This is a genomic window from Orenia metallireducens (assembly GCF_003001995.1).
Taxonomy (GTDB): Bacteria; Bacillota; Halanaerobiia; order Halobacteroidales; family Halobacteroidaceae; genus Orenia; species Orenia metallireducens_B.
The window spans coordinates 1-57,671 of sequence record NZ_PVNB01000017.1; the positions used below are offsets into that span (position 1 = coordinate 1).

A 57,671-nucleotide genomic window follows, 5' to 3' on the forward strand; every position below is an offset into this window, starting at 1 on the left:
GAAAGTAGCAAAATTTATTCTAAAGTTCAGAAAGCTATTAGTTCTTTTCTACGAGATGACAAGATTGCATAGTCAAACTTGTAAAGTGGTGTAACAAAGATGTAGATGATGTTATTTCTTTTAAGATGAGGAAATCACTTTCTACATTTATCAAGAAATATTCTGTAGCTAAAATGCTACAGGAATGTGGAATTGAGCCAGATAGCATTTATACTCAAGGTGGTGTAGGAGAGTATGTGGCAAGTTGTATTTCTGGTATTTTATCCTTAGAAGATGCACTTGGATTATTAATAGGTGTTATAAATAACAATGAAATTCTATTAAATAATATTAAATTTAAAGAACCTGAAACAGCATTAATTCCAGAAAGAGATAAGAAGATAGAAAGTCTTTCTTACTGGAAAGAAATTCTTGAGATAAAAAATAATAAGATAGAGAAAAATATCAAGAAAAACTTATCTAATAATGAAGTACTTATCGAAATAGGTTCTAAGAATATTTTAGAGAACATCACTTTTGATAAAGATATATTATCAATAAATTTATTAAAAGAAGAAAGTGAAGGTACAGAGATAGCTAAATTACTCAATTTATTTGGTTCATTATGGACTAAAGGCTTAAAAATTGACTGGGGGAAATTATACAGCGGATTATCTAAAAAACATATATCGCTGCCTACATACCCTTTTGATAAACAAAGATTTTGGATAGAACCTACTCAAGAAAAGACAGATAAATTGCTAAAGCAACATGATAGTCAGGTAAATGAATTAAATAAATTGGATGTTGAACAGAAAGTGATCGAGATTTGGGAAGAATTTTTAGGAGAAGAAGATATTAAGGTCAATGATAACTATTTTGATTTAGGTGGAGAATCGTTATCGGCAGTAGAAATTGTTTCCGAGTTACAGAATGTATTTAAAATTGAATTAGCTTTAAATGAATTTATGGATTTGCAAACACCTAAAGTTATAGCAGAATATATAATGAAAAAGATTGATTTTAAAAGCAATAATAAACTAATTGGTAATGAAGTAGTAACCAAAATTCAACAAGGTAAATTGTCTATTCCAATTTTCCTTGTTCATCCGGCTGGTGGTTCTATTTTGTGTTATCATCAATTAAAACGTTACTTGTCCGATAACTTTACTATTTATGGAATTCAATTCCCTGAAAGTAGAATAAAAGAAATTGGAAATTTAGGTTTAAAAGAGGTTGCAGCAGAGTATGTTAAAGAATTGAAAAAAATAAGACCTGAGGGTCCATATTTAATTGGAGGATATTCATTTGGAGGAAATGCTGCTTATGAGATGGCATTACAGCTTGAAAAAGCAGGGGATGAAGTGTTTGATATCTTTATGATGGATAGTTTAGCACCTATGTCTTATTACAAAGATAATGCAAGTAGGGGGAACTTTGTTAAAGCTTTTCCATTAGTTGTAGATATGTATATTAATCACAATCTAAATTCAGATTTTCAAGTATTGACTGATAAATATTATAGAGGTAATGATTTTGGTAAAATGTTTGATGCGATGAAAGAGGAATCTTTTTTTACTATGAATGTTGCAAAGGAAGATATGGAAAAGTTTTTTGAAATATGGGAACATAATCATAGAATATTAGGTGATTCCACAGTTGATAATAAGTTTTCAGGAAATATTGTTATGTTTAATGCTGTGGAGAAGGGAGTAGGATTAAAAAAACTTTTAGAATTACTTAATACAAGTGATTTACCAAAAGAAAAGTGGCAGACTTATATAAGAGGAAAAATGGAGATAATTGATGTACCAGGTGATCATTTTACGTTGTTTGGTAAAGAGACTAATATTAAAGAGTTAGCTACAAAAATAAATAGTAAGTTAAATTTTTTAGTAAAAAAGGATGATTAAATGAGTGCAAAATTTTTAAAGCGACTAATATTAAAGAAGATATTTTAAAAGAAGTTACTATGAGGTAATTAAAATAAAGAAAGATTATGGAGTAGTTCCACAGTTAGCTATTTTGATGGTTGAAGTAGAGGGAAAGGAGAAAGAGTTACTTACTCGTAATTTATCGCTACATTTTAAATTAGCAGAGAAGTTAGGTTTTGAATCCATGAGGTTAATTCAAAAGAAACTTCTGAAGGGGGAAGTTACCAGAATTATTGAAAAATATAATCAAGGTGATACTGTATAAGGCATTGTAGTTTTGTTACCTTTACCTGAGCATATGGATAAAGGTAGGATATTTAGTGCAAGTACTTTTTTAAGAGGAGGGGTAGATTTTGAAAAGATAAAAGAGCTTGCAGGCTGGCTTACGTCTGTTCCTGCTGGAATTGGTCCAGTTGTACTTGCTGTACTTATGTGTAATGTTTTATATGCTTTGAAATACTCGCTAAATATTGATTTATAAAGTATTTATATTAAGGTAAGCTAAAATTAGGAATAGAGGATAAAGAAAGCATTATTTATCTTTTATTCCTAACTTTTAATATCTACCTTTTTTACAATTTATTATAAGATAGAAATATTATAATTAGCCAGAGGGAATTAAACAATGAAAACTTTGATTGTGTATATGTCAATTTACCAAGGAAATACAGAGAAATTAGCTATCAGTCAAAGCTATTTTTAATGGATGATTATTTGCTTTTAATGAAAAAGTATAGTAAAAAAGCTAAGTTATTATTATCTCTATATTATTTATAACATCTAAGTTGAAGCATTGAAGTCAATTCCTATGTCTTTAGCAAGATCTTTATATGTTTTATTTGATTTAAAATTTAATTTAACAGTATTTAGAGATGGAAGGTAATCTGGTCTTTAAGTTTTCTGTTAGAATTTTAGGAGAGGCTGTTATAGAGGCTTTGAAGAAGGCAGGATTAACTAGGGATGACATTGATTACTTGATTCCACATCAGGCTAATATTAGAATCATTGATGCAGCGGCTAAAAGGTTAAAATTAAACAGGGAGCAAATTTATGTCAACCTTGATCAATATGGAAATACTTCTGCAGCATCAATTCCTCTAGCTCTAGATGAAGCTGTGAAGCAAGCTAAGGTTAAGAGAGGAGATATAGTTGTCCTTGTTGGCTTTGGAGCAGGACTAACTTGGGGCACTACAGTTATTGAATGGGTTTAAAGGGAGGTAGATTAAAATGATTAAGACAGAATTATGCAGGTTATTAGATATAGACTATCCAGTGATTCAAGGTGGAATGGCTTGGATTGCTACTGGAGAGTTAGCAACGGCAGTCTCTCAAGCTGGAGGTTTAGGTATTATAGGAGCAGGTAATGCCCCTGCTGATCTTGTCAGAGAAGAGATACAAAAAGTTAAGAAGGTAACAGCTAAACCCTTTGGGGTTAATGTAATGTTATTGTCTCCCTATGTAGATGAAGTCATAGAGGTTGTAATTGAAGAGAAGGTTCCTGTAGTTACTACAGGGGCTGGCAATCCAGGAAAGTATATAGAAGATTTAAAAGAGGCTGGAATAATGATAATCCCTGTTGTCCCTTCAGTTGCACTTGCTAAAAGAATGGCCCGTTTGGGTGTTGATGCGATTATTGCAGAAGGAAGTGAAGCAGGAGGTCATATTGGTGAGTTAACTACAATGCCTTTAATTCCTCAAATTGTTAGGTCAGTTGATTTGCCAGTAATTGCAGCAGGAGGAGTTGCTGATGGTTATGGTTTAGCAGCTGTACTTTCATTAGGTGCAGTAGGGGTACAGGTTGGTACCCGTTTTATCTGTGCTAAAGAGTGTACAGCCCATGAAAATTACAAGAAGGCTATTTTAAAAGCAAGGGATAGAGATGCGATAGTTACGGCTCGTTCTACTGGTCATCCAGTTAGAAACCTTAAGAATAAATTAACTCGTCAAATTCAAGCTATAGAGCAAAAAGGAGCCCTGAAAGAAGAGATTGAAACGTTAGGTATTGGAAGATTGAGAAGGGCAGTAGTTGATGGAGATGTAATTGAGGGAACCGTTATGGCTGGTCAAGTAGCTGCGATGGTAACAAAGGTAGAGCCAGCAGAGGATATTATCCTTGATATTGTTGAAGGTGCAGAGAAGGTAATGAAGAAGAATTGTGAATTAATAGTTTGAAAGCAATAACTAGGAAGAGTAAAATTATTTGGTTTTTAGTTGTAGTATCAATAGGGATTACCTATTAGGGGTATAGTTATTTTTGTTAGCGATTTGTATTAGTTTTAACAGAAAGATATAGTAGAAAAGAAATAATTGAGAAAATACTTAATAAGAAATAAGAGGCAGTTATTAATGGATTGGATCGAATAGAAAGAAGGATAGATGTAAAAAAGCTTAGAGATTTATTTAAGACAATAACAATAGATAATGGTAAAGAATTTTATGATTATGAAGGGGTAGAGACGTCATTTACCAAAAGTAGTATTCCAAGAACAAAACAGTATTATGCTGGTTCTTATTGTTCATGACAAAGGGGCAGTAATGAAAATTTAAATAAAATGATTAGAAGGTTCTTTCCAAAAGGAACTAGTTTTAAAGATATTAGTAGAAACGAAATTAAAAGAATTGAAAGATGGACAAATAATTATCCTAGAGAGATGTTTGGTTTTAAGAGTGCAAATGATATATTTAAAAAAACAGTTAAAAGCTGCTTAGAGTTTATGTTATATTTGAGGTATAAATATCTTAGAAAAAATCGTGCATTCTATATTGCAGTTCTTACTACTTTTTCTAGAGTTGAAAAAATTTGCGTTATATCCATAATTCGGCTATTCTTATTCATAGGAACACCTCTTTATAGTATTTGTGGTGAATACTATAAAGAGGTGTTCCTTTCTTTATTTTTTTTATTTACTTTTTAGGGATAACCAACACGCCTGTAAGCATATAGATTTTTTGGAATGCTATTAAAATATAGATAAGTTTTATTGAATTAAAAGAATGTTCAGAGGTGATCAAAGTGGAGATTAACAAGTTAACAAGAATATATTTTTCACCAACTAAGACAACTCAACAGGTTATTAATCAAATTACAAAAAGTATGAAAGTTAAGAATATAAGAACAATAAACTTAACTGAGCCAAATATTCGTAAAAATTTAAACATTAATTTTGATGATAAAGAAGTTTTAATCATTGGAGTTCCAGTTTATGGAGCAAGAATACCTGATATTCTTTTACCTTATTTAAAAAAATTAAGAGGGAATAATCAACCAGTTATATTAGTTTCTGTTTATGGTAATGTTGAGCCAGGAATAGCTCTCAAACAGTTATATTATCTGTTGAAGAAGAGAAAGTTTAAAATAATAGGGGCTTCTTCTTTTATTGGAGAGCATTCATTTTCTTATGAAAAAATAAAATTAGCTATAGGTCGTCCAGATATGTGTGATTTATATAAAGCAAAAGAATTTGGGGAAAAAGTAGTAGAAAAATTAAAGCAGATAAATGATTTACAAAGTATATCAGAAATAAAGATTACTGAGCAATCTACCTTGTTAGCAAGGTTAATTCCTATTATTGCAAAAGTTTTGCCTAAAGATGGTGCAAAATTATTTGCTAAAATTCCTGTAATAGATAAAAATAAATGTAATGGATGTAAAAAATGTGTTGAGATTTGTTCTACGAAAGCAATTAATGAACAAAAACTGGAAGTAAATAAAAAGATTTGTTTGCGTTGTTATGCTTGTGTGAAATATTGCCCATTAAATGCAAAGGAGATAGAATTTAATATGGAGTGGCTTGTAAAGAAATTTTTAAATAAAAAAGGGAGAAAGCGTAAAGAACCTAAAATTTATATTTGAAGAGATTTGGTTGCTATACTAGCGTCTATACACTTTCTTATGGATCACAGACTGAATTCCAAGTTCCTTTTAAGATATTTAATTTCTTCTTCCAATGAGTTGAATTTTGTTTTAGGTCTACCTTTTCTTTTCCCTCTAAATTTACCTCTTATTTCTTCATTAAAAGCAGATTTGCCTTTTTCATTATAGTGTTTAACCCAAAGATAAACTCTGTTTTTATCAGATGATTCAAGTATTTTAGCTATAGTAGGTGCACCAATATTTTCATTCAAATACATATTAACAGCTTTAAGTTTAATTTTTTTTACTGTATATCTTATTAGTTTTTGACATAGAAAAACCCCCTATATAGTAGTCACTGTACCTTTATCATTATAAGGAACTTTTTTTAATGTGTTTACTATAAGGGGATTATACTAAGAAGGGAGTTTTCTTTTATTTTGTATTAATAATTAAATTTGTTAAAATTTTTATATTATTATTAGGACTATAATTTTTGCCAGAATTCAATGTAAATATTTGTTGACAAAAGTTAATATATGGATTATAATTATGGCAGATAGTTCGAAGTTCGTAATATTATTAATATTTTGATAAGGTGGTTTTAATTATGAATTTAGATGAGAGAATAAATATAGCAGAAAGAATTTTAACAGATTTCGTAGAAATAATTTTTGAACATGTTTCTGAAGTAGATAAAGACTTTAGTATCGAGGAGCATTTTTTAATTGAGTTAATTGGTCAAAGAGAATCTGCAACTATGTCAGAATTAGCTTCATTTTTCTCTACTCCACCAACTACTATGACAAGTATTGTTAATCGTTTAATTGAAAAAGGATATCTCAGTCGATGTCGAAGTGAGAAGGATAGACGTGTTGTTTTAATAAGTCTCTCTGCTAAGGGGGAAGAATATTATCGAAATCATAAACAAGAATATAAGGGCATATTTAAAAAATATTTATTTAATCTTTCTGAAGAGGAGCTGAAAAAAACTTCTCAATTATTAGCTAAAGTTAAGAAAGCGTTATTAAATAAATAGGAGTCAAGTATTTTTATATTGAAGAGAGTATATTTTTTCTAAATACTGCGAAAAATGAATTATTCCAAAATAGAATTAATTTAGTATAAAAATGGAAAAAGTTATCATTTTTATTGTTAGTTGATAATGAGTATTAAAATTATTATTTTAATGCTTTAAAATAAATTATAAGTTTATAATAAGGAGATGAGTTGTTTTATGAACAAAGTATCAAATTTTTCTATTCGCCATCCATGGATAGTTATTAGTTTATTTTTATTAATTACAGTTTGGTTTGCTTTACAAATTCCAAAGGTGGAGATGGATCCTAGTCTTAAAGGATTGATACCTGAACATATGACTTCGAGAGTAAATCTGGATAAAATTGAAGATGTCTTTGGTGGAACTGATGCGATAATGATTATTTTAGAAACAGATGATATCTTAAATGCAAAAACTTTAAATAGAGCGAAAAAGATATCAGATGAGTTAGAAACTTGGGAAGAGATAGATAAAGTAAATAGTCCTTTTACTGTACAGGATATAAGAGGAGAAGATTATATGCTGATTGTTGAGGATGCTATTGAAACAATACCTCAAAGTGATAAACAAGAAGAAGTAATAAAAGAAAGAATAAAAAATAATGAGTTGATTTATGGTAGTATAATCTCTAGAGATTTTAAAGCAATGGCAATTATAGGAGTCTTAAAAGATGATGTTACAGATGATTTAATATTAACAAAGGTTAATAAACTAATAGAAGATATACCTGGAGATGAAGAAGTTAAGTTAGCTGGGATGCCAATAATCAGAGCAGAGGTTAGTAAAAATACTCAAAGTGATATGAAGAAGTTGATGCCCTTAGCTTTATTGATTATGTTGGTATTCTTATATCTATGTTTTAGACAGTTTAGGGGTGTATTATTACCTTTTATGGTAGTAGTGATGTCTATTATTATTTCAATGGGATTAATTCCAATGTTAAATTGGAAGATATATTTGATTACAGTTATTTTACCAATGTCTTTAATAGCAATAGCTAATGATTATGGAATCCATATTATTGCTCATTATCAGGAAGAGAATACTTCAAAAGTAAATTTGAGTGAAGAAAAGTTAGTAGCTAAAGTGGTTTCAAGCTTAGGAGCACCAATTATCGCTGCAGGACTTACTACAATAGCAGGAATGTTATGTTTAATGACACATATTATGGTGCCTGCCAAGGAACTTGGCATCCTTGCTGCAATAGGGATTGGTTTTGCATTGATAGCTAGTATAACATTTATACCAGCTGTAATGGTTCTTTTACCTAAAGCTAAGCCAATAGAAACTGCTGTTGGAGAAGGAAAGAAGGGGTTATTAGAAAGATTACTTGATTTTACTGCCAATTTTGTAACAGTTAATCCTAAGAAGATAACTATAGTGTTTATTGTAATTGTAGCTTTAATTTCTTTAGGAGTCTTTTATCTGAAGATAGATACTAATCCAGTTAATTATTTTAAAGAGGATTCAAGTGTTACTAAGGCTACTAATGCAGGTAATAAATATTTTGGAGGAGCTAATACTATCTCAATAATGGCAGAAGGTGATATTACAGACCCTAAAGTAATGGAAAAAATAAGCAATTTTGAAGAAACGATTATCAAGCATAAAAATGTTGGAGATGTAGGAGCAATTTCTAAGATAATGAGAAAGATGAACAAAGAGCTTCATAGTGGGGATGAAAGATTTGATACAATTCCTGATAATAAAAATGCTATTCCTCAATATTTTATGTTATACGAAAGTTCTGGTGATCTTAAAAAATTAGTAGATTTTGAGCGTAAACATGCTTTAATTACTGCTAAGATACCTACTAATAGTACTGGAGATATCCAAGAACTAGTTGGATATATCAGAGATTACATTAAGAAGGATAAAGATTCACCATTAAAAATTGTAGGAGGCTTTGGTGATTTACAATCTGAATTAAGTGATGCAGTAGTTAAAGGGCAGTTAATGAGTTTAATTACAGCAGCTATAGTTGTAGGTATAATTGTAATGTTCTTATTTAGATCACCAGTTGCTGGTGTAATGTCTATAATACCTTTATCTCTAGCTATAGTTAGCTTATTTGGGTTAATGGGATTTTTTAAGATTGAGTTAAATATAGCAACAGCTTTATTATCGTCTGTAATGGTTGGAGTAGGGGTTGATTATACAATTCATTTCTTATGGAGATATCGTGAAGAGAAAAAAGTCAGAAATACTGTAGAAGCAATTAGGATTACATTAACAACAACAGGAAGAGGGATAGTTTTTAATGCTTTATCAGTTGTTATTGGGTTTGTAGCCTTAATGATTTCCGATTTCCTACCAGTGAAGTTCTTTGGATTTTTAGTTGTAGTTTCAATAGGAGCTTGCTTATTAGGGGCATTATTGTTTTTACCAGCGCTTTGTATTATCTTTAAACCTAAGTTTCTAGAAACTAAACCCCAAGAGAAGATTAAAGGGGTTGCGGAAAGAGTTGAATATCAAAACTAATATAATTATATTAGTTAGATTTTAATATAGATAATGATGAGTGATGGGTAATGAGTAATAATATCTTCTTGTCATTTGTCACCCATTACTTTTTACTGTCTTAATGTCAATTATTTTACTTTAAAATAAAAGAGCAATAAACAAAGGAGGAAATATATAATGAAAAAAATTATTAGTTTGACTACTTTAATAGTATTGATTTTTAGTTTAACTGTTGTAGCTTCTGCTAAGATGACAGGTGATGATGTATTGAATAAAATGGAAGAAGTTAGAGATGTTCAGACAACTCAGATGGAACTCAAACTAGAGTTATATGATTCTTCAGGAAGTAAGAGAGTTAGGACTTTAAGAAATATAAGTAAAAAGATAGAAAGAAAAAAAGCTTTAAGTCGTTTTTTATCACCATCTGATGTAGAAGGAACAGGATTTTTATCTATAGATAAGCCTGAAATTGATGATGAGGATATGTATTTATATTTGCCTGCTTTAGGATCAGTAAGAAAGATTTCTGGAAGCCAAAAAAATGGCAGTTTTGTAGGAACAGACTTTAGCTACAATGATTTGTCGTTAATAGGTGCAGAAAATTATAATGATGATTATAAGGCAATAGTTTTGGAAGAGAATGAACAAGAATATACTTTAAAGATAATTCCTACTGATGAAGATATAGATTATAAGTATGGGAAATTAATTCTAAGTAAGAAGACTTGGTATCCAACTAAAGTTGAATTTTATGATTCTAGAGATAAGCTACAGAAGATTTTGACAAACTACAATGTTAAACAGATTCAAGGTTATTGGACACCTCAGAAGGTGATAATGGAAGATGTACAAAAAGGAACAAAGACTATACTTTATTTAGAATCAGTTGTTTATAATGATAAGGTAAATGACCGTATCTTTAGTCCAAGATATTTAAGAAGATATTAAATTGGTAACAAGTGATAAGTGATGAGTAACTTGTCACTTGTTATTTATTATAGTTAATATAAATAGGAGGAATTAGTAATGCTAAAAAGAAGAAATTTTATTTTACCTATAGTAATATTTTTAATTTGTAGTACAGGAGTTTTTGCTAAAGATAAATTAGAGATTTCTGGAACATTAGATAGTAGTATTGAAGGAATTTCTGATGATGGAGAATTGATAGGCCGAGAGAGGTTGGATTTAGAGTTAAAAAAGAATTTTGGTTTTGATGCAGATATGTATATAGATTTGGCTACTTATTCTATGAAGAATGAAGATGCAGAAATAGAACTTAATGAAGCTTACTTAAATTATTATACAGATAATATTGATTGGCGAATTGGGAAACAGATAATTAATTGGGGAAGCTCTTATAAACTACAACCAACAGATTATTTTAATCCTCATGATTATACAGCCATAAAGCCTTTAGATGAGAAGCTTGGTGTTAAAGCAGTTAAGGGAATATATTATACTGCCAATGGTTTAGAGATAACAGGAGTAATAACACCATATTTTGAAAGAAACAAGTTATCTGAAGAAAAAGAAAATTTGTTAAAGATTAAAGGGGTAACAGGAGTAGAAAATGATATTGAAAATATCCAAGGAGGATTTAAAATAACAAAACGTGCTTTCAAGGGGTTTGACTTATCAGCAAGTACTTACCATGGTTTTGATAAGGAATTTATAGAAAATGATAAAGGAAAATTTATTTATCCAGAAGCTAATAGAATTGGTTTCGATTTTATTGGAGATTTTGGAGAGATGGGAGTTTGGACAGAAACGGCTTATAGTATTTATGAGGATAATCAATTTGATAATCGTTTAGAGGCAGCGCTGGGTATAGATTATAAATTTAGTGATGATTTATATTTAGTAGGTCAGTATTATTTTAAAGGTGGTCGTTTAGACAATGAAGATGATATTAAAATTTTAAATTTCCATGCTGATAGACCGATTTTTCAGTTTCATCAAATAGAATGTAATATTAATTATGAACTGGAAACAGAAACTTTTGTAGTTGAACCACAGTTTAATTATTCGTTAGCCAATGCTGTTGAGTTACAGATAGGTGGAACCTATGTTGATAGTGATGATGAAGATGATGCTGTTGTTTCTAAGCTGGGGAAAGATAGGGTTTATACAAGATTAAAGATAGAGTTTTAGGTGCTTAGTGCTTTAATAATAGTAATAGCAGTAAACACTTTATATATCAACATCAGAAACAGATAAGATTATTTATTTCTAATATCTGTATAAAGAAGTTGTCTTTAAATGCTAAGGGAGTTGATTTTAGCTGAAATGCTTCAAAAGAATGTTATAAGGTTAATTTTTTATCTTAATATATAAAATCAAAAGTATATAACTTTGAGGTGAAAAAGATGGTAGAAAGTATAACAGGAGAGTTATTAAAAGATTCTTGGTACAGGTGCTATAAAAAGAATATAAATAAAAAATTAAATAAGTTTAACAAATATGTTAGCCAAAATGAATTAAAAAAGATAAAGAATGATAATAACTACTTGGTTAAATTATTTATGAAACAAATAAAATTATTGACAGCTAAATATGTTAGTGATAAATCTTATTTATTCCTATTAACTGATTCTGATGGGGTACTCATGGCAAAACATTTTTGTAATTATAATGAGAAGGAAAGTAATTTTCAGCTTAAAGAAGGAGCATATTTTACAGAAGATAGTTGTGGGACTAATGCGATTTCTTTAGCAATTAATATAAATAATATTGTTCATTTAAAAGGAGATGAACATTATTGTGATTATTTTTATGATTGGGAATCTATAGCAACTCCTATTATAGTTAATAAGAAGGTAGTTGCTTATCTAAATATGTCGATTTTTGATAGAGAAATTGCAGAAATTGATAACATGTTATTTGAATTATTACTCAGTAAGTTAGTCGCCCAAATGACAAAGATTATTTTTTTTTCAGGTCAAGAAAAGATAATACTAAATGAATTGACAGAAGAAATATTAAAATTATCAGCTATAGGTCATACAATAAATGAAATTAGTGCTATTTTACATATTTCTCATTCTGCTGTAAAATATCATCGAAGTAAAGTCTGTGATTTTTTAGAGGCGAAGAATTTATATCATGCTATCACTAAGGCGATAAAATATAGATGTCTTGATTTAAAGAAAATTGAATAAGGAAGCTTAAGTTAATCTGGTAAAAAACATTTAATTTTAGCAGATGAAATTGTAATATTAGAAGGTTATTTTTGAAATTAATTACTATATTATGATTAATAACTAGTGACTTAAATAAAGGGGATTATTTATGTTGGAAATATTTTCTGTAAAATTAGAGGCTTGTATAGATGATTTAAAATTCAAGAAGATGATTTCTTTAGTTTCTCTAGAAAAACAGAAGAGTATTAAAAAATATTTAAAAAAAGAAGATGCTTATAGAACAGTATTAGGAGAGCTATTGATTAGGAAAGTAATAAGTCATAGATTGAAGATTGATAATCAAGAAATAGAATTTGAAAATAATAAATATGGAAAGCCTTTTTTAAAAAAATATTCTAATTTCTATTTTAATATATCTCATTCAGGAGAATGGATAGTATGTGCAGTAGATAATAAGTCTATTGGCATAGATATAGAAAGAATAGAACCTATTGATTTAGAAATTGCTAAAAAATTTTTTTCAAAAAAGGAATATATAGATTTAATTTCTCAAAAAAAAGAGAATAAATTAAGTTGTTTTTATGATTTATGGACATTAAAAGAAAGTTATATTAAAGCAGTAGGTAAAGGTCTATTTTTGCCTTTGGACTCTTTTATAGTAAGAAGAATAGATAATCAAAATATAAGCTTAAAAGTATCTAATAATTTAGGTAGATATTTTTTTAGAATGTATGATATAGATACTGAATATAAGTTAGCAGTATGTGCTTGTAGTAATTATTTTCCTGATAAAATAATTAGAAAAGAGCTACTAGATTTAATCTAGTAGCTCTTTTCTTTTGTTACAGTACATACTCAGCTAGAGTCTTTTGAACCTCGAGAATATTATTACTCTTTCCAAATTGCTTTTGGATTGGCATACTCGCACCTGCAACCCATAGCTTTAATTCTGAGTCTGCATCAAAACTACCAGCAGTTTCAACACTAAAGTGTCTAATACTTGAATAAGGAATTGAGTGATATTCAATCTTCTTTCCTGTAATCCCTTGTTTATCTACAATAATAAGCCTTTTGTCAGTAAATACAAAAAAATCTCTTAATACCTTATAGCCTTTGTTCACATTTTCTCCAGTAAGCAATACTTCAGTTAGCTCTTGTTCTACCTCTTTAGCATTCATCTCAGTAGCATTACCCATCAATCCATCTAAGAATCCCATAAAACACCTCCATTTTTATAATATATTAGTTTATTATACCATAATTTAGGGGAGATATCATCGATTTAGAGAATATTAAAAGAAGAAGATGTTAATATTAATATATAAATAAATTTTCACACAATCAATGTTACTTGCATATTATAATATATAGATGGGTTAAGGAGGAATAATTATGAATAAGAATTTATTGACTATCAATCGTTATATAGATTTAGATGATTCTGAGGATACAGATTCATTACATTTAATTGAGGAGTTACGTGCCTTTATCAAGAAAGCTAAGGAGATAAACCCTAAGCTAAGAGAGTATCATTTATATGATATTGGTTTTATTCCTAAATCAGATTTAATCTTAGTTAAGTTATATTTTTGGAATTAATAATCAGAGAGATCTCCGATTTTAATAAATCTTAATTTGATTTTGGTCGATTTGACAAAGCAAGGTATATATTATAAGATTTATGAGTGGTAACAGTATTAATAAGTACTATCATTAAATAATTTTAAATATATATATTTAAATCTTTGGAATATTCCAAAGATTTTTTGTTGCAAGTATCTTTTTGTAATATAGAAATAATATATAAGCTGGAAAAAGAGTTATAGCTACAGATATTTGATAAGTTACTTAATTTTGAGATAAGATATTTAACTAGATATTACTTTTAAAGGTGTTTATTATGTTGAATATTTGTCAATGAATCAAGAATATTATAGGAGGTTGAATAAGTGGATAAGATTGAAGTAAATAACCTTTATAAGGTTTTTGGTAAGAAACCACAGAAAGCGATTAGATTGTTGGAAAAGGGTTATTCAAAAGAAGAGGTATTTAGAGAGACGGGTTTGACAGTGGGGGTTAATAACGCAAACTTTGAGATTAATTCCAAAGAAATCTTTGTAATTATGGGATTGTCAGGCAGTGGAAAATCAACTTTATTGAGGTGTCTTAATAGATTGGTTGAGCCAACAGCAGGAGAGGTTAGACTAGATGGTGTCAGTCTAACTGATTTGAGTAAAGAGGAGTTAAGAGAGATTAGAAAGGATAAGTTTGGAATGGTATTTCAAAACTTTGGACTTTTACCAAATAGAACTATATTAGAGAATACGGAATTTGGGCTGGAGATTCAAGATATTCCTAAAGATAAGAGAGTAGTGATAGCTAAAGATGCTTTAGAGCGTGTAGGATTAGCAGGTTGGGAAGACCAATATCCAGACCAGTTAAGTGGTGGAATGCAACAGAGAGTAGGGTTGGCACGTGCCTTAGCAATTGATCCTGATATCTTATTGATGGATGAGCCTTTTAGTGCTTTAGACCCATTAATCAAAAGGGATATGCAAGATAGATTATTAGAGTTATATGAGGAGTTAGACAAGACTATAATATTTATAACTCATGATTTAGATGAAGCTCTAAAATTAGGGGATCGGATCGCTATTATGAAGGATGGTGATATTATTCAAATCGGTACTCCCGAAGAGATATTGAATAATGCTGAGAATGATTATATTAGAGAGTTTGTACAGGGTGTAAATCGTTCAAAGGTATTGACTGCTCAAGATATTATGGTTAAACCCCTAGCTCTACTTTATGAGAATAATGGACCAAAAACTGCTATGCATAAGATGAAGGAAGAGGGGATTTCAAGTATCTTTGTAGTAGGAGAGCATCGTGAATTTAAAGGGGTTGTAAGAGGGGAAGATGCTTTAAAGGCAGTTAATAATAGCGAGGATAACTTAGCTAATTTGATCAAGGAAACAAAGGTTGCTAGTCCTGAAGAGAGTATAGATGAATTATTTTCTGATATAGCTGGTTTGAATACTCCATTACCAGTAGTTGATGATAATGATAGATTATTAGGGATTATAGTTAAAAGTACAGTGCTGGCTAACTTAGCTGGAGAGGAGATTATATAAATGTATATAAGAATTGGTGCTATTGTAGAGAAGTTTATTGATTTATTATTGCTTTATTTTGGTGGTTTTTTTGAGATGGTCTCACAGGTAGTTGGTAATTTTATGGCTCAAACAGAGGAAATATTCTTAGCTTTACCACCATTAATAATTATATTATTATTTGTAGGTATAGCTTGGTTCTTGGCAGATAAGAAGGTAGCAACCTTTACTTTAGTAGGCTTATTATTGATATTTAGTATGGGATTATGGGTACCTACCATTCAGACTTTTGTGTTAGTTTTTGTAGCTACAGTAATTTCTTTATTGCTAGGGATTCCTATGGGGATTTTAATGAGTAATAATGATTTTTTGGATAAATTACTTACGCCAGTCTTGGATTTTATGCAGACTATGCCACCGTTTGTTTACTTGATTCCAGCTGTTATGTTCTTTGGAATCGGTAATGTACCAGGGATAATGGCAACAGTTATCTTTTCTATGCCACCTGCGATTAGATTGACCAAATTAGGATTAAGTCAAGTACCAAGTGAATTAGAAGAGGTTGGTCATTCCTTTGGTTCAAATCCATGGCAGATGCTTTTAAAGATTAAATTGCCCTTAGCACTACCAGCTATTATGACTGGGATTAACCAATCAATTATGCTATCTCTATCGATGGTAGTTATTGCTTCAATGATTGGAGCCAGTGGTTTAGGGGCACAAGTGCTTAATGGAATTCAAAGAATGGAGATAGGAGTTGGTTTTGAGGCTGGTTTAGCTGTAGTAATTCTAGCAATCATCTTAGATAGAGTTACTAGTGGTATCAGTCAGAGCTCTGATAGAGTTAGCTCATAAGGAAATATAGCGTTTTATGCTAGTAGATAGGTTGATCAAGTGACACTTTAACAAATAATAAATAATAATGAATAGTGAATAAATAAAAAAATTATCTTCCTAGAAGATCTAATGATTTTTAACTTAACTATTATTTATACTTTATTAATTATCCATTGCTTTATAAAGTGTCGCAATATATCCATAATCTGATATTAAATATCTTTAAGTTCAACTAGCATAACAGATAAATACAATAAATATATAGGAGGAATTTATTATCTTTAGATTCAAAAATAATTATATCTTTGTATCAGTTTTAGTTTTAGTAGTATTATCTTTAACAGGGTGTGGTCTGCTGGAAGCACCACAAAGCAGTAAAGGAAGTCAAAGTGATGTAGATAAGAGTAAAGGTAAAGTTAAGATTGCCTATGTACAGTGGGCTTCAGCAGAAGCTTCTACCCATATTGTTCAAGAGGTTTTAGAGAGAATAGGCTATGAAGTAGAGACTCCAGTATTACAAGCAGGGGCAATGTACCAAGGTACTGCTAGAGGTAATATAGATGCTTTTGTCTGTGCCTGGTTACCAGATACAGCTAAGAATTATTGGAAGAAGTTTGGAGACCAGCTTGTTGAATTGAATAATAACTATTTATCGGCTCAAATTGGAATTGTAGTACCTGATTATGTTAAAATAGATAGTTTGGCAGAGTTAAAAGACTATGCCAACAAGTTTGAACATAGGATAGTGGGAATAGATCCAGGAGCAGCTGAGATGATTATTATTAAGGATAATGTTGTACCTACTTATGGTTTAGAGGATTGGGATGTGATTGATAGTAGTGGACCAGCTATGACAGCTGAATTGGCTAGAGCTATTAAGAATAAAGAATGGATAGCAGTTGCTGGCTGGAAACCCCATTGGAAATGGGCAAAATGGGATCTTAAGTTCTTAAAGGATCCTGAATTAGCAATGGGTAGTGGAGAGTATATTAAGAGTATAGGGCGACCTGGTATTAGAGAAGACTTACCAGAGCTAACTAAGTTTTTGGAAAAATATAGGATTACAACAGAGCAGTTATCTTCTGTAATGTTAAAGATACAAAATGGAATGAAACCAGAGAAGGCAGCTAAAGAATTTGTAGATAATAACCTAGAGACTGTTAATAGTTGGTTAACAGAAGATAATCAACTTAGTAAATAATCATTTTAAATTTAAGATAAATAATTTGCTATAAATAGCAAATTATTTATCTATTTATTAAATTAGCAGAAAAATCATTAAATTTCTTGACAATTATCTATGAATATATTATTATTTAGAAGTGTCGCAAAGAAAAGCAACATTAGCTAATTAATTTTTTAAGTTTTTTCTTGACATTTAGGTATGATTATTATAACATATATAAATGTTGGGGTATTTAGTAACTAACATATGGGCCATTAGCTCAGTCGGTAGAGCACCTGACTTTTAATCAGGGTGTCGGAGGTTCAAATCCTCCATGGCTCACCATTTATTTAGCTACTAGCTACTAGCTACTGGCTATTAGTTTTTAGCCTGAATCTTTAAAGATTTAAGCCAGAAACCGGCAGCTAACAGCTAGCAACTAATCTAGGCCCCCATCGTCTAGTGGCCTAGGATACTGGGTTTTCATCCCAGCGACAGGGGTTCGAATCCCCTTGGGGGTACCAATAAAAGCAGTTAATAATAACAAGTGAAGAGTGAGGAGTTAATATCTGTTAACTGGTTACTCATCACTAATCACTGAAATTAAGGCGGCATAGCCAAGTGGTAAGGCAGAGGACTGCAAATCCTTTATTCCCCAGTTCAAATCTGGGTGCCGCCTCCATTTTATTAGCTAATAGCTACTGGCTACTAGCTAACAGCCAAATATATGCCGAGGTGGCGGAATAGGCAGACGCACCGGACTTAAAATCCGGTGGGATTTAACTCCCGTGTCGGTTCGAGTCCGACCCTCGGTACCACTTTTATTTTCTGAGTAAAACTCAGATTTTTTTATTTTTTGATGATATTTGAATAAAATTAAATACTAAATATAAATAAGCAAGTATCATGATACTTGCTTATTTATATTTAGAGATAGAAATTAATATATTTTAATTTTAAAAGGAAATTTATAGGTTATTGAGAATAAAGTAGTTAATATCTGATTGATAAATAAAGAATATAGTTGTCTGCGTTTATATTTTTGCCTAAAGGAGGTATTTTGGGTGTTAAGAAAGTTTATAGAAATAATAAGGTTAATAGTTGCTTTATTTTTTCTCCTTTTAACTATTGGCTTTTGGCAAGGTGGTGGTAGTACGATTGCTGGTACAGTATTTATTATTATGGGCTATTTAATTGCTCCAAGAGGAAGATTAAAAGAGATAGATAAGAAAGAAAATGGGGAATTAGATGGAGAAGAGAAGTTCTTATTATTTATCAGAATAATAGCTGCATTATTTTTTTCATTAATGGTTATAGGTGCTTTAGAATCATTTAAGTTATTTTTAGCATTATTAATAGTATTTATTGTTTATTTTATCTTTCCTATCAATTTCTTCTTAAAGAGGTTAGAAGCTAATAGTGATTTAAAGGCGGATGATGAAATAGAAGATATTGTAGTTGATATAGAGGAGGATATTAAGTACATGAAAGAGATGCACAATAAAATTCAGAGTACAGTTAGAACCTCTGTTGAATTACTAAAAGAGGCTGAGGATAAAGAACAAGAAGCCAAGAAGAAGATGAATTACTGCCAAAAAAGAGCCAAGTCTGCTTTGGAAGATAATAATGAAGCAGAGGCAAGAGAGGTTCTAAGGCATAAGAAGAGATTTGAGAAGCTCTATCATGAATATAGAGAACAGGTAGAACATAGAAAGGCTAGCCTTGATTCTCATTTATTAAAATTAGATGAATTGAGTAGAGAGATAGAAGAAGCTGAAAATATGAGAGATGAACTGATTGCAGAGAAGGAGAATGCCAATATTACCACAGAAATTAATACTACCTTAGCTGACATAGAGGAGATAAATGATGAAAATTTAAAAATAGTAGAAGAGAGAATAGGGAAGTTAAAGATTAAGGCTGAGGCTAGTAATGAATTTTATAATAACGTTGAAAAGAATGATTTGGAAGAGAAGTTTGAAGAATTAGAGGATAATCAGACTCTAAATGAAGAGTTATTAAAGTTAAAAGAAGAGATAAGTGAAGGATCACAGCTATAATCTATAAAATAAAAATAAATAATATATTATTTTCAAAGAATTATATAAATTTAGAGTTATTAATTTATAGATTAGTAGCTGAGTATAATAAAATCTAAAAATGATTAAAATTATGATATATAGCCTAAATATTTAGAGAGGAGATTGATATGAATAAATTACAGGATGCAGCTAGAATAGTTGTTAAAGATTGTTTGGCAGTAAAAGAAGGAGAGCAAGTCTTAATTATTGTAGATGAGCCTAAAAGGAAGATTGGTGAGCTTATCTTTGCAGCAGCTAAAGAGTTGGGAGCAGAGGCGATCTTAACTGAAATGATTCCACGTAAAAACCATGGAGAAGAGCCGCCTAAGTTGATTGCTAAGGCGATGAGATATGCTGATGTAGTGATTATGCCTACTTCTAAATCTCTATCCCATACTAGAGCCAGAATTGATGCTTGTGATGCTGGAGCAAGGGCTACTACTATGCCAGATGTGACAGAAGAGATGATGAAGCGAGCTTTAAATGCAGACTATGAGGTGATTAAAGAGAGAGGTTTAAAGGTTGCTGAGAAGTTGACTATGGGTAAAGAGGTTAAAGTTACAGCACCTAATGGAACAAATATCAAAATGATGATTGAAGGAAGAGAAGGTCATCCAGATACAGGTATCTATTATAACTCAGGGGAGTTTGGGAATCTGCCTGCTGGAGAAGCTTATATAGCCCCTATAGAGGGAAAATCTGAAGGAAAATTTGTAGTCGATGGTTCAATGGCTGAAGCTAAAGTACATACTGAAGAGATTGAGCTGATTGTAGAAGATGGATATGTCACAGAGATTAAAGGTACAGAGGCAGCTGAAAGGCTAAGAGAGATCATCCAACCCTATGGTAAAGATGCTCGGAATATAGCTGAGTTAGGGATTGGAACCAATGACAAGGCTCAATTAACAGGGAATATATTGGAGGATGAGAAGGTCTTAGGAACGGTCCATATTGCTATTGGTGATAATGCTGGAATGGGAGGAGTGGTTTCAGTTGATAGTCATTTAGATGGGATTATCGAAAAGCCAACAGTTGAGATTGATGGAGAGTTAATTATGAAGGATGGAAAACTATTAATTAAATAAAAGGTTTCTTTAATAATTATGTTGAAACTATTGTATATGATAAAATTATTAGAGGAGGATATTATGTATATTGAACAATTATTAAAAAAGAAGCCGATTATAGCTGCTATTAAGGATATAGATGATTTATCGGATATTCCTAAGGATAAAATTGATATTATATTTGTGCTTAGAGGGAAATTATCTAATTTAAATAATATAGTAAAAAAGGCTGAAGAATTAGATAAGTTAGTATTTTTGCACATAGATATGGTCAAAGGGATTGCTAGTGATAGTGAAGCAATTAAATATTTGGCTCAGGAAATAGGTATCGATGGAATAGTAACTACTAAAAGTAGATTGATTAAAGATGCTAAAAAGGAGAACTTAATTACTGTACAAAGATTATTTTTATTGGATTCAGAATCTTTAAAGACAGGTATTAATATTGTTAAATCTACTAAACCAGATTTTGTAGAAGTATTACCAGGAGCTGTGATTCCCGAATTAATTGGTGAATTAAAGCGGGAGTTAGATATCCCTATTATTGCTGGTGGATTAATAAAAGAAAGTTCTCAGGTCAAAGAGTTGTTGAAAGGGGATATTTTAGCTATCTCTACAAGCCGAAAAGGATTATGGAATTCTGATTTTAATTAATTACCAAGATATGGCATTGTTAAATAAATATTTAATTTGCAAAAATGTAATATTAAGAGTATAATGATAATAAGATATAGATATAAACAAAATTAAACAAAATAAACCTAGGGTAGAGAAGAAGAGAACCCCTATTTAATCTTATTAGCATAATGCTATGCCTAAAGGGCGTGCTATGTCTAATATTATTAAGTAGGGGTTTTTTATATCTATATAACTTTAATAAGTAATATAAATTTGTATCAAAATAATTATCATTATAAGCTAATTGCATATAATCCTTAATAAGAGAATATAAGTTTATAATAATATAAGGCTTCTTTGGGTATATTGGTCTAAATGATTAGATTGAACCTAAGAAGTTTTTTTGTTTGGTTACTGCTATCTGAATATTCTGAAAATCACAAAAAACTTATGTATGGTATATTTATCTAGTGGTAGATAGAAACTAAATAAACTATTTTATTTAGTTTCTTATCTAATAAATATCAAAATATTGTAAAGAGGGGGAGTTTTAATGGAAAAGAGCAATCTATTTGGTGAGTGTCTGGCTGAGGTGATTGGTACAGCAATATTACTTTTCTTTGGAGCAGGAACAGTAGCTAATTTAGTTTTAGTGCAGGCTAATATTGGATGGTGGGAGTTATGTTTATTATGGGGATTGGGAGTTTCCATGGCAGTTTATATTACTGGTGGTGTTTCAGGTGCCCATATTAATCCTGCAGTAACAGTTGCTTTAGCGGCAGTAGGGGATTTTCCATGGAAAAAGGTAGTTCCTTATTCTATTTCACAAATAATTGGAGCTTTCTTAGGAGCAGCAGGAGCATACTTTCTTTATGCGGAACAATTTATTGAAAAAACAGCTGAAAATATGACTGTTTTCCATACTATCGCTATGGATAATATATCTAATCCTAAAGCGATGATGATAGAGTTAATTTTAACAGCAATCTTATTATTAGGGATTATGGCTATGGGAGATGCTCAAAATAGTGTTGCACCTAAAGGATTGGGAGGAGCTTTAGCTGTTGGTTTATTAGTAGCTGGAATTGGTGGTATTGGTGGGTCATTAACTGGTTTTGCTATTAACCCTGCTAGAGATTTTGGTCCTAAGCTATTTACAGCAATAGCTGGGTGGGGTAGTACACCTTTTAGAGCACATAACTTCTATTTTTGGGTACCAATTATAGGACCTTTAGTAGGAGGAGTCTTAGGAGCTATAATTTATAAAAAGTTAATTAGACCTTATTTACCTGAAGTGTTTAATCAAGAAATTATATATGATGATACTTCTAAATCATTATAATTTTAAGGGGGAATAAATTTATGAAAAAGTATATTTTATCTATTGACCAGGGAACAACGAGTTCTAGAGCGATTATCTTTAACAAGGATAGTGAGATTGTAAGTGTTGCTCAAAAGGAGTTTAAGCAGTTTTATCCTCAACCAGGTTGGGTAGAACATGATCCTCATGAAATTTGGGTAAGTGTAATGGCTGTATTATCTGAAGTTTTAACTAAGGCTGATATTAGACCTGACCAGATAGCTGGAATCGGAATTACTAATCAGCGTGAAACTACTGTAGTCTGGGATGCAGAGACTGGAAAACCTATTCATAATGCAATTGTATGGCAGGATAGAAGAACTGCTAGTATCTGTGATGACTTGAAAGAGAAAGGTTTAGAGAATAAAATTAGAAGTAAGACTGGACTAGTAACAGATGCTTATTTCTCTGGGACTAAGGTCAAGTGGATTTTAGATAATGTAGATGGAGCTAGAGAGAAAGCTGAAGCTGGAGATTTAAGATTTGGAACAATAGATAGTTGGCTAATTTGGAAGTTAACAGGTGGAGAAGTTCATGTGACTGATTATACTAATGCTTCACGTACTTTGATTTATAATATTTATGACCTTAAGTGGGATCAAGAATTATTGGAAATGTTGGCTATTCCTAAGTCAATGTTACCAGAAGTTAAGTCAAGTAGTGAAGTATATGGAGAAACTGTAGATTATCACTTCTTTGGTCAAAATGTACCGATTGCAGGTATTGCTGGTGATCAACAGGCTGCTACCTTTGGTCAAGGATGCTACGAAAAAGGTATGGCTAAAAATACTTATGGAACAGGTTGTTTTATGTTGATGAATACTGGAACAGAGGCAGTTCCTTCTGAAAATGGCTTATTAACTACTATTGCATGGGGGCTTGATGGTGAAGTTAACTATGCTTTAGAGGGTAGTGTCTTTATAGCTGGAGCAGCAGTACAATGGCTACGAGATGAAATTAAATTGATTGAGGAAGCTCCAGACTCAGAATATTTTGCTACTAAAGTAGATAGTACTGATGGTGTTTATGTGGTACCTGCCTTTGCAGGATTAGGAGCACCTTATTGGGATATGTATGCTCGTGGGGCTATTGTAGGATTGACACGAGGAAGTAGTAAAGAGCATATTATTAGAGCTACTTTGGAGTCATTAGCTTATCAGACCAGAGATGTATTAACTGCAATGCAAGCAGATTCAGGCTTAGAGCTCAAAGATTTAAAGGTTGATGGTGGTGCAGTAGCTAACAACTTCTTAATGCAATTCCAAGCTGATATATTAGGTAGCAATGTAGAAAGACCAGTGGTTGCTGAAACTACTGCTTTAGGAGCTGCTTATTTAGCAGGGTTAGCAGTTGGTTATTGGGATAGTAAAGAGGAAGTATTATCTAAACGTGAAATTGATAAAGTATTTGAGCCAGAAATGGAAGAAGAGAAGAAAGAAAAACTATATGCTGGTTGGCAGAAAGCTGTTAAGCGGTCTATGGGCTGGGAAGAAAAAGAATAATAAGTAAATAAGTAAATAAACAACTTAAAATTGATACTGTGGTAGAGACCAAAGAGAAGCCACATTTAAGCACCTAGGGGATAGTATGTCTATAAGGTGGTGTTTAAATGTGGTTTTTATATATAACGTGATAATAACAATTGTTCTTATCCAATAAATTATGATTTAGAACGAGATAAAATATATTTGCTTTAAATTTAGAATATATAAGTGATAAATAATCTATATTATCAGTCTTAATTATTAAGTTTATTTCCTATAAGGAGGGATTAACATTGACTAATAAAACAGAGGTTTTAATCATAGGCGGTGGAGTAGTAGGTACTTTTATAGCCCGTGAATTATCAAGGTATAAACTAGATATAACTTTAATAGAAAAAGGAACAGATGTTTGTGTTGGAACTAGTAAATCTAATACTGCTTTAATTCATGCTGGATTTAATGCAGATTCCAATAAGTTAAAAGGTAAGTTAAATGTGAGAGGTAATGAGCTGTTTCGAACTAAAGTACAAAAGGAGTTAGAAGTCCCAATTGAGTGGATAGGTGCTTTAGTTGTAGCCCAGGATGAAGCAGGAATACCACAATTAGAAGAAATCTTAGAAAATGGTAAAAGAAATAAGGTGCCAGATTTAGAGATTGTGAAAGGAGAAAGGTTATTTGAGTTAGAACCAAATTTAAATAAAAACTCAGTAGCTGCTTTATATGCACCTACTGCAGGGATAGTAAATCCTTTTGAACTAACTGTTGCTTTAGCTAATAATGCTGTTAAAAATGGTGCAGAAGTTATTTTAGAAGCTGAAGTAACTGACATAGAAGATAAAGGAGATTATAAGTTAGTTAAGACAAGTAAGGGCAATATTGAAGCTAAATTAGTAATTAATGCTGCTGGAGTATATGCTGATAAAATAGCTCAGATGGTAGGAATAAAGGACTTTAAGATTACCCCACGCAGAGGAGAGTATTATTTATATGATAAGATATTAGATATTAAAGTTAACCATACTATTTTCCAATTACCTAACAAAGTAAGCAAGGGGATTGTAGTAACCCCTACAGATGAAGATAATTTATTAATAGGGCCTAGTGCTGAAGAAATAGAAGATAAAGATGATTTGTCTAATACTAGAGAAGGGTTAGATCAAGTAATAGCAGGTGCTAAAAAGACTATTCCTGATTTAACTACTAGAGGGGTTATAAAAGAGTTTGCTGGTTTAAGAGCAGCGATTAAAGAGACTGGTGACTTTTTAATTGAAGCTAGTGATAAAGTAAAAGGATTTATTAATGTAGCTGGAATACAATCGCCTGGCTTAGCATCATCACCAGCTATTGCTGAAATGGTAGTTGGGATTGTAAAAGAAGAATTGCCTGGTTTAGAAGAGAAGGATGATTTTGATCCTTATGAACAGGAGATACCTAAATTTAGACATATGAGCCATAAGCAGAGAATGAAATTAATTGAAAAGGATTCGAATTATGGTGAGATTATTTGTCGCTGTGAGTCTATTACTAAAGGAGAAATTCTAGATGCAATTAGACAGCCAGTAGGAGCAAGAACTGTAAATGCAATTAAGAGAAGAGTAAGACCAGGAGCAGGACGCTGTCAAGGAGGTTTTTGTGGACCAAAAGTTGTAGAAATTTTATCTGAAGAGTTAGGGATTCCTAAAACAGAGGTTAAATTAGAGAAGGATAATTCAAAAATTTTAGTAGAAAAAACTAAAGAATCTTTACAGAAAGAGGTGACAGATAATGAATAAGCAGTCTTATGATTTGGTTGTTGTAGGTGGAGGACCAGCTGGGTTGGCGGCAGCTCAAGAGGCTTATGATCAAGGGGTTAGAGATATATTAATTATGGAACGTGATTTCGAATTAGGTGGAATTTTGCAACAATGTATTCATAATGGCTTTGGCTTACATTTCTTTGGTGAAGAGTTAACAGGTCCAGAGTATGCCCAGAGATTTATGGAGAAAGTAGCTGAACGTGGTATTGATATTAAGTTAGACACAATGGTTTTAGAAGTTACTCCAGATAAAAAGGTTTATGCTGTAAACTCTAAAGAAGGAATGTTAGAAATTGATGCTAAGGCTGTAGTGATGGCTATGGGTTGTAGAGAAAGGACAAGAGAAGCAATCGGAATTCCAGGAAGTAGAGTAGCTGGGGTATTTAGTGCTGGTACTGCTCAACGTTATATTAATATGGAAGGCTATATGCCAGGAAAGAAGGTTGTAATTTTAGGCTCTGGTGATATCGGTTTAATTATGGCTAGAAGAATGCATTTAGAAGGAGCAGAGGTAGAAGCAGTATTAGAACTTTTACCATTTTCAGGAGGGTTAACCCGTAATATAGTTCAATGTTTGGATGATTTTGATATTCCATTACGGTTAAGCCAAACTGTAACTAGGATTCATGGTAAAGAGAGATTAGAAGGAGTTAGCGTTGCTAAGGTTGATAAAAATTTAAAACCAATTCCTGGGTCAGAATATTATATTGAGTGTGATACCTTATTATTATCAGTTGGTTTAATTCCAGAGAATGAATTGTCTGTTGCAGCAGGAATTGAATTAGCTTCTGTAACAGGTGGACCAATTGTGAATGAATGTAGAGAGACTAATATTAATGGTATCTTTGCTTGTGGAAATGTTCTTCATGTACATGATTTAGTTGATTATGTGACTGAAGAAAGTAAGTTGGCTGGTAAAGCAGCAGCTCTATATTTACAGGATAAAATAGTTAAAAGAGATAAAGAGATTAATATAATAGCTGGGGATAATATAGGTTATATTGTTCCTCATAAGATAACCGAGAAGATTGAAGAAAGAAAGCGTGTAGATCTTTATATGAGAGGTAAAAGACCAATGGAGAATGCTCAAATATTAGTTATGGATGGAGATAAGAAACTATTTGCTAAAAAAGAAAGGTTTGTAAAACCAGCAGAGATGATTAGTATTCCATTACCTGAAAAGATGATTGAGCAATTAGAAGGTAGTACAGTTGAAGTCAAGATTGTGGAAGGGGGAGAATAGTAATGGAAGATAAGGTTATGATTACCTGTGTTAGTTGTCCAATGGGCTGTGATTTAAATGTAGAAGTTATAGATGAAGAGATCAAGAAAGTAGAAGGTAATCGCTGCCCTAGAGGTGTTGAATATGCTAAAGCTGAATACTTTAATCCAACTAGAGTATTACCTACTACTGCTAAGGTAAAAGGCGGAATATTGCCTCTAGTTCCAGTTAAGACTGCAAAACCTATTCCTAAAGGTTTATTAGAAAAAGCTATGAGAGAGATAGCTAAAGTTGAATTAGAAGCTCCTGTAAAATTAGGAGACATAGTTATTAAAAATGTTTTAGACACAGGAGTAGATGTAGTAGCTACTAGAGACTTAGCCAAAAAATAGACTTGAATTTAAGAATATTACTTTTAATTAGATATAATTAACCACTCTACTTGCATATATAGAGTGGTTTTTAGTTTATATATCAATATTTAATAGCTGGTCAGTTTTTAAGAGAAATAGAGTAGATTAATCTTCCTGTAATCCCTTTATCTAACGCTGAGAAGTAGTATTTCTTTAAGTGGTAATATTTTTTAGGTTAATGACATAAGTATATTATCGCTTAAGGCTAAATATAAGATGAAATTTTTATTATAATCTGATAGAATATAATAAATACAGAGTTTCAGGAAATTTCATAATTACCTGAGATAGTTATTTAATAAAGAATTCATTTAAATTATAAGTATAATAAGATTTTATTAATAATAATGAATTAATTGCTGAAATCATATTTTATGAAATGGACTGATATAAGCTAAATAAAGGAGGGAAAGTGGGAATGGTTGGAATATTAGTAGTTTCACATAGTAATAAAATTGCCGAGGGAATAGAAGAATTAGTCAAAGAACTTGTTCCCAGAGAGATACCTCTAATTTCAATTGGTGGCGATGGATATGGAGGAATTGGAACAGATATAGAGGATATAATAGAGGCTGTTGAGGAATTATATACTGATAAGGGTGTTATTATAATCGGAGACGTAGGTAGTTCTTTAATGAACTCTAAGATGGCTTTAGAGATTTTGGAATTAGAAGGTTATACTAATGTAGTAGTAAGTAGTGCACCTTTAGTAGAAGGTACAATGGTAGCAGCTATTGAAACAAACTTAGGTAAGGACTTAAATGATATCAAAGGGAAGATAGAGAGCAAGCGATTAATTGAATTAATATAGTAAAAATACCCCTAATTATAGGGGTATTTTTATTTTAGATATAGTTACTGTAAGGGATCCTGTTCTTGTACTTCCTCTACTTGATTAAAGAGGTTAAGTTTATGATCATTAATTGATGTAGAGAAATTAACTGATGTATTTAGTTTTGTAGCGATCTGTTTAATAGCCTTCTTTATCTCCTCAATATCTTCTTTAGTCGCATAAGATTGTTGAGGATTCGCTTCTATACTCAAGTCACCATTGGCTTCAAGTACTGCTGATTTTATCTTTAAGATATTATTGATCTTCTTTATCCTTAACTTCATCTTTAATTCATCTACAGTCATCATTGATTTAATTAGGTTCTTCTCTAATATCTCACCATCTTTAATCAGCTCAACAGGTTGACCGATTATCCAGTTCTTGATTTTAGGGAGATAAATCTCTATAAAAGAGGTTATTATCAGACCACTAACTATTAAAGCACCACCATAGAAAGCCATTAATGGGTCTTCTGATTTGAGTGGATGGACTAGGACTGTACCGATACCGATCATAATGGCTACCTCTGCTGGTGTTGATTGTGAAATACTCTTCTTTCCTCCAAGTCTTAGTAAGATAATAGCACCTATAAAATAGATTATTGCCTTTAAGAAATGATACATAATAGATTCTCCTTTGGTTTATTAGTTACTTCTTAATTATTTTATATAAGAGGCTTAAAAAAATACGTTTAATTTCAATATGAGGATAAAGCTAGATATTGCGACACTTAAAAGTGTGGCACTATTCCCATATTAAATTACTGTAAAGTTGGATATAGATAATAGAGAGTTAACGAAAATTTAACTTTACAAAAATACTAATCAATGCTAATATATAAATAGATATAAATATGTTTATATATTAAGTAGAAATTTTAAATAGGAGAGGAAGAATAGAATGGATAATATAGCAGATATAGCAGAAGTGTTAAAGGCTCTAGCAGACAATACTCGCTTAGAGATTATCAATCTCTTATCCTGTGGGAAGATGTGTGTCTGTGACTTGGTTGAAGAGTTAGATTTGAGCCAACCAAATATCTCTCACCATTTAAAGATACTTAAAAATGCTAATTTAATTATTGCTACTAAGCGAGGTAGATGGGTAGATTATCAGTTAAACCAAGAAGTAGTGGAACAATTACAGAATAATTTAAAATACATCACAACCTATGATGCTCAAAAATGTGATTTTGAAAGAAGTACTTGTGAATAATAAATAAGTAAAATAAGGAGGAATTTAGATGAGTAAAATTAAGGTTACTATTTATGAGCCACCAATGTGCTGTCCAACAGGAGCTTGTGGTCCTAATGTTGATGATAAACTTGTTAAATTTAATGAGGCACTTAAGCAATTAAAGAAAGAAGGTATTGAAGTAGAGAGAAATTCAATGAATAATAATCCTATTGCTTTTCAACAGAATAAAGCTATTTTAGATTTAGTTAATACTCAAGGAACTAAGGATTTACCTGCAACTGCAATTAATGGTACCTTTATTAAATTAGGAGAATACCCAACTCTAGAAGAGTTAAAAGCTGAGATAGCAAAAGTTAAGGAGGCTAAATAATGTCTGAAACTAAATTTATCTTCTTTTCTGGTAAGGGTGGAGTAGGTAAGACCTCAATGGCATCTACTACTGCTGTCTATTATGCTAGAAAAGGACTTAATACTATTCTAGTAACTACAGATCCAGCTGCTAATCTCTCTGATGTCTTTGAACAAAAGATTGGTCATCAGGTTACTAAAATTGCTGGAATCGGTAACCTATCTGCTATGGAGATAGACTCTAAAGAAGCAACAGAAGAGTATAAAGAGAAAGCCTTAGCACCAATGAAGGAAATCTTTAATGATGAGATGCTAAAGCTGATTGAAGAACAATTAAACTCTCCTTGTACTGAGGAGATGGCATCCTTTGATAGATTTATTGACTTTATGGATGATGACCAATATGACATAGTTATCTTTGACACAGCTCCAACAGGTCATACCATCAGATTATTAGAATTACCTGTTGATTGGAGTAAACATATCGAAGAGAGTGCCCAAGGTAGTGGTCAAACTTGTATGGGACCTGTGCAGAATATTCAAGAGTCAAAGGAGAAGTATGACCGTGCAGTGGAATTATTAAAGGATACTGATCGAACAGAATTTGTTTTTGTGATGCACCCTGAAGGTAGTTCAATCAGAGAGACAATCCGTTCTAGTCAAGAATTACAAGAGATTGGAATTAATACCAGCAATATAATTGTTAATGGAATCTTACCTGAAGAGGAGTGTCAAAACCCTTTCTTTAAAAAGAGGGGTGAGATGCAGCAAAAGTATTTAACTCAAATAGAAGAAGAAATTGACTTGCCAACTAAGAAGATGTACTTATTAGACCAAGAGATTAAAGGATTAGAAGTATTAACTAAAGTAGCCGCTATCCTTTATAAGGAGGGAAGATAATGAGAGATGATGCTCAAGTATTATTACCAACAGCTAAAGAACCACGCCTAATCTTTTTTGCTGGTAAAGGAGGTGTAGGTAAGACCTCTATCTCTTCAGTGACTGCTGTTTACTTAGCGAGATTAGGTTATAAGACCTTATTATTAACTACAGATCCTGCCTCCCATTTAGAGGATGTCTTTGAGCAAGAAGTTTCAGGTGAGGTTACTAAGGTAGCTGGAGTGGATAATTTAGATATTGTTAAGATTGACCCTAAAGCTGTTGCTGGGGAGTATAAAGAAAAAGTCTTAGCAGATGCTAAAGCGAAGGATTATAGTGAAGAGGTACTAATGGGACTTAAAGAAGAGTTAGATTCTCCTTGTACTGAGGAGATGGCATCCTTTGATAAATTTGTAGATTATACTGAAGAAGATGACTATCAAATCATTGTCTTTGATACAGCTCCAACAGGTCATACTTTAAGATTATTAGAGCTACCAATGAACTGGGAGCAACAATTAGAATTTAAAACATCTATCAATACTAGTACCCAAGCAGACTTAGAATCACAGCAGAAGTTTAAGAGGGTAATAGCTAGATTAGAGGATAAAGAGCAGACGACTTTCTCTTTTGTAGTCTATCCTGAAAACACACCTATCTTAGAGGCACACCGAGCTGTTGAAGAGTTAGAGACAGTTAATGTAAAGACACAACTGGTAGTTGCCAATCAGATTCTGCCAACAGAGTATTGTACTACACCATACTTTAAAAAGAGAAGAAAGATGCAAGAAGAACATTTAGCTAATATGGAGAAGAAGTTTAATGCTCCAATTATTCAAATGCCTTTATTTGCAGAAGAGATTCAAGGTTTAGATACTTTGATTGAAGCTGGTAAAGCACTATATGAATAAACAAATTTACAATGTACAATTTGTAATTGACAATAAAAGCATTTAAACATATAAAAGAAAAAAAGGATTATTAACCACGAATTAACACAAATGAAACACGAATAGAGAGTTAAAAGATTAAATTCTAATAAAATGGTTTTGAATTATTCGTGTGGATTTGTGTATATTTGTGGTAAAAAAGATTTTGATTTATTTATTCTATTAATAATGATATTTTTAACTATACATTATCAATTATTAACTGCCAATTAAAAAGGAGGGTTTATAATGAGAGTAGCTGTAATTTCAGATGTACATGGTAATATTTTTGCTTTAGAAAGTGTCTTAGAGGATATCAAAGGAAGAGATATAGATGAGATAGTCTGTACTGGAGATTTAGTGGGCTATGGTCCTTTTCCTAATGAGGTAATCGCTATGATTCAAGAGAAAGGGATTAAGACTATTCAAGGTAATTATGATGATGCTATCGGTAATAGGAGAATTGCTTGTGGCTGTGACTACAAGACGGAGCGTTCTCAAAAGATAGGGATGTCTTCTATGAACTATACTGCAATGGAGACTACTGAAGAGAATAAAGAGTTCTTAGCGAATTTACCTTTTAGTTTGACTTTAGAGATAGAGGATAAGACTGCTTTGTTTGTCCATGGTAGCCCTAGAAAGATTAATGAATACTTATATGAAGATAGTGAAGCAGTAGCAGAGGTCGCAGAGGAGATAGAAGAGGATATCTTGGTCTGTGGGCATACACACCTACCTTACCATAGAATTATCAAGGGTAAGCATATGATGAATGTTGGTAGTATTGGTAAACCAAAGCATGGTAATCCTAATGCTATTTATACAATAATTGAAGTCATTGATGGTAAGATAAAGACAGAGTTTATTGAGGTCATCTATCCAGTAGCTAAGTTAACTGCTGCTATTAAAGAGACAGATTTAGCTGAAGAGTTAGTTGAAGTGTTTGAAAAAGGAAATAGCTAATAGATGGAGGTTGTAATTAAGTCAAAGTTAAAGGAGTATGCTAAGGGAAGAAACTTAGTAATTACTATTCGTCAGTTAACAGTTAATAGTTGCTGTGGAGGAAAGATAATGCCTGGTGGAATCCGTCAGGCTAAAACCCCTCCCCAAGTAATTGAAGGAAGTCCTAAGGAAGATAATATAGCAGATTATCAAAAGCTTTTAAAAGATGGAATAACTATTTACTTACATCAAAATTTACTAGCTAGTTATTCCAAACTCAGATTAGATATTAAGAAGTTAGGCTTTATTAAGAGGTTTACCCTTGAAAGCTTTGAATAATAAGGAGGATTAATTATGAAGAATCATGAAGTTGAGGAAGATGTAATTGTTAATGAAGATGGTGGCTTAGGATTTTTTGAAAGATATTTAACACTTTGGGTAGCTATATGTATTGTAATTGGAATTGGAGTGGGACGCTTTTTACCGATTATCCCAGAGACCTTAAGCCAATTTGAGTATGCTCAGGTCTCGATTCCAGTAGCGATTTTAATCTGGTTTATGATTTATCCGATGATGGTACAGATTGATTTCGGTAGTATCTTAGAGGCAGGAAGAAAACCTAAAGGTTTAGCTTTAACCTTAATAGTTAACTGGTTAATCAAACCTTTTACGATGGCTTTCTTTGCCTGGTTATTCTTTAAGAATATCTTTGGAGCCTTTATCAATCCAGAGTTAGCAGAGCAGTATATTGCTGGGGCAATTTTATTAGGAGCTGCTCCTTGTACAGCTATGGTTTTTGTCTGGAGTTATTTAACTGATGGAGATGCTAGTTATACCTTAGTACAGGTAGCTGTTAATGATTTGGTATTAGTTTTTGCCTTCGCACCTTTAGTTATCTTCTTATTGGGGGTAACAGACTTTGTAGTTCCTTATAATACTATCCTATTATCGGTAGTCTTATATATCTTAGTACCTCTAGTGGCAGGATATTTATCCCGTAAGTATTTAATTAAGAATAAGGGGATTGATTGGTTTGAGAATGTCTATCTTAAGAAATTAAGTAACTTTACAATCATTGGATTATTATTAACCTTGATTATTCTATTCTCTTTCCAAGGGGATATTATCTTAAATAATCCATTAGATATTGTCTTGATTGCAATACCATTAACAATTCAGACCTTCTTTATCTTTATTATTGCTTATGGTGGGGCTAAGTTGCTTAAGCTAGACCATAGTGTAGCAGCCCCTGCAAGTATGATTGGAGCTAGTAACTTCTTTGAGCTAGCAGTAGCTACAGCTATTTCCTTATTTGGACTTAAATCAGGAGCTGCATTAGCAACTGTAGTGGGAGTCTTAGTAGAAGTTCCTGTGATGTTGGCTTTAGTGGGGATTGCTAATCGTACTCGCCATTGGTTTCCAAGTAAGAGTAGAGAAGTAAATTAGTCTTTTAACTGTGTTCTAGTAAAAATAAACTCAAATAGAAATAAGATAGCCCCCTAATTAGGGGGCTATCTTATTTCTATTTATTTTCTAGGATAAAGCTAAGGATGAAATATTAAAATCTACCTTTAATAACTTCCTTTTCTGTGATTATTCCAGCTTTTACTAGAGTTCTTTGATAAGAAGTTGATTCTCTAGACATTCTAACAGTTGCACCTGAGATAGTATCTGCAGAATTTTGTACAGTTTTAGTTGCACCAGATGTTGTATCAAGTCCAAAGAAGTTATCTTCATTAATATTCTTATTGTAACGAGAATTGCTCCAGTCAACTAAAGAAGTTACTTTTATTGCATTTTTACCAATTAAATAATCTGCGATAGCTTGATAGTTTCCTTCCCAGCCACCTATACCAGTAAATCCATAGCTTACTTCCATTTCAGCAGGTCTATTTCCTTCAAAGCTTACACCAACTCGTTGTAAAAATTCTTTTATACTAGATTTTTTAGTAAGTCCTTCAAAAACACCTTGACCTGTTAGAACATAAGGGTCTTTATAGAAGCTTAAAACATTATAATCAGCATATTCATCCCAACTCTTAGGTTTTATATTTCCGGATTTTGATGTTCTAACTGTTGGTACAACTAGACCATTTCCAATAGTCATATCCTTCATCTTTGTGTTATATTCAAAATCCTTATCCATCTTAAATTCAAATTGATATCTTGTATATGGTTCTACAATAACTAAAGCTACAGTTCCATTTTTATCTACTGCTACAGCGTAGAATGCCATCATATCTGCAGTTTTAACACTAAACATAGACTCTCCTGCAGCATAATCTTGGTTATCAGATGCTAAAGTAGCGATAGTAGGTGTTTTAGAAAAGTCAACATTTACTTCAGCTTTAGTATCTTGTCTTGTATACCAATTTCCTTCTTTATCTTTTTTGAAGAAAAGCATACTAGCGTCAGTAATAATTCCTTTAGAGTCGATAGTAAGTTTTGTTTCTATCTTTTGAGCTGCATCTTCTAGTAACACCTCTTTTGACTCACCTTTCCATGAATAACCTACATAAGTACCAGAATAATCTTTTTGTACAGCAGTCTCCTCAGTATTTTGTCCAGAGCATGCCGATAGAGAGAAGAGTGCAATAATTAGAGCAATTAATAAATTGTATTTCTTTAACATAATAAGTCCTCCTTTGAATAAAGTTCCTTAATTATCAAATAAGTAATTATTTAAAGTTCATTATCTTCTATAATCTTATAAATAAAAGGTTTATTTATTATTCCTTCATCTTATATGTATTAAAATTAACACTATCGTTGATAGATTACCCTCCTTTTACTGCGCTAGCATAGTAGCTATAGATGTTGAAAGAACTCATGTAGTCTTCTATTTAGATTTGCCCGATAATGATAATCAACATCAATTATTTTAATTTATATTATCTGTTTTGTCAATATTTTAAGAAAGTTTTTTGTATTTTTCTTTAATAAACAATTATTGCTAATTTTCGGTATTAATCTTTATTTATTCACTTTATTTGATATTCCTATTATAAGAAAAATACTATTGAGAATAATAGATTATTATGATATGATAATGTCGTAGTCCGATATCGGATGTGGATATATATAAATCATATATTTAGAGGTGAGTATAATTAAAGACAAAATTTTAAGAAAATTTTTTCTAGGTTTTATCCAAATCCATATGCTTCACCATGCCAAACAGAAGCCTTTTTATGGTTCGTGGATGATAGAAGAGCTTGGTGAGCATGGCTATAATATCAGTCCTGGAACATTATATCCTATGCTGCATAGCATGGAGTCTAAGGGTCTTTTAGAGCAAGAAGAGAGAACTGTAGAGGGGAGAGTTAGAAAATATTACAAGATAACTGAACTAGGGGATGAAGTTTTAGAAGAGGCTAGAAAGAAGGCTTATGAATTATTTAAAGAGATAAAAGAATAATTAATGAGGGGGCAGACCATGTTTACACTTAAAAAGGTAAAGTATAAGGATGTTCTTAATATTGAAGCTCTTACTATTAAAAAGCACAAAGTTACTTGTATTGTAGGGCAGAGTGGGAGTGGAAAGACGACATTATTAAGGCTCTTAAATAAATTAATCAGTTGTGATAGTGGAAAAATAACTTACAAGAATCAAGCTCTAAAAGAGATAGATTCTGTAGAGTTAAGAAGAGATCTTGTAATGCTTCCCCAAGCACCTGCTATCTTTAGTGGTAGTATCAAAGATAATCTATTAATAGGACTTAAATTCTCTGAAAAACCACTGGTTGCAGATGAGAAGCTTTTGGAAGTGTTAAAATTAGTGAGACTGAAGAAAGAACTATCAGAAGATGCTGAAAAATTATCTGGTGGAGAGAAGCAGAGGTTAGCCCTAGGGAGGGTAATGTTAATGGAGCCAGAGGTTTTATTATTAGACGAACCATCTTCGGCACTAGATGAGGATACAGAACATATGATTATTGAAGCATTGGTCAATTATTCTAAAGAGAATAACAAGACTTTAATTATGGTTACTCATTCTAAAAAGATAGCAGAGCAATTTTCTGATGAGATTATTGAAATTAAAGATGGTAGGGTACTAAATCAGAAGGAGGTGTAAAGTATGGATGGTGTAATCAATCTTCAGCTATGGCAAATGGCAGCTGCTTATATTTTTGTTCTGATATTATTATTTATTGTTAGGGCAAGGGGTATCTCTAGAGAGAAGGAGATTATTGTTTCTTCGCTAAGAATGACACTACAGCTGATATTAACAGGATATATTCTTGTTTATCTATTTAATAATATAAATCCGCTATATACGATTATTGTAATAGCAATTATGGAGGTCTTTGCTATTTATAATATCTTTAAAAGGGTCAAAAGTAAGCTTTCAAAATCCCTTAAGAGAATTATTGCTATTTCTATGTTATGTGGGACTTTATCAAGTCTTATTTACTTCTTACTTGTTGTGATTAATATCTCTCCTTGGTATGATCCTCGCTATTTTATCCCTATTGCAGGGATGTTAATTGGTAATTCAATGACAGGAATCTCCCTGGGGGTCACAAGACTTGTCGATGGAATGCACTCTCAAAAGCACCTTGTTGAAGCAGCCTTAATGCTTGGTGCCACTCCTAAGATGGCTGCCAAAGAGATTGTAGATAATTCCTTTGATTCTGCTATATTGCCAACTATCAATTCTATGGTAGGAATGGGGATTGTCTTCTTACCAGGAATGATGACAGGACAAATCTTATCTGGGACCTCTCCTGTAACAGCGATTGAATATCAGATAGCCATAATGCTTGGTATACTAGGAAGTGTTGCCTTAACTGTTATCTTATTTGTTCAATTAGGGTATAAGACTTTTTTTAATGAAGAGAGCCAATTAATGATAGATGGTTAGAAAAGTCATACTTAAATTAAAAATCAAGTTTATATACTAAAATTTAGTATATAAACTTGATTTTTTCCTTATCACTCACTATTGTTCTAAAGTTGACTCTGCCTTAAAAAGCCCCTTATAATGTAATGCCTTAGATTTATGAAAATATTCTAGCTCAGCATATTTGTAATATTTTTGTGAATTAGCTGCTGTCGCCATCTTTAATCGTGCATAATGCTCTGAAAAAGCAGCATGTTCTAGAAACTTTTGTTGATAGTAGCTTTCATTTATAAGTAGAAATTTTCAAGTAAAATTGATATTTAAATTTAATAGCTCATCTTATTCAAACCAAGCTCTAATCTCAGTTTTAGATGGGACTTTGCCATCACATTTTTTCTCACCATTGACAAACACAGCAGGAGTTTTCATTACCCCTCTAGAGACAATCTCTGCTAAATCAGTAATGTGTTTAACCTCAGCCTCGACTCCTATTTCTTTAATTATCTCTTCAATCAGCTTAGTAGCCTTACTACACTTCCCACAACCAGTTCCTAAAATCTCAATCTTCATGATTTATTCCCCCTTAGTTATATTAGAAAGATCCTTTAATTCTTTCTGCCTTCTCTTTAAATCCTTAGCCAACACTCGATCTAAGCAGTCAAAAAAGTCAACTACACAAGGAGTCTCTAAAGAATAAAAGACCTTCAAGCCCTCTTTTCTAAAACTAACAATTCCCACCTCCTTTAAAACTGCCAGATGCTTAGAGATACTCGCCTGACTTAAATCTATTAATTCAGTTAGAGTACAGACACAAAGCTCTTCCTGCTCAGCCAAAATATCAACTATCATCATTCTAGCCCAATGGGCTAATGCTTTAGCAACTTTAGCTCGTGATTTGTAATATTTCTGTTTTTTCTTAATTTTGACCAACTCCTTTAATTAGTACATTTAAATACATTATTTAAGCTGTATAAATTAGATAAATTACTCCAAGCAACAATAAAACTCCACAAACCCTCTTCACTATCCTTGAAAACTTAGATTCTCCTACCCAATCTAAATAACTCTGTACCCATTCAACTAGAGTTCCTGCAACCACTATAACCAAGGCATAGCCGACTAGATAGCTTCCCATCAAAAAAATAGCATAAACTAGATTACTAGTAGAGAGATTAAAAACTACCCCCAGTGCAGGGGCAAGATAAGCAAAGGTACAAGGACCTAAAGCCACTCCCAGAACTAACCCTAATAGCAAAGCACCTAGATAACCCTTACTTTTAACAACTTTACTACTATTATCATCCCAATCAAAGGAGATAATCTCTAAAAAATTCAGTCCCATAATAAAGAAGACTCCTGCTACCAAGTAATTACCCCAGCTACCTAAGTCACCGATTAATCTCCCTAACAAAGCAGTAACTACTCCAATTATAAAGAGGCTTATTATCATTCCTAGAGTAAATAACAGAGATAATTTAAAAGCCCGTTTAGTGGATAATTTTTCTTGACCATTGATATATCCTACAATTAAGGGGATACTACTTAGGTGGCAAGGACTGAGTAACACACTTAACATCCCCCAGATAAAAGCTGCTAATAAAGCAATACTAGCACTTGCAGTTAAAGAGTTAGTAACCCAAGTAAATAGCTCTCTAATCATTCTTCTTCACCCCAAGCTCCACTAACTTCTCTACAATCTTCTCCTTAGCCAAAAATCCTTCATGGCGCCAGACCTCTTGCCCCTTCTTATCAAAGAAAATCTGAGTAGGTATAACCTTAATTTGATATTTATAAGCTACATCCTGCTCTATCGCTATATCCGCCAAGATAATATTGGCTTGATCTTGATACTCTTCTTCTAATTCTGCAAAGATTGGCTTCATCATCTTACAAGGAACACAGCTAGAAGAACCTAAATCTAATACTGTTGGCTTACCATTCTTTAATAAAGCTGTAATTGGATGTTCTAATTCTTTATTTTTTTCTGCTTTAAGCCACTTTTGATTCTTAATAATTTTAGCTTTAGATTTTAAATTATATAAATAATCTCTAATAGCTAAATCCTTCTTCTGATTAATAAGATAAGCTTCTAGCTTTTGAGCAAGATCCTGATACTCTGTTTTCTTTAACTTGGGATTATCAGAGTATAGCTCTGCTACCTCTGCTTGACTGACTTTAATATCTTTAGTTATGTACTTAACTACCTCTTGAGCATAAGCATCTTTAATTTTAGTTTGATTTTTATCCTTTACCTCCAACCCTAACTCTTTTGCCTGCTGATATAATAGCTCTTGTATAATTAAGCTATCTAATAAATCCTCTTTATTATACTTAAACCTCTGTTGATATTCTGTAGGCAAACTTTGAAATTCCTCTTCTAAATTCTCCTTAGTAATCTCATTTCCATTGACAGTAGCTAACACATTCTGATCTAAAATACTTTTAGCATCCTCTTTATAAAAAGAGATTAATGCTATTGCTATACCAAAGATCAATGAGATAATCAATAAGGGCTTGACTTTAATTTTGATCACTAAACCCGCTCCTTTTCTTTTTAAAGTAATTAATTCCTATATCTTCCTCCAACTATATTACTATATCGGAATATAGTTGTCAATTTCTCTTGACAAAGATTAATACTAGTATTATAATCTATATTAGAAAAACGTAATATACTAAACTATATTTTTTAACACATACATTAGTATATTCTAATATACTGTTAAAAGGAAAGAGCAACCTATGTTAGTCAAACTAAAAAGTAACTTATTCAAAGGATTAGCCCATCCAATTAGAATTCAGATCTAGAGCTATTAAAAGATGGGGAACTATGTGTCTGTACTATCTATGAAGAGCTAGATCAGAGCCAGTCTAATATCTCTCAACATTTAAGTAAGCTCAAAACAGCTAACCTAGTTGAAAGTAGAAAGGATGGCTTACAGGTTTATTATAATTTAAAAAGTGATAATATTAGAGAGCTTTTAAAACTATCTAAGGAGATTTTATTAGATCAGTTAGATGAGACTAGACAAAGTTTAACAAGGGAGGAATAACAGATGATTAAATGGTTTGCAGATTTAGTAATTTATGATTGGTTAGGTTTTGATGGAGCGACTCGCTTAGGTGAGTCAGTTCACTTCTTCTTTTACGATACTATCAAAATCTTATTCCTATTGAGTGTGATGATCTTCTTTATCTCCATTTTAAGAAGCTTCTTTTCACCAGAGAAGACTAAGAAGTTATTGAGCCATAGGAAAAAATATGTTGGTAATGTATTGGCTTCGATTTTAGGGGTAGTAACTCCTTTCTGTTCCTGTTCATCAGTTCCAATTTTTATTGGTTTTATTGAGTCAGGAGTACCTTTAGGAATTACATTCTCCTTTTTGATTACCTCTCCAATCGTTAATGAGATAGCTTTGGTAATGTTATACTCATTATTTGGCTGGAAGATAGGCACACTATATTTAATTAGTGGAGTAGTAGTTGGAGTTGTTGGTGGAATTATTATTGGAGCTTTAGGCTTAGAAGATGAAGTGGAAGAGTATGTTTATCAGATTCAAATCAATGATGAAGATCAAGGTGAAGCTCTTGCTCAAGAAAGTAAGAAGGAAATGTGGCGAAGAAAGATTGAATTTGCTAAAGGTGAGGTTAAAGAGATAGTTGGGCGTGTTTGGAAGTATGTCTTTATTGGAATAGGAATTGGTGCTTTAATTCATGGTTATGCCCCTGCTAGTTTATTAGCTAAATATGCAGGAGAAGGAAATCCTTTTGCAGTTATTTTAGCAGTTCTATTTGGAATTCCATTATACTCTAATGCTGTTGGTACAATTCCAATTGTGCAAGCTCTAATGAGTAAAGGAGTAGCAACAGGAACAGCATTAAGCTTTATGATGGCTGTTACTGCATTATCTTTACCAGCAATGATTATTCTAAGAAAGGTAATTAAGCCTAAGTTAATCACTATATTTGTTACTGTAGTAGGTTTATCAATTATAGGGATAGGTTATTTATTTAATTTTGTGATGTAGATATTAGTGATTGGTAATTAGTCATTTGTAATTAGTAAATTCTTTAACCAATCACCAATTACTAGTTACTAATTACTAAAATAAGGAGGTGTTAAGATGAAGATTACAGTTTATGGTCCAGGTTGTACTAACTGTGTTACTTTGGCTGATCATGCTCAAGCTGCTGCTAAAGAGCTAGGTCTTGATGTAGAGATTGAGAAGGTAGAGGACTTTGCTGAGATTGCTAAAGCAGGGATTATGAACACTCCAGGCTTAGCGATTGATGGTCAGGTTAAGGTCAAAGGAAGAGTACCTAGTATAGAAAAGATTAAAGAATTACTTAAATAAAAAAAACAGGTCACAGGGGATAATTATCCCCTGTGACCTGTTTTAATAATCTTACTCAGCTAACCACTTTTTAATCTGCTCTTCAATTTTATCTCTTACTTCTCTAAACTTATTTAACTTCTCTTCCTCATTACCTTCAAAAGCTACTGGGTCTTCAAAAGCCCAATGCAACCTTTTAGTTACTCCAGGAAAGGTTGGGCAGTTTTCTTCAGCATCTGCACATACTGTAATTAAATATCCAAAGTGTTTTTTACCTAAATAATCTTTAAGTGGAGTAGACGCTTGCTTGCTGATATCTATTCCTATTTCATCCATTACTTTAATAGTATAAGGATTTATCCCTTTAGCATCTAAACCACCACTATACACTTCAAATTTTTCTCTGGCATATTTTCTTAAAAATGCTTCTGCCATTTGACTACGGGCAGAATTACCTGTACAAAGAAATAATACTTTAGTTTTATTCATCTCAAGCCCTCCTCATAAATAATAATGAAATTTAGTATTTTTAATAATTTCAAGATCAATTAGTTAATAACCTGTTTGTTCTCTGTTAATATTATGTTAAATTAAAGATTGGGTATAATATTAAATAGGAATATGAATATTTTTATAGAATAAAAGTAATCTAGAGGTAAATTTAATGTTTAATCTAGAAAAGGTTAGGTTTAAGAATATCCTAGAGCTTGATAGCTTAGGATTTCCAGATAATAAGATAACTACAATCATTGGTCCTAGTGGAGCAGGTAAGTCAACCTTACTAAAATTGTTGAATAATATGATCAGTATAGATTCAGGAACTCTTTTATATAAGGGTCAAGATATTAATCAACTCAATCCAGTTGAGTTGAGAAGAGAAGTGATTATGTTAGCTCAGAACGCTATTATAGATAAACAAATCTAGAATGTAATTTTCCCCTCTCTTGAGAGAGTAATACGGAGAGTCTCATTTAAGACTCGTAGGGAAGAGAGGGGTTAGGGGTGAGTTTGAGTTCTTAAAATCTCACAACGCCCCCAGCCCCTCTTAATCTTAAGAGGGGAGTAAAAAATAAATTTCTTTTTAAGGTTGTTTATCTATATAAAGGTACTATATTATGGGAGTTATATAATACTAGTGAGATTAGATAATAAAATTTAAGAAATATGAATACCTTTTAGGATAATCCTGAGAGGTGTTTTTTTATTTATCAATTTTTTGATTTTGATTATAATTTTGTGGATAGTATTTTGATTTATCTCTAAGTATTTTCTACCTGAGATAAATCAGTGATATAATCAATTGTAAAATAGTGAGGTGATAAGTATAAAGAGGTTACAACAAGCGTCTTAGTAGGTGGTTCCCTTGTAGATAAGACTATACCATTAATTATTGGACTCTAGTAGGTTAAAGCTTAATTAAAAACTTGACAATTGAATTTATATTTCTTATAATTAACATATAATTTTATTGGTATATACCACTACTAAAGCTTTGAGGATATAAGAACCATATAAGAAGTTTAAGAACTATCAGGAATTATTTCAAAATAAATAGATAAAAGAAAATTTTTTATTATCAATCTTGGTATAGACCAAGGTATAAATACCTACTTGTTAATTGAAAGAAGAGGTTATATTATTGATTATAAATACTTTTAGAGGCTTAAAATAACATTAAGTAAGAATTACAAGGAGGAAATTATGAATAAACTAGAAAAGAAATTTCCAGAAAATTTTTTATGGGGTGGAGCAACTGCTGCTAATCAATTTGAAGGGGCATATAATGAGGATGGAAAAGGACTATCAATTCAAGATATATATCCTCAAGGAATAAAAGGAGGAAGAACAGACAAGCCAACAGAAGATAATATGAAGCTTGTTGGGATAGATTTTTATCATAGATATAAAGAAGATATAGCTTTATTTGCAGAGATGGGATTTAAGGTATTTCGAATGTCAATTGCTTGGTCAAGAATCTTCCCTAATGGAGATGATAGCAAGCCCAATGAAAAAGGTTTGGAGTTTTATGATAAAGTATTTGATGAATTAGCAAGATACGATATCGAGCCACTGGTTACTCTTTCCCACTATGAAACTCCCCTCGCTCTCTCTAAAAATTACGATGGCTGGAAGAATAGAAAGCTGATAGATTTCTTTGAAAAATATGCGAGAACTGTCTTTACAAGATATAAAGATAAAGTCAAGTATTGGCTTACTTTTAATGAAATCAACTCGACATTACACTATCCATATATGGGTGCAGGAGTATGGACACCAAAAGATAAGTTAAGTAAAGAGGATCTATACCAAACTATACATCATAAATTAGTAGCAAGTGCTCTTGCAGTAAAGGTAGGTCATGAGATAAATCCTGATTTCAAAATAGGTTGTATGATTTTAGGTATTCCTAACTATCCCTTAACACCCAAGCCAAGTGATGTAATTAAGGCAATGCAGGATGATAGACAGAATCTCTTCTTTGCCGATGTTCATGTTAGAGGAGAATATCCAAAATATATGAATAGAGTCTTTAAAGAGAATAATATCGAGCTTGATATTAGTACTGAGGATAAGGAGACATTAAAGTATACTGTTGATTTTATCTCCTTTAGCTATTATATGAGTTCTTGCTCAACTTCTGATCCCAAAAAAAATACTCAAGGGGAAGGGAACTTTTTAGGAGGAGTACCCAATCCATACTTAGAAGCATCTGATTGGGGCTGGCAAATAGATCCTGAAGGATTAAGATATATCTTAAATCAATTGTATGATAGATATCAAAAGCCTTTATTTATTGTTGAAAATGGATTAGGAGCTTATGATGAGCTAATAACTGATGAAGCTGGCAACAAAACAGTGAATGATGATTATAGAATAAAATATTTAAATGACCATTTAGTACAAGTAGCAGAAGCAATTGCAGATGGAGTAGAACTGATGGGATATACAACCTGGGGGTGTATTGACCTTGTAAGTAACTCGACAGCAGAGCTTAGAAAGCGTTATGGATTTATATATGTAGATCGTTATGATGATGGAACAGGAACTTTAGCAAGATATAAAAAGAAGAGTTTTGACTGGTATAAAGATGTAATAGCAAGTAATGGTCAAATATTACTTGAAGATGAAGAGTGATATCATTATTTAGCAATAAAATAATATAATATCAATTTCATTTAGAGGTCATAAAAGTATAGTAGTAGATAAAAGAGTCCAGGATTAATACCTATTTGTAAGTGTATTTAGCATTGGCTCTTTTTTCTAATTGTTTTAAATTTTTGAAGTTAGAGATATAATTAAAGATAACTTATATTAGAATAAGAAGGTGAAAAAATGACAGAAAAAGAGAAGATGTTAGCTGGAGAGTTGTATAATGCTGCTGATGAGCAATTGGTCTTAGAAAGAATTAATGCTAGAAAAATGACACGACTTTTTAATGAATCAACAGATAAGAACAGACATGATATTCTTAAAGAGCTCTTTGCTAGTACTGGGGAGCGATTTTATATTGAGCCAAACTTTCGCTGTGATTATGGTAGTAATATTTATCTTGAAGATAACTTCTATGCCAATTTTGATTGTATTATCTTAGATGTCTGTAAAGTTACTATAGGTAAGAACTGTATGTTAGGACCAAGAGTATCTATTTATACTGCTACCCACCCATTAGATGCTAAGTTAAGGGTTTCAGGAGCAGAATATGGTAAGCCAGTAACAATTGGTGATAATGTTTGGATTGGGGGCAGTGCTGTAATTAATCCAGGTGTTACTATTGGTGATAATGTTGTAGTAGCTTCTGGTGCTGTTGTTATTAAGGATGTACCTGATAATGTAGTTGTAGGAGGAAATCCTGCTAAAATCATTAAGGAGCTTTAGTATTATAATCAATTAATAAAATTAATATCTAGGAGGATAAAGACGATGAGAATAGAACATATCGCAATTTGGACTGATAATCTTGAAAGATTAAAGGAATTTTATAGTACATACTTTAATGCTACAGCAGGAGATAAATATATTAATGAGTCTAAAAACTTTGAATCATATTTTTTATCTTTTGATCAAGGGTGTCGCTTAGAGATTATGCATAAGCCATCAATACCTAAAAACCTAAATAATACTGCTGATCAGTGTCTAGGATTAATTCATTTTGCAATCTCAGTTGGGAGTAAGAACAAAGTTTTAGCTCTTACAGAGAGGTTAGAAGAAGATGGTTATGAGGTTATAGGTGAGCCTCGAATGACCGGTGATGGATATTTTGAAAGTGTAATTCTAGACCCAGATGGAAATAGAATTGAAATAACTACTTAAAAAGATAGATTTAAAACTTCTAAATAATATTTTAGATTAATTTATGAATTAGGATTTATTTGAGGTTAAAAGGAGGCTTTTAGATGTTGGCTGATTATCATATGCATACAAATTTCAGCAATGACTCTACTTATGAGATGGAGGATGTAATTAAAAAAGCAATATCATTAGAAATTGATGAGATCTGCTTTACTGAGCATGTGGATTATGAAGTAAAGGGAGATTTAAATTGTGATTATACTGCTTATATCAAAGAGTTTCAAAGATGTAAAGAAAAATATAAGAATCAAATTACTATCAAGCTTGGAATTGAATTTGGGATGCAGGTACATACAATCAATCAGTTTCAAAAGGATTTTGATCGATATGACTTTGATTTTGTTATTCTTTCTTGCCATCAAGTAAATAATCAGGAGTTCTGGTCACAAAATTTTCAAAAGGGAAAGACACAGCAGGAATATAATCGAAAATACTATGAAGAGATATTAAAGGTGATAAGAGAGTATGATGATTATAGTGTTTTGGGGCATTTAGATATGATTACAAGGTATGATAAACTAGGAAAATATCCTTTTGCAGAGATAAAAGATATTGTGACTGAAATTTTAACTCAGGTAATTAAGCAGGGAAAAGGAATTGAGGTTAATACCTCTAGCTTCCGCTATGGTTTAGAAGATTTAACACCTTCCAAAGAAATATTAAAGTTATATCGAGAATTAGGTGGGGAAATTATTACAATAGGCTCAGATACTCATCAAGAAGAGGATGTAGGTCATAAGATTGTCTATGTAAAAGAAGAGCTTAAAAGACTAGGCTACAAAGAATTTTGTACCTTTGAAAAGATGAAGCCTATTTTTCATAAGTTATAATCATTGTTATAAACGTATCTACAAGATACTAATATAAATTAAAAAGGAGTGATTGGTAAATGTTCAATATCTTTAAAATTAGTTTAGTTCTATTATTAGTTTTTAGCATATTTATCTTAAATGAAGAAAGAGCTTTAGCAGAAGCTCAATTAACAGATGAGGAATCTATTGATAGGGTTGTTGCTGAGATGTCCTTAGAAGAGAAAGTATCAATCTTGGTTGGTCCAGGGATGTCAGGAGAATCCTTGGTTGGTTTAACTGATGCAGGTGTGCCAGGAGCAGCAGGAAATATCAATGGAGTTCCTCGTTTTGGAATACCAGCTATTGTATTAGCAGATGGTCCTGCAGGGCTTAGAATCAATTCTACTAGAGAGGGAACAGAGGAGACTTTCTATGCTACAGCCTTTCCTGTAGCAACAGCGATTGCATCTAGCTGGAATACTGATTTAGCTAAGGAAGTAGGAGATGCAGTAGGCGAGGAGATCAAAGAGTATGGTGTAGATATCTGGTTAGCACCAGCCTTGAATATCCACAGAAACCCCTTAACAGGAAGAAACTTTGAATATTATTCTGAAGACCCATTAATCTCAGGTAAGATGGCTGCAGCAGTGGTCAATGGTGTTGAAGATAATGGAGTAGGGACAACTATCAAGCATTTTGTAGCAAATAATCAGGAGACTAATAGATTAAGTGTTGATGCAATAATCTCACAAAGAGCTTTAAGGGAGATATATCTACGTGGTTTTGAAATAGCAGTAAAGGATGCACAGCCTTGGTCAGTAATGAGCTCTTATAATAGATTAAATGGGAGTTATACATCAGCAAATCAGGAATTATTAACGACGATTTTACGTGATGAATGGGGATTTAAAGGTTTTGTGATGACAGATTGGTTTGGGGGTTATGAGAGTCTTAAAGTAATCTTTGAGGAAGGAAACAGTGTATCTGATGTGGTTGCTCAAATGCAAGCAGGGAATGACCTATTGATGCCTGGTACCCCTAATCAAACCCAAGCTTTAATAGATGCTGTAAAGAGTGGAAAGTTAGATGAAAAAATCCTAGATAAAAACCTTAAAAATATTCTTAAAATGGTACTTCAAACTCCCAGATTTAAAGAGTACAGATACTCTAATAAACCAAAGCTTAAGACCAATGCAGAGATATCACGCCAAGTAGCAACAGAAGGGATGGTACTTTTAAAGAATAAGCAGAAAGTATTGCCTTTAAATTCTGATGCAAAGATAGGTCTGTTTGGTAATGGACAGATTGAAACTATCAAGGGTGGAACAGGTAGTGGTGATGTAAATACAGCCTATACTATCTCTATTGCCAAAGGATTAGATGAGAATTTTGAATTAGATCAAGATTTATTAGCTAGATATGCTACTTATGTTAGCACATTAAGAGGATTAAAAGAGTATCAAAAACCACCTCATAGTTTCTTTGAACAGAAGCCCCAAATTCCAGAAAAGCCCCTAAGAGATAATGAAATTTCAGCAGTAGTTGAAAAGACAGATATAGGAGTAATTGTAATAGTAAGAAATTCTGGAGAGGGTGGCGATAGAAAGAATGAGAAAGGTGATTTTCTCTTAACAGATGAAGAACAGAAGATGATAGAGAGAGTCTCCAATGCGTATCATAAGGTAGGTAAGCAGGTAGTAGTAGTTCTTAATATAGGTGGAGTAATCGAGGTAGCTAGTTGGAGGGATAAAGTAGATGGAATCTTATTATCTTGGCAGCCTGGGCAAGAGGCAGGTTATGCTATAGCAGATGTATTATCAGGAAGAGCAAATCCATCTGGAAAATTAGCAACGACCTTCCCTATGGATTATGGTGATGTGCCATCAGCAGCTAATTTCCCGGGAGATGATCCAGTAGACCCAAGTAAAGTAGTTTATGAAGAGGGAATTTATGTAGGGTACCGCTACTATGATAAGTTTGATATTAAGCCAGCTTATGAATTTGGTTACGGTCTATCCTATACTAGTTTTGAATATAGTAACCTAAAACTTAACTCAAATATCTTTAAGGATAAGATAAGAGTAACAGTTGATATAACAAATACTGGTAAGGTAGCAGGGAAAGAGGTAGTAGAGTTATACTTGAATGCACCAGCTAATAAACTAGATAAACCTATCCAAGAATTAAAAGGTTTTGCTAAGACGAAATTATTACAGCCAGCAGAGACCCAAACTATTAGCTTTGAAATTGATGCTAGGACATTGGCATCCTTTGATGAAAATAAGTCAGCTTGGCTAGCAGAAGCAGGTAAGTATGAATTAAGGGTCGGTGCTTCATCAAGAGATATTAGAAGAAGAGCTTTCTTTAAGCTAAAAAAAGATTTAATAGTAGAAGAGGTTAATGATCTTTTAGAGCCTACAAATTAAATTGATTTACAGAAGTGATAATAAGTAATGAGTGGTAGACAACAATTATTCAGATAGTTGTTAGCTGCTTATTACTTATAGATTAAATGTAGTTTTGAAATTAGATATTATGATATCATCAATTTAATAAATCTTTATGATAAATATATAGAGTATGAAGCAGGAACTGTAATATTTTTCATGGGTTCCAGCATTACAGAATCAAGAGATGATTGATTGGTTATTTGAGTAGGAAAGTAATAATAGACTTAGTTATTAGATAAAATTATATTTAGAAGAACTTAGACTTTAAAGTCTAAGTTCTTCTACTTGTATATAGGAGATGATAGGGATGTTTAATGATAAAATAGAGATGGTCTTGTTAGATATGGATGGAACTTTATTAAATTCACAATCTGAGGTCTCACCAAAGAATAAAGAAATATTAAAGCAATTGATTTCAAAGGGTTATAAGGTTGCTATTGCTACTGGGAGAAATTATCATGAAGCTAGAAGTGTAGTCAAGGATATTGCAGGTTTAGCTTATATCACCAATAATGGTAGTCATATTACAGACTTTAATGGCGAGATTATCTTTAATCGAACTATTGGTCAAGAAGATACTATCTCTTTACTTAAAATAATAGAAAGTTACCCTTCACTTAATTATTCATTAGCTGCTCCAGAAGAGATCTATATGAAGAGTAAATTAAAGTTTATTAAGATGGTTTTATCTCACAAGGGAGTATTTAAGAATAAATTGAATCTCTTTAAAAGCTTTGCCTTAATAAAGCGGTTAATCAGATTATTTAATTCACGAAAGACCTCAGATAATATTTATGAGGTGCTAAAAAATAGTTCTTTAGCCGTGCAAAAGATAGATGTAATGGGTAAAATAGATGAAATGGAATCCTTTAAAAAAAGAATTGTAGAAAGCTTTGGAGAGAAATTTAAACTAAGCAGTTCTTCTAAAGACAATTTAGAGATAAATCCCCTCAATATATCTAAGGGAACAGGACTAGTATATTTAGCAGATAAACTAGGAATTGATGTTAAGAACTGTATTGCTTTTGGAGATGGGGGAAATGATTTAGAACTCTTTGATATTGTAGGAACCTCGGTAGCAATGTCAAACTCTGAATTTAGTGAGTTGAAGAAGAAAGCAGATATCATAGCTGAAAGTAATGATGATGATGGGGTAGCAAAAATATTGACTAGGTTATTAGTAGTTAAAGCTTAGTTAAAATAAAAGATAAAGGCTAATTAAAATTAGCCTTTATCTTTGGAAATTAGTTGATTATTGGTATTATCTTTTGATAATCTCTTTATTTAATTGACCAAATTTCTGAATAATCTCCTCTTCAATTGAGCTATCAGTAATAATTTTATCTATCTCATCTAAAGTAGCAAACTGCGAAAGTCCAATCTCATTAAAAGCAGTATGGTTGGCTAAAATTATTACTTCATTAGCTCTTTTAACCATATTAGATTTTGTTTCAGTCTCCAATTCATTAATCTCTGTGGCCCCACGCTCAACTGAGATCCCTTTACAGGATAAGAAAGCCTTATTAGCATAGTAATTGTTGATATTCTTATTGGCTAAAGGTCCTACAAATGAAAGAGAGCTCCTTCTTAATAGACCACCTGTAGAGATAACAGAAATATTCTCATTTTTAGATAACTCATAAACTATTCTATTGGAATTAGTTATAATATTGATATTCTGCTCAAAATCAATCAATTCCTTAGCTAGATAAAGGCAGGTAGTGCTGGCATCCATAAAGATTGTATCACCAGGGTTAATGAATTGACAAGCCCTTTTAGCAATCTCTTTCTTCTCTTTTTTATATTTATTCTCTCTTATATGAAAAGATAATTCACTGTTTGTATCTATAGCAATTGCCCCGCCATGAGTCCTTTTAAGTAAATTCTCTTCCTCTAATTTATTTAAATCTGATCTAATAGTCTCATCAGTCACTTTAAAGGCTTTACTTAAATCTTTAACTTTAACAGCATTCTCTTCATTTATTATTTTAATGATTTCTTTTCTTCTTTCCTCAGCAATCATAATTAAAACTCTCCTTTAAATTTATATTTTATCCTGTGGTTATTTTTATAAGCTAATTATAACATATTTATGAAATAACTAAAAGAAGATATTTGGTTTCAAAGCGGTTTTAGTCTAAAAATAAAAAAAATCAAAATAAAAACAAAATCAAAATAATGTTTCGTAATTTTATTTAAATGAGATTAATAAGATGAATATTACCTTAAATTTATAGTAATAATCTATCTGTGATTGATAAAAAATATGATAAAAAGTTAAGTTATTATAAATTAAGCCTTGACTTTCTTTTGCATTGATATTAAAATAAAAATATAACAAAATAAATAACGAAACAACAAAACAAAAACAAGAATAAAACAAAATATGATTTTTATCAACTATTGGGTAACAAGTTTAAGTTAATGGATATAAGTCTATAAAATAAGTATTAATATGAGAGTCCGTTACTATCTTTGGTCTGACGTAAATCTTTTAGGTTTATACAGAGAAGATATAATGGGCTCTATTTTATATTGAATATGATAATAAATCCAAATAACTTAATTAATATAAGCAATAAAAATTAAAATGTTATAGTTTTACTTTAAAATTGAAAGGGGGTGATAGAAGGAAACAAGAAATTGCCATTCTTATAATATTCAAAAGCTATTAAAATCTTAGATAGCTTTAAGTACTCAACAAAAGGGGGGATTACGAAAAAGTTTCTTGGTTACTTAATTTACTATGGTTATAGTTTCACCAGCATTTGCAGTAGAGAATAATATTAGAAATACTAAGTATTAAAGAGATATAGCCTGATTCATTCTTTTTTGATAACTTATATACTCTTTATAAATAAGACCAATAACTTAATAACCGCTATCAGTAAATTTTAAAAATATCACCTATATCAGTTAGTAGGGTGAATGTTATTGAAAAGATTTAATATTAAAATAAATAGAAAGAAGGGATAAAAATGAAAAAGAAATTGTTAATAATGAGTTTGATGTTTGTTCTGATAATTGGTACTGCTAACTCTGCTTTTGCGATAGGTGGAGAGAAAGTAAAGTTCTCTGGTTATTTAGGTTTTAGATATGACTATGGGGATGATAGTAATGGTGCGGCTAGAGATAGAGGAGTATTGAAAAATGCGATTAATGCAGATATTACTGCTAGCTATCTGATTGATGACAGAACAGCGGTTCATTTCCATACAAATAACTATCAGGAGATGAGATACACTGGAAATTATACTACTGATACTGTTGACACATATGTAACAACTTCACTTGGTGATTATAACCTTAGAGTTGGTAACTTTGGTGCAGATTCTGTCGGTTATGGGTTGGTTAAAGGTGGTGGCGGTTATAATACCAACGTCAGAGGGGTAGAATTAGCTCATAATTTTAATGATAAGCTTAAAGCTACAGTATTTTCTGGTTCATTAGAAGGTAAGGGTAATGATGAGTATCCAAATCAATATTATTATGATATTTATGGTGACGAGCATGGTGGTAAATATGACTTTGTAGAGCTTGCTTACAAGTTATCTGATAAGACTAATATTAAAGGAGTTTATCATCAGAATCGTGACTATGATAATCAGTATTATGAGGTTGGTTTTGATACCAAGTTACCACATCATTTTTCTGCTACTGTAGCAGGTGCCACAGCCAGTTTAGATACAGCTACTATAAATACAGATGATACTAGTTATATGGCTCGATTAAAGTATGGTGAGGCTGCTTTTTGGGCACCAGGTCATTCTTGGGATCTTTTTGCCACATATCATAAAAATCCTGCTAATGCTACTCTTGATGGAGGTCTTGACAATGATTTTTATGGGGCTCATATCGATAATTTTAAAGGAGTTGTCTTGGGTGGACATTATGTTATTAGAAGAGGTATTTTGCTTACTGGATTTGTTATGAATGGAGAAAGAATTTCAACAGATAAATGGCATACTAGAGAAGCAGGCGATGATTTTACAGCAGCTCGTATGCAGGTTGATTTTATAATTTTTTAAAGAATAAAAAGTACTATTTGATTGAAATAGAGTAAAAAATATAACTCTATGTTATGAGTTAAGTTTTAGAACAGTCTTAGAATAAAACCCCTTATATTCTTCTTTATAAAACTGTTAGGTATTTCCAATATTTCTGCTGTAAAGCTTGTCTGTTAGCTTTATTTTATAGAAATGCTGGGAATACCTTATTTGTTTTTATGGGGATAATATAATCTATATGTAATTAAAGGCATCTATTCTAATCTACTTGTTTATTAACTTGAAATTCAAACAATTAATTCTTGACTTTCTTTTTGCAATATATTAAAATAAAAATACAACAAAAGAAAACCAAAAAAACAAAAATGGTAAAACAGAATTTTATCAGTTGTTTCTGGTTATAATAGTACATTATAGTAATTATAATGAATATAAGTTTATAAGATTATTATTTTAATATAAGAGTTCATTAATATGTATAACCTGACTAGATATGATCAATTTTAGTTAGGGATTTAATGGACTCTATTTTTATGTTAATTTAGTGAAGTAATCGAAAATTAAATAAATAAAAATATTGAAATTTATAAATTAGTTTTACAGATGCTAGGAGGAGGTAACATGGAGATAAGATCTTTGGCTATAGATATTGGTGCTTCTAGTGGACGACTTATTCAAGGGACATTAGAAGATGATATGATAAGCCTAGAAGAGATACACAGATTTAAAAACCAAATAACAAACAAAAGGGATCAAAAAGGAAATGAACATGCTTGTTGGGAGCTTGATAAGCTTTATAATGAAATTTTAGTAGGAATTAAGAAGAGCAAAAGTAATGATATAGAAAGCATTGGCATTGATACTTGGGCAGTAGATTTTGTATTACTTAATTCAGCTAATGAAGTTATAGGTGATACAGTATCTTATCGCTGCCATAGAACTGATAGGGTAATGGAAGAGGTCTTTGATATTATTTCTAAAGAAGAGATTTATAATAAGACAGGCATACAGTTCTTGCAATTTAATACAATTTATCAGCTCTATGCTGTCAAGAAATCAGACCCTGAATATTTAGAAGAAGCCAAGTCTTTTCTAATGGTTCCTGATTACTTTAATTATCTATTGACAGGAAAGAAGAGTAATGAATATACAAATGCTACTAGCACTCAATTATTTAATGTTAGTACTAAAAGTTGGGATCAAGAGATTTTAAAGCAACTAGATATTCCTAGCAGTATATTTAATGATCCAGTCAAGCCTGGGACAGTAATTGGAGAGATTAAAGATGAATTAAAAGAGTCTTTAGATATAGAAGAGTTGAAGGTGATTGCTCCTGCTACTCATGATACTGGTTCATCAATTGTAGCAGTTCCGACCAATTCAGCAGATTATGCTTATATCAGCTCTGGAACCTGGTCTTTAATGGGGGTAGAGACTAAGAAGCCAATTTGTACTAAAAAGGCATTAGAATATAACTTTACCAATGAAGGTGGAGCTTATGAAACTAATAGATTTTTAAAGAACATCATGGGATTATGGTTGATTCAAGAGGTTAAGAAAGAGCTTAATGATCAATATGACTTTGGTGAGTTAGTAGAGTTAGCAAAAGAAGAGCAGGCTTTTAACTCTTTAATCAACCCTAATGATAGTAGGTTCTTAAATCCTGAGAGTATGATTGCAGAGATTAAAAAATATTGTCAAGAAACAGAGCAAGTAGTACCTCAAAAACCTGGTGAGCTGGCTAGATGTATCTTTGAAAGTTTGGCTTTCCAATATAAGCAAGTACTAGAAGAGTTAACAGAGGTAACTACTAAAGAGATTAATAAGATTCATATCATTGGTGGAGGGGTTCAAAATGAGTTCTTAAACCAATTAACTGCTGATATTACTGGTTTAGAGGTATATGCAGGTCCGATAGAAGCAACAGCAATAGGAAATTTATTGGTGCAATATATTGCTTTAGGGTATATTGATTCATTAGAAGAAGCAAGAGAGATAGTCAGTAATTCATTTACAATCAAAAATTATACGCCTAATCTTTCCTTAGAAGAGGTAGAGAATAATTGGATAAAATTCAAAGAGCTACAAAATTAGAAGGAGGAGCTATTATGACAGAAGTAAAGAATGAAAGAATTAAAAGAGCCTATCAATTGGCTAAAGAACAATATGGAGAAATTGGAGTAGATACAGATGCTGCTATTAATGAGCTTAATGAGATTTCAATCTCAATGCACTGCTGGCAGGGAGATGATGTAGCAGGTTTTGAAGATAATACAGAGCTGTCTGGAGGAATTCAGGCAACAGGAAATTATCCAGGTAGAGCAAGAAATCCTGAAGAATTAATGGCAGATATTGATAAGGCTTTAAGTCTTATTCCAGGTATTCATAGAATCAATCTACATGCAAACTATGCAATCTTTAAAGATGGTGCTAAGGTTGATAGAAATAAACTTGAACCTAAACACTTTAAAAAATGGGTGGAATTTGCGAAAGAAAGAGGATTAGGCTTAGATTTCAACCCAACTTTCTTCTCTCATCCTAAAGCTGCAGATGCAACTTTATCTAGTGAAGATGAAGAGATTCGTAAGTTTTGGATCGAGCATGGTCAAGCTTGTTTGCGTATCTCAGAATACTTTGCTACAGAGCTTGGAAAGAACTGTACTATGAATATTTGGATACCAGATGGTTTTAAAGATGTACCAGCAGATAGACTGGCACCAAGGGCAAGATTAAAAGACTCGTTAGATCAGATTCTAGCTGTTGATTATGATAAGAGTAAGGTTGATGTAGCAGTAGAATCTAAGGTCTTTGGAATCGGTGTTGAAAGTTATACCGTTGGCTCTCATGAATTTTATATGAATTATGCAGCTAAAAATGATCTACTTTGCTTATTAGATAACGGTCATTATCACCCAACAGAATCTGTTGCAGATAAAATCTCCTCAATGTTATTATTCTCTGATAAGGTGGCACTCCATGTAACCAGACCAGTTCGTTGGGATAGCGACCATGTAGTCTTATTCGATGATGAGACCAAAGAAATCGCTAAGGAGATTATTGTTAATGGTTCAGAGAAAGTTATCTTAGCACTTGATTTCTTTGATGCCAGTATTAACAGAATTTCTGCTTGGGTAGTAGGTATGAGAAATATGCAAAAAGCATTACTTAGTGCACTTTTACTTCCAAAGGATAAATTAGCTCAGCTTCAAAATTCAAGACAACTTAGTGAACTGATGATGCTCCAAGAAGAATTAAAGTTATATCCTGTAGGTGCTGTCTGGAACTATTTCTGTGAAATAAATGATGTTCCAGCAAAAGAAGACTGGTTTGAAGAGATAAGAGAATACGAGCAAGAAGTTTTAATTAAAAGAGACTAATCATTGAAAGAAGGTGAGGTTTGAAGATGAAGGTATTAGAAGCAGAATTTGTGCAAGGTTTTATCCGGATGGCAAATGACGGATGGGAACAGGGCTGGCATGAAAGAAATGGTGGAAATTTAACCTATAGAATCAAGCCCGAAGAGATTGAAGCAGCTGCTGATGATTTAAATAAAGGTGGGCAATGGCGGGAGATTGGTACCAGTGTACCTCAGTTAGCAGGAGAATATTTCTTGGTAACAGGTAGTGGAAAGTACTTTAGAAATATCAGTATTAAACCTGATGATTCTATTGCAATAGTTGAATTAGATGAAAATGGTGAAAATTATCGAATCTGTTGGGGGCTTGTCAATGGTGGACGTCCAACAAGTGAACTTCCATCTCATTTGATGAATCATGAGGTAAAGAAAATTGCATCTAAGGGTAAGCACAGAGTAATCTATCATGCCCATACAACAAATGTAATTGCTCTTAGCTTTGTACTACCATTAAAAGATGAGATCTTTACCCGCGAATTATGGGAGATGGCTACAGAATGTCCAGTAGTATTTCCTGATGGAGTAGGTGTGGTAGATTGGATGGTGCCTGGAGGACGTGAGATAGCAGTGGCTACCAGTGAATTGATGAAGAAATATGATGTTGCAATTTGGGCTCATCATGGTATCTTCTGTTCTGGTGAGGATTTTGATCTTACATTTGGGTTAATGCACACAGTAGAAAAGTCTGCTGAAATTCTAGTAAAAACTTTATCGATGAGACCAGATAAATTACAGACGATTACTGCCCAGAATTTCAGAGATTTAGCAG

General features: G+C 32.0%; 58 protein-coding genes, 4 tRNA genes and 2 pseudogenes (1 of these 64 running past the window's edge). 54 read left to right on the top strand and 10 right to left on the bottom strand.

What is annotated here, in order from left to right; all coding sequences use genetic code 11:
• Window positions 1-125: 125 nt before the first annotated feature.
• From BX659_RS11655 to BX659_RS11680, 7 genes and pseudogenes are all read left to right on the top strand, one after another.
• Entirely contained in the window at window positions 126-1,892 is a 1,767-nt protein-coding gene (locus BX659_RS11655) for a thioesterase domain-containing protein (RefSeq protein WP_097018463.1), read from the top strand.
• A 115-nt stretch (window positions 1,893-2,007) separates the two neighbouring features.
• Window positions 2,008-2,178 (top strand): hypothetical protein, encoded by a 171-nt coding sequence (locus BX659_RS19050; RefSeq protein ID WP_172431928.1) that lies wholly within the window; start codon window positions 2,008-2,010, stop codon window positions 2,176-2,178.
• Window positions 2,179-2,211: 33 nt separating this feature from the next.
• Complete coding sequence (locus tag BX659_RS11660; RefSeq protein ID WP_181186439.1) at window positions 2,212-2,394, top strand: hypothetical protein; 183 nt, start codon at window positions 2,212-2,214, stop codon at window positions 2,392-2,394.
• A 382-nt stretch (window positions 2,395-2,776) separates the two neighbouring features.
• A pseudogene (locus tag BX659_RS11665) lies at window positions 2,777-3,124 on the top strand (3-oxoacyl-[acyl-carrier-protein] synthase III C-terminal domain-containing protein); the annotation flags it as partial.
• A gap of 16 nt (window positions 3,125-3,140) precedes the next feature.
• Window positions 3,141-4,085, top strand: a complete 945-nt coding sequence (gene fabK / locus BX659_RS11670) for an enoyl-[acyl-carrier-protein] reductase FabK (protein ID WP_097018465.1) — start codon at window positions 3,141-3,143, stop codon at window positions 4,083-4,085.
• Window positions 4,086-4,177: 92 nt separating this feature from the next.
• A pseudogene (locus BX659_RS19790) lies at window positions 4,178-4,609 on the top strand (IS30 family transposase); the annotation flags it as partial.
• 317 nt (window positions 4,610-4,926) lie between these two features.
• Window positions 4,927-5,766 carry an EFR1 family ferrodoxin gene (locus BX659_RS11680; RefSeq protein WP_097018466.1) on the top strand — a complete coding sequence of 280 codons (840 nt, stop codon included), beginning with the start codon at window positions 4,927-4,929 and terminating at the stop codon, window positions 5,764-5,766.
• A gap of 44 nt (window positions 5,767-5,810) precedes the next feature.
• On the opposite strand, the gene BX659_RS11685 is transcribed toward BX659_RS11680, so the two are convergent.
• Window positions 5,811-6,038, bottom strand: coding sequence for a hypothetical protein (locus tag BX659_RS11685; protein ID WP_216358809.1), 228 nt, complete (start codon window positions 6,036-6,038; stop codon window positions 5,811-5,813).
• Between the two features lie 338 nt (window positions 6,039-6,376).
• Here BX659_RS11685 and BX659_RS11690 point away from each other — a divergent pair, with 338 nt between their 5' ends.
• The 6 genes from BX659_RS11690 to BX659_RS11715 all read left to right on the top strand — a co-directional run bounded on the left by BX659_RS11690 (window position 6,377) and on the right by BX659_RS11715 (window position 13,255).
• Window positions 6,377-6,805, top strand: a complete 429-nt coding sequence (locus BX659_RS11690) for a MarR family winged helix-turn-helix transcriptional regulator (RefSeq protein ID WP_097018468.1) — start codon at window positions 6,377-6,379, stop codon at window positions 6,803-6,805.
• Between the two features lie 198 nt (window positions 6,806-7,003).
• Window positions 7,004-9,307 carry an efflux RND transporter permease subunit gene (locus BX659_RS11695; protein ID WP_253250761.1) on the top strand — a complete coding sequence of 768 codons (2,304 nt, stop codon included), beginning with the start codon at window positions 7,004-7,006 and terminating at the stop codon, window positions 9,305-9,307.
• A gap of 159 nt (window positions 9,308-9,466) precedes the next feature.
• Window positions 9,467-10,237 (top strand): outer membrane lipoprotein-sorting protein, encoded by a 771-nt coding sequence (locus BX659_RS11700; RefSeq protein WP_097018469.1) that lies wholly within the window; start codon window positions 9,467-9,469, stop codon window positions 10,235-10,237.
• 78 nt (window positions 10,238-10,315) lie between these two features.
• Complete coding sequence (locus BX659_RS11705) at window positions 10,316-11,440, top strand: hypothetical protein (RefSeq protein ID WP_097018470.1); 1,125 nt, start codon at window positions 10,316-10,318, stop codon at window positions 11,438-11,440.
• Window positions 11,441-11,655: 215 nt separating this feature from the next.
• Window positions 11,656-12,447, top strand: coding sequence for a LuxR C-terminal-related transcriptional regulator (locus BX659_RS11710; protein ID WP_097018471.1), 792 nt, complete (start codon window positions 11,656-11,658; stop codon window positions 12,445-12,447).
• A 130-nt stretch (window positions 12,448-12,577) separates the two neighbouring features.
• Window positions 12,578-13,255: a 4'-phosphopantetheinyl transferase family protein gene (locus tag BX659_RS11715; RefSeq protein ID WP_097018472.1), complete on the top strand. Its 678-nt coding sequence runs from the start codon at window positions 12,578-12,580 to the stop codon at window positions 13,253-13,255.
• A 16-nt stretch (window positions 13,256-13,271) separates the two neighbouring features.
• On the opposite strand, the gene BX659_RS11720 is transcribed toward BX659_RS11715, so the two are convergent.
• Window positions 13,272-13,646 (bottom strand): PH domain-containing protein, encoded by a 375-nt coding sequence (locus tag BX659_RS11720; protein WP_097018473.1) that lies wholly within the window; start codon window positions 13,644-13,646, stop codon window positions 13,272-13,274.
• Window positions 13,647-13,821: 175 nt separating this feature from the next.
• Between BX659_RS11720 and BX659_RS11725 the strand changes: the two genes are divergently transcribed.
• From BX659_RS11725 to dhaM, 17 genes are all read left to right on the top strand, one after another.
• Window positions 13,822-14,028 (top strand): hypothetical protein, encoded by a 207-nt coding sequence (locus tag BX659_RS11725; RefSeq protein WP_097018474.1) that lies wholly within the window; start codon window positions 13,822-13,824, stop codon window positions 14,026-14,028.
• A 350-nt stretch (window positions 14,029-14,378) separates the two neighbouring features.
• Entirely contained in the window at window positions 14,379-15,563 is a 1,185-nt protein-coding gene (locus tag BX659_RS11730) for a quaternary amine ABC transporter ATP-binding protein (protein ID WP_097018475.1), read from the top strand.
• Window positions 15,564-16,397, top strand: coding sequence for an ABC transporter permease (locus BX659_RS11735; protein ID WP_097018476.1), 834 nt, complete (start codon window positions 15,564-15,566; stop codon window positions 16,395-16,397).
• A 403-nt stretch (window positions 16,398-16,800) separates the two neighbouring features.
• On the top strand, window positions 16,801-17,580 hold the full coding sequence (locus BX659_RS11740; RefSeq protein ID WP_258176139.1) for a glycine betaine ABC transporter substrate-binding protein: 780 nt from the start codon (window positions 16,801-16,803) through the stop codon (window positions 17,578-17,580).
• Window positions 17,581-17,813: 233 nt separating this feature from the next.
• A tRNA-Lys gene (locus BX659_RS11745) sits at window positions 17,814-17,889 on the top strand.
• Between the two features lie 103 nt (window positions 17,890-17,992).
• Window positions 17,993-18,068 (top strand) — tRNA-Glu (locus BX659_RS11750).
• 83 nt (window positions 18,069-18,151) lie between these two features.
• Window positions 18,152-18,226 (top strand) — tRNA-Cys (locus tag BX659_RS11755).
• A gap of 47 nt (window positions 18,227-18,273) precedes the next feature.
• Window positions 18,274-18,362 (top strand) — tRNA-Leu (locus tag BX659_RS11760).
• Between the two features lie 246 nt (window positions 18,363-18,608).
• On the top strand, window positions 18,609-19,604 hold the full coding sequence (locus BX659_RS11765) for a PspA/IM30 family protein (RefSeq protein WP_097018478.1): 996 nt from the start codon (window positions 18,609-18,611) through the stop codon (window positions 19,602-19,604).
• A gap of 149 nt (window positions 19,605-19,753) precedes the next feature.
• The gene (locus BX659_RS11770) at window positions 19,754-20,710 is read left to right on the top strand and encodes an aminopeptidase (protein ID WP_097018479.1); all 957 of its coding nucleotides are present in this window, start codon (window positions 19,754-19,756) and stop codon (window positions 20,708-20,710) included.
• Between the two features lie 63 nt (window positions 20,711-20,773).
• Complete coding sequence (locus BX659_RS11775) at window positions 20,774-21,346, top strand: glycerol-3-phosphate responsive antiterminator (protein ID WP_172431929.1); 573 nt, start codon at window positions 20,774-20,776, stop codon at window positions 21,344-21,346.
• A gap of 517 nt (window positions 21,347-21,863) precedes the next feature.
• Window positions 21,864-22,652 carry an MIP/aquaporin family protein gene (locus BX659_RS11780; protein ID WP_097018481.1) on the top strand — a complete coding sequence of 263 codons (789 nt, stop codon included), beginning with the start codon at window positions 21,864-21,866 and terminating at the stop codon, window positions 22,650-22,652.
• Between the two features lie 20 nt (window positions 22,653-22,672).
• Window positions 22,673-24,172 (top strand): glycerol kinase GlpK, encoded by a 1,500-nt coding sequence (gene glpK, locus BX659_RS11785; protein ID WP_097018482.1) that lies wholly within the window; start codon window positions 22,673-22,675, stop codon window positions 24,170-24,172.
• 275 nt (window positions 24,173-24,447) lie between these two features.
• Window positions 24,448-25,926: an NAD(P)/FAD-dependent oxidoreductase gene (locus BX659_RS11790; protein ID WP_097018483.1), complete on the top strand. Its 1,479-nt coding sequence runs from the start codon at window positions 24,448-24,450 to the stop codon at window positions 25,924-25,926.
• Window positions 25,919-27,193 (top strand): NAD(P)/FAD-dependent oxidoreductase, encoded by a 1,275-nt coding sequence (locus BX659_RS11795; RefSeq protein ID WP_097018484.1) that lies wholly within the window; start codon window positions 25,919-25,921, stop codon window positions 27,191-27,193. Before BX659_RS11790 ends, BX659_RS11795 begins: the two co-directional genes overlap by 8 nt.
• Window positions 27,194-27,195: 2 nt before the next feature.
• Window positions 27,196-27,564, top strand: coding sequence for a DUF1667 domain-containing protein (locus BX659_RS11800; protein ID WP_097018485.1), 369 nt, complete (start codon window positions 27,196-27,198; stop codon window positions 27,562-27,564).
• 439 nt (window positions 27,565-28,003) lie between these two features.
• Window positions 28,004-28,396 (top strand): dihydroxyacetone kinase phosphoryl donor subunit DhaM, encoded by a 393-nt coding sequence (gene dhaM, locus BX659_RS11805; RefSeq protein WP_253250762.1) that lies wholly within the window; start codon window positions 28,004-28,006, stop codon window positions 28,394-28,396.
• 44 nt (window positions 28,397-28,440) lie between these two features.
• On the opposite strand, the gene BX659_RS11810 is transcribed toward dhaM, so the two are convergent.
• Window positions 28,441-29,040 (bottom strand): DUF421 domain-containing protein, encoded by a 600-nt coding sequence (locus BX659_RS11810; protein ID WP_097018487.1) that lies wholly within the window; start codon window positions 29,038-29,040, stop codon window positions 28,441-28,443.
• Between the two features lie 277 nt (window positions 29,041-29,317).
• On the opposite strand from BX659_RS11810, the gene BX659_RS11815 reads away from it, so the two are divergent.
• From BX659_RS11815 to arsB, 7 genes are all read left to right on the top strand, one after another.
• A complete protein-coding gene (locus BX659_RS11815; protein WP_097018488.1) occupies window positions 29,318-29,632 on the top strand; it encodes an ArsR/SmtB family transcription factor in 315 nt (104 codons plus the stop codon).
• A gap of 28 nt (window positions 29,633-29,660) precedes the next feature.
• Window positions 29,661-29,984: an arsenite efflux transporter metallochaperone ArsD gene (gene arsD, locus BX659_RS11820; protein WP_097018489.1), complete on the top strand. Its 324-nt coding sequence runs from the start codon at window positions 29,661-29,663 to the stop codon at window positions 29,982-29,984.
• A complete protein-coding gene (locus BX659_RS11825; protein ID WP_097018490.1) occupies window positions 29,984-30,862 on the top strand; it encodes an ArsA family ATPase in 879 nt (292 codons plus the stop codon). Before arsD ends, BX659_RS11825 begins: the two co-directional genes overlap by 1 nt.
• Window positions 30,862-31,752 carry an ArsA family ATPase gene (locus BX659_RS11830; protein WP_097018491.1) on the top strand — a complete coding sequence of 297 codons (891 nt, stop codon included), beginning with the start codon at window positions 30,862-30,864 and terminating at the stop codon, window positions 31,750-31,752. Before BX659_RS11825 ends, BX659_RS11830 begins: the two co-directional genes overlap by 1 nt.
• Before the next feature lie 267 nt (window positions 31,753-32,019).
• Window positions 32,020-32,733 carry a metallophosphoesterase family protein gene (locus tag BX659_RS11835; RefSeq protein ID WP_097018492.1) on the top strand — a complete coding sequence of 238 codons (714 nt, stop codon included), beginning with the start codon at window positions 32,020-32,022 and terminating at the stop codon, window positions 32,731-32,733.
• A gap of 3 nt (window positions 32,734-32,736) precedes the next feature.
• Window positions 32,737-33,051: a CC/Se motif family (seleno)protein gene (locus BX659_RS11840; RefSeq protein WP_097018493.1), complete on the top strand. Its 315-nt coding sequence runs from the start codon at window positions 32,737-32,739 to the stop codon at window positions 33,049-33,051.
• A 15-nt stretch (window positions 33,052-33,066) separates the two neighbouring features.
• Window positions 33,067-34,158: an ACR3 family arsenite efflux transporter gene (arsB, locus tag BX659_RS11845; RefSeq protein WP_097018494.1), complete on the top strand. Its 1,092-nt coding sequence runs from the start codon at window positions 33,067-33,069 to the stop codon at window positions 34,156-34,158.
• A 112-nt stretch (window positions 34,159-34,270) separates the two neighbouring features.
• On the opposite strand, the gene BX659_RS11850 is transcribed toward arsB, so the two are convergent.
• Window positions 34,271-35,344, bottom strand: a complete 1,074-nt coding sequence (locus BX659_RS11850) for a hypothetical protein (protein WP_097018495.1) — start codon at window positions 35,342-35,344, stop codon at window positions 34,271-34,273.
• Window positions 35,345-35,821: 477 nt separating this feature from the next.
• On the opposite strand from BX659_RS11850, the gene BX659_RS11855 reads away from it, so the two are divergent.
• Genes BX659_RS11855 through BX659_RS11865 form a run of 3 tightly spaced genes read left to right on the top strand, consistent with a single transcriptional unit; the run spans window position 35,822 to window position 37,576 of the window.
• Window positions 35,822-36,130, top strand: coding sequence for a PadR family transcriptional regulator (locus tag BX659_RS11855; protein ID WP_097018545.1), 309 nt, complete (start codon window positions 35,822-35,824; stop codon window positions 36,128-36,130).
• An 18-nt stretch (window positions 36,131-36,148) separates the two neighbouring features.
• Window positions 36,149-36,787 (top strand): ABC transporter ATP-binding protein, encoded by a 639-nt coding sequence (locus BX659_RS11860; RefSeq protein WP_097018496.1) that lies wholly within the window; start codon window positions 36,149-36,151, stop codon window positions 36,785-36,787.
• Between the two features lie 3 nt (window positions 36,788-36,790).
• Window positions 36,791-37,576 carry an ABC transporter permease gene (locus tag BX659_RS11865; protein ID WP_097018497.1) on the top strand — a complete coding sequence of 262 codons (786 nt, stop codon included), beginning with the start codon at window positions 36,791-36,793 and terminating at the stop codon, window positions 37,574-37,576.
• 318 nt (window positions 37,577-37,894) lie between these two features.
• Here BX659_RS11865 and BX659_RS11870 read toward each other — a convergent pair whose 3' ends face one another.
• The 4 genes from BX659_RS11870 to BX659_RS11885 are packed head-to-tail and all read right to left on the bottom strand — an operon-like array spanning window position 37,895 to window position 40,089.
• Window positions 37,895-38,125: a thioredoxin family protein gene (locus BX659_RS11870; protein ID WP_097018498.1), complete on the bottom strand. Its 231-nt coding sequence runs from the start codon at window positions 38,123-38,125 to the stop codon at window positions 37,895-37,897.
• Window positions 38,126-38,128: 3 nt separating this feature from the next.
• On the bottom strand, window positions 38,129-38,485 hold the full coding sequence (locus tag BX659_RS11875) for an ArsR/SmtB family transcription factor (protein ID WP_253250764.1): 357 nt from the start codon (window positions 38,483-38,485) through the stop codon (window positions 38,129-38,131).
• Between the two features lie 31 nt (window positions 38,486-38,516).
• On the bottom strand, window positions 38,517-39,215 hold the full coding sequence (locus BX659_RS11880; RefSeq protein WP_097018499.1) for a cytochrome c biogenesis CcdA family protein: 699 nt from the start codon (window positions 39,213-39,215) through the stop codon (window positions 38,517-38,519).
• Window positions 39,208-40,089: a thioredoxin domain-containing protein gene (locus BX659_RS11885; protein ID WP_097018500.1), complete on the bottom strand. Its 882-nt coding sequence runs from the start codon at window positions 40,087-40,089 to the stop codon at window positions 39,208-39,210. Before BX659_RS11885 ends, BX659_RS11880 begins: the two co-directional genes overlap by 8 nt.
• A gap of 309 nt (window positions 40,090-40,398) precedes the next feature.
• Here BX659_RS11885 and BX659_RS11890 point away from each other — a divergent pair, with 309 nt between their 5' ends.
• The 3 genes from BX659_RS11890 (at window position 40,399) to BX659_RS11900 (ending at window position 41,910) form a co-directional block, all read left to right on the top strand.
• Window positions 40,399-40,608: an ArsR/SmtB family transcription factor gene (locus BX659_RS11890; protein ID WP_253250767.1), complete on the top strand. Its 210-nt coding sequence runs from the start codon at window positions 40,399-40,401 to the stop codon at window positions 40,606-40,608.
• 3 nt (window positions 40,609-40,611) lie between these two features.
• Complete coding sequence (locus tag BX659_RS11895; RefSeq protein WP_097018501.1) at window positions 40,612-41,583, top strand: permease; 972 nt, start codon at window positions 40,612-40,614, stop codon at window positions 41,581-41,583.
• Window positions 41,584-41,679: 96 nt separating this feature from the next.
• The gene (locus BX659_RS11900; protein ID WP_097018502.1) at window positions 41,680-41,910 is read left to right on the top strand and encodes a thioredoxin family protein; all 231 of its coding nucleotides are present in this window, start codon (window positions 41,680-41,682) and stop codon (window positions 41,908-41,910) included.
• A gap of 51 nt (window positions 41,911-41,961) precedes the next feature.
• Here the strand turns inward: BX659_RS11900 and BX659_RS11905 are convergent, their stop codons facing one another.
• Entirely contained in the window at window positions 41,962-42,378 is a 417-nt protein-coding gene (locus tag BX659_RS11905; RefSeq protein WP_097018503.1) for an arsenate reductase ArsC, read from the bottom strand.
• A gap of 175 nt (window positions 42,379-42,553) precedes the next feature.
• On the opposite strand from BX659_RS11905, the gene BX659_RS11910 reads away from it, so the two are divergent.
• From BX659_RS11910 to BX659_RS11940, 7 genes are all read left to right on the top strand, one after another.
• Window positions 42,554-42,814: an ABC transporter ATP-binding protein gene (locus tag BX659_RS11910; protein WP_097018504.1), complete on the top strand. Its 261-nt coding sequence runs from the start codon at window positions 42,554-42,556 to the stop codon at window positions 42,812-42,814.
• A gap of 776 nt (window positions 42,815-43,590) precedes the next feature.
• A complete protein-coding gene (locus tag BX659_RS11915) occupies window positions 43,591-45,024 on the top strand; it encodes a glycoside hydrolase family 1 protein (protein ID WP_097018505.1) in 1,434 nt (477 codons plus the stop codon).
• 198 nt (window positions 45,025-45,222) lie between these two features.
• Window positions 45,223-45,765, top strand: a complete 543-nt coding sequence (locus tag BX659_RS11920) for a sugar O-acetyltransferase (RefSeq protein WP_097018506.1) — start codon at window positions 45,223-45,225, stop codon at window positions 45,763-45,765.
• 45 nt (window positions 45,766-45,810) lie between these two features.
• Window positions 45,811-46,200, top strand: a complete 390-nt coding sequence (locus BX659_RS11925) for a VOC family protein (protein WP_097018507.1) — start codon at window positions 45,811-45,813, stop codon at window positions 46,198-46,200.
• Window positions 46,201-46,283: 83 nt separating this feature from the next.
• Window positions 46,284-47,069 (top strand): histidinol-phosphatase HisJ family protein, encoded by a 786-nt coding sequence (locus tag BX659_RS11930; RefSeq protein ID WP_097018508.1) that lies wholly within the window; start codon window positions 46,284-46,286, stop codon window positions 47,067-47,069.
• 59 nt (window positions 47,070-47,128) lie between these two features.
• Window positions 47,129-49,456 (top strand): glycoside hydrolase family 3 N-terminal domain-containing protein, encoded by a 2,328-nt coding sequence (locus BX659_RS11935; RefSeq protein ID WP_097018509.1) that lies wholly within the window; start codon window positions 47,129-47,131, stop codon window positions 49,454-49,456.
• A 331-nt stretch (window positions 49,457-49,787) separates the two neighbouring features.
• Window positions 49,788-50,675 (top strand): Cof-type HAD-IIB family hydrolase, encoded by an 888-nt coding sequence (locus tag BX659_RS11940; RefSeq protein WP_172431930.1) that lies wholly within the window; start codon window positions 49,788-49,790, stop codon window positions 50,673-50,675.
• Window positions 50,676-50,741: 66 nt separating this feature from the next.
• Here BX659_RS11940 and BX659_RS11945 read toward each other — a convergent pair whose 3' ends face one another.
• Window positions 50,742-51,503: a DeoR/GlpR family DNA-binding transcription regulator gene (locus BX659_RS11945; RefSeq protein ID WP_097018511.1), complete on the bottom strand. Its 762-nt coding sequence runs from the start codon at window positions 51,501-51,503 to the stop codon at window positions 50,742-50,744.
• Window positions 51,504-52,458: 955 nt separating this feature from the next.
• Here BX659_RS11945 and BX659_RS11950 point away from each other — a divergent pair.
• The 4 genes from BX659_RS11950 to rhaD form a co-directional block, all read left to right on the top strand.
• Complete coding sequence (locus tag BX659_RS11950; protein WP_097018512.1) at window positions 52,459-53,508, top strand: hypothetical protein; 1,050 nt, start codon at window positions 52,459-52,461, stop codon at window positions 53,506-53,508.
• 600 nt (window positions 53,509-54,108) lie between these two features.
• Window positions 54,109-55,581: a rhamnulokinase gene (gene rhaB / locus BX659_RS11955; protein WP_097018513.1), complete on the top strand. Its 1,473-nt coding sequence runs from the start codon at window positions 54,109-54,111 to the stop codon at window positions 55,579-55,581.
• Window positions 55,582-55,595: 14 nt separating this feature from the next.
• Entirely contained in the window at window positions 55,596-56,864 is a 1,269-nt protein-coding gene (locus tag BX659_RS11960) for an L-rhamnose isomerase (RefSeq protein WP_097018547.1), read from the top strand.
• A 26-nt stretch (window positions 56,865-56,890) separates the two neighbouring features.
• Window positions 56,891-57,671, top strand: the 5' portion of a protein-coding gene (rhaD, locus tag BX659_RS11965; RefSeq protein WP_097018514.1) for a rhamnulose-1-phosphate aldolase. It continues 47 nt past the right edge of the window; 781 of the gene's 828 nt are visible here — the first part of the coding sequence; it begins with the start codon at window positions 56,891-56,893; its stop codon lies off the right edge, out of view.

Coding starts and splice junctions, on each gene's coding strand:
- BX659_RS11655 (WP_097018463.1), top strand. CDS start 126: ATGAGGAAATCACTTTCTACATTTATCAAGAAATATTCTGTAGCTAAA.
- BX659_RS19050 (WP_172431928.1), top strand. CDS start 2,008: ATGGTTGAAGTAGAGGGAAAGGAGAAAGAGTTACTTACTCGTAATTTA.
- BX659_RS11660 (WP_181186439.1), top strand. CDS start 2,212: ATGGATAAAGGTAGGATATTTAGTGCAAGTACTTTTTTAAGAGGAGGG.
- fabK (WP_097018465.1), top strand. CDS start 3,141: ATGATTAAGACAGAATTATGCAGGTTATTAGATATAGACTATCCAGTG.
- BX659_RS11690 (WP_097018468.1), top strand. CDS start 6,377: ATGAATTTAGATGAGAGAATAAATATAGCAGAAAGAATTTTAACAGAT.
- BX659_RS11695 (WP_253250761.1), top strand. CDS start 7,004: ATGAACAAAGTATCAAATTTTTCTATTCGCCATCCATGGATAGTTATT.
- BX659_RS11700 (WP_097018469.1), top strand. CDS start 9,467: ATGAAAAAAATTATTAGTTTGACTACTTTAATAGTATTGATTTTTAGT.
- BX659_RS11705 (WP_097018470.1), top strand. CDS start 10,316: ATGCTAAAAAGAAGAAATTTTATTTTACCTATAGTAATATTTTTAATT.
- BX659_RS11710 (WP_097018471.1), top strand. CDS start 11,656: ATGGTAGAAAGTATAACAGGAGAGTTATTAAAAGATTCTTGGTACAGG.
- BX659_RS11715 (WP_097018472.1), top strand. CDS start 12,578: ATGTTGGAAATATTTTCTGTAAAATTAGAGGCTTGTATAGATGATTTA.
- BX659_RS11720 (WP_097018473.1), bottom strand. CDS start 13,646: ATGGGATTCTTAGATGGATTGATGGGTAATGCTACTGAGATGAATGCT.
- BX659_RS11725 (WP_097018474.1), top strand. CDS start 13,822: ATGAATAAGAATTTATTGACTATCAATCGTTATATAGATTTAGATGAT.
- BX659_RS11735 (WP_097018476.1), top strand. CDS start 15,564: ATGTATATAAGAATTGGTGCTATTGTAGAGAAGTTTATTGATTTATTA.
- BX659_RS11770 (WP_097018479.1), top strand. CDS start 19,754: ATGAATAAATTACAGGATGCAGCTAGAATAGTTGTTAAAGATTGTTTG.
- BX659_RS11775 (WP_172431929.1), top strand. CDS start 20,774: ATGTATATTGAACAATTATTAAAAAAGAAGCCGATTATAGCTGCTATT.
- BX659_RS11780 (WP_097018481.1), top strand. CDS start 21,864: ATGGAAAAGAGCAATCTATTTGGTGAGTGTCTGGCTGAGGTGATTGGT.
- glpK (WP_097018482.1), top strand. CDS start 22,673: ATGAAAAAGTATATTTTATCTATTGACCAGGGAACAACGAGTTCTAGA.
- BX659_RS11795 (WP_097018484.1), top strand. CDS start 25,919: ATGAATAAGCAGTCTTATGATTTGGTTGTTGTAGGTGGAGGACCAGCT.
- BX659_RS11800 (WP_097018485.1), top strand. CDS start 27,196: ATGGAAGATAAGGTTATGATTACCTGTGTTAGTTGTCCAATGGGCTGT.
- dhaM (WP_253250762.1), top strand. CDS start 28,004: ATGGTTGGAATATTAGTAGTTTCACATAGTAATAAAATTGCCGAGGGA.
- BX659_RS11810 (WP_097018487.1), bottom strand. CDS start 29,040: ATGTATCATTTCTTAAAGGCAATAATCTATTTTATAGGTGCTATTATC.
- BX659_RS11815 (WP_097018488.1), top strand. CDS start 29,318: ATGGATAATATAGCAGATATAGCAGAAGTGTTAAAGGCTCTAGCAGAC.
- arsD (WP_097018489.1), top strand. CDS start 29,661: ATGAGTAAAATTAAGGTTACTATTTATGAGCCACCAATGTGCTGTCCA.
- BX659_RS11825 (WP_097018490.1), top strand. CDS start 29,984: ATGTCTGAAACTAAATTTATCTTCTTTTCTGGTAAGGGTGGAGTAGGT.
- BX659_RS11830 (WP_097018491.1), top strand. CDS start 30,862: ATGAGAGATGATGCTCAAGTATTATTACCAACAGCTAAAGAACCACGC.
- BX659_RS11835 (WP_097018492.1), top strand. CDS start 32,020: ATGAGAGTAGCTGTAATTTCAGATGTACATGGTAATATTTTTGCTTTA.
- BX659_RS11840 (WP_097018493.1), top strand. CDS start 32,737: ATGGAGGTTGTAATTAAGTCAAAGTTAAAGGAGTATGCTAAGGGAAGA.
- arsB (WP_097018494.1), top strand. CDS start 33,067: ATGAAGAATCATGAAGTTGAGGAAGATGTAATTGTTAATGAAGATGGT.
- BX659_RS11850 (WP_097018495.1), bottom strand. CDS start 35,344: ATGTTAAAGAAATACAATTTATTAATTGCTCTAATTATTGCACTCTTC.
- BX659_RS11860 (WP_097018496.1), top strand. CDS start 36,149: ATGTTTACACTTAAAAAGGTAAAGTATAAGGATGTTCTTAATATTGAA.
- BX659_RS11865 (WP_097018497.1), top strand. CDS start 36,791: ATGGATGGTGTAATCAATCTTCAGCTATGGCAAATGGCAGCTGCTTAT.
- BX659_RS11870 (WP_097018498.1), bottom strand. CDS start 38,125: ATGAAGATTGAGATTTTAGGAACTGGTTGTGGGAAGTGTAGTAAGGCT.
- BX659_RS11880 (WP_097018499.1), bottom strand. CDS start 39,215: ATGATTAGAGAGCTATTTACTTGGGTTACTAACTCTTTAACTGCAAGT.
- BX659_RS11895 (WP_097018501.1), top strand. CDS start 40,612: ATGATTAAATGGTTTGCAGATTTAGTAATTTATGATTGGTTAGGTTTT.
- BX659_RS11900 (WP_097018502.1), top strand. CDS start 41,680: ATGAAGATTACAGTTTATGGTCCAGGTTGTACTAACTGTGTTACTTTG.
- BX659_RS11905 (WP_097018503.1), bottom strand. CDS start 42,378: ATGAATAAAACTAAAGTATTATTTCTTTGTACAGGTAATTCTGCCCGT.
- BX659_RS11910 (WP_097018504.1), top strand. CDS start 42,554: ATGTTTAATCTAGAAAAGGTTAGGTTTAAGAATATCCTAGAGCTTGAT.
- BX659_RS11915 (WP_097018505.1), top strand. CDS start 43,591: ATGAATAAACTAGAAAAGAAATTTCCAGAAAATTTTTTATGGGGTGGA.
- BX659_RS11920 (WP_097018506.1), top strand. CDS start 45,223: ATGACAGAAAAAGAGAAGATGTTAGCTGGAGAGTTGTATAATGCTGCT.
- BX659_RS11925 (WP_097018507.1), top strand. CDS start 45,811: ATGAGAATAGAACATATCGCAATTTGGACTGATAATCTTGAAAGATTA.
- BX659_RS11930 (WP_097018508.1), top strand. CDS start 46,284: ATGTTGGCTGATTATCATATGCATACAAATTTCAGCAATGACTCTACT.
- BX659_RS11935 (WP_097018509.1), top strand. CDS start 47,129: ATGTTCAATATCTTTAAAATTAGTTTAGTTCTATTATTAGTTTTTAGC.
- BX659_RS11940 (WP_172431930.1), top strand. CDS start 49,788: ATGTTTAATGATAAAATAGAGATGGTCTTGTTAGATATGGATGGAACT.
- BX659_RS11945 (WP_097018511.1), bottom strand. CDS start 51,503: ATGATTGCTGAGGAAAGAAGAAAAGAAATCATTAAAATAATAAATGAA.
- BX659_RS11950 (WP_097018512.1), top strand. CDS start 52,459: ATGAAAAAGAAATTGTTAATAATGAGTTTGATGTTTGTTCTGATAATT.
- rhaB (WP_097018513.1), top strand. CDS start 54,109: ATGGAGATAAGATCTTTGGCTATAGATATTGGTGCTTCTAGTGGACGA.
- BX659_RS11960 (WP_097018547.1), top strand. CDS start 55,596: ATGACAGAAGTAAAGAATGAAAGAATTAAAAGAGCCTATCAATTGGCT.